Source organism: Sphingobium sp. B10D7B (genome assembly GCF_025961955.1).
GTDB lineage: Bacteria > Pseudomonadota > Alphaproteobacteria > Sphingomonadales > Sphingomonadaceae > Sphingobium.
On the sequence record NZ_JAOQOQ010000001.1, the window covers coordinates 109,863 to 167,533 of the forward strand.

Here is a 57,671-nt window from a genome sequence, read left to right on the forward strand (position 1 = left end):
CCTGAAACGCTGAATGCTTACGAGATCGGCCTCAAGAGCGACCTGTTCGATCGACTGGTTCGGCTCAACCTGGCCGCCTATCACAGCGACTATTCCAACCTGCAGTTGAGCGCGAATGGGTACGATATCAATGGCGTCCCCAGCATCGTGGTTGCCAATGCCGGTAGCGCGCGCATCAACGGCCTGGAAGCTGAACTGGAGATCCGGCCGGCGCGGGGGCTGCAAATCGATATGTCCGGCAGTTACACGGACTTCAAGATCAAGGATCTCGGCGCTGCGGCAGGCGTTTCAGGTGGCCCGTCGCTCGCCAGCAAAGCGCCCGGTTCGCCGGAATGGAAGTATAATGCGGGCATCCAGTACCGCGCCGATCTGGGCAATAGCGGCACGCTGACGCCGCGTTTCGACGTCTACTACCAGTCCAAGGTTTTCAACGAGTGGACCAACAATCCCCGTGCGGTGCAGGAAGGCTATGCAGTGGCCAACGCCCGCCTTGGCTATAATGCCCCGGATGACGAATGGTACGCGGCCGTCTCGGTCACGAACCTGTTCGATCAGTTCTATTATGTGAACAAGTTCATCCAATCGGGAAGCTACATCTTTACCGGCCAGCCCAGTCGCCCGCGTGAATGGGCAGTGACGGTGGGCCGCCGCTTCTGAACGCTTCCTTCGCTCAAGGGGATGTCGCCCAAGCGGCATCCCCTCCTTTTCGAAGCCGCTTCGGATGATCGGCCCGGCCAAGGGAAGGAGAACCGTAAGGCGTATGACGTCTGGACCTTTCTGCAGAACGCCTAGCGCGGACATCGACTAAATGAAATTATTTCATAATAGTCCTGATCTCATCGTCATCATAATGTAATTCTTGCATTGAATTTCGGCCCGGGCTATTCTCTCATCAAGGAGAGAATGATGTCCATCAAAGCCCCCCCAAATCTTGGCAATGCCGTTTTTTCCAAGGCCTTGCGCGCGTTCGAGGCAGTCGTGGGATCGCAGTGGGTCCTTTCCAGCGATGAGGACCGCGCAACCTATATAGACCCCTATGCGCTCGGCGATGGGCTGAACCATGAAGCTTCCGCCGCCGTTGCGCCAGCCAGCGCGGAAGAAGTGCGCGCCCTTGTCCGGCTTGCCAATGAACATCGCGTCCCGCTGTGGCCCACCGCCCGTGGGAAAAATCTGGGCTATGGCTGGGCAGCGCCGGCCATGCCGGGATCGGTCGTTCTGGACCTCGGCCGCATGAACCGCATCCTGGATGTGGATGTGAAATATGGCCATTGCCTCCTCGAGCCGGGCGTAGGCTTCTACGATCTCTACAACTACCTCCGGCAGAACAATATTCCGCTCTGGATGTCGACGCCGGGCAATGCCTGGGGCAGCGTGATGGGCAACGCCCTGGAACGAGGCCTAGGTTACACCCCCTATGGCGATCACGCTGCGAAAATCTGCGGCATGGAAGTGGTCACACCCACGGGCGATCTGCTGCGGACCGGCATGGGCGCGATGACCGGGAGTAAAACCTGGCAGGCCTATCAGCACGGCTTTGGCCCCTCTTGGGATCAGGCCTTCGTCCAGTCGAACTTCGGCGTCGTCACCAAGATGGGCCTGTGGCTGATGCCGGAACCTGAAATGACCTTGCGAGCGAAAGTCGAGCTGCCCCAGGCCGACGACATCGAATGGGCCATTCGCGAACTCCACCAACTACGCGTAAACAACGTCGTCGATCACAATTTCGTGTTCGGCAATTATCTTCACGACGCTGCCGTGCTGTCCCAGCGCAGCGAGTGGTACGACGGCAAGGGCGCCCTCCCCGATTCCATCGCCGAGAAGATGATGAAGCATTATGACATCGGATGGTGGCGCTTCAATCTCGGTGTCTACGGCCACGAAGGCATTGTCCGCGCCAAGGAGCAGCTGATCCGCAAAGCTCTTGAGCCCCATCTCGGCAAGGCCATTGAGTTCGAGGTGTGGCACCGGGGCGATCCTCTCGACAAGGCGGCTGCGCGGGCGCCGAGCGCGACGTCTCTGCAGATCGTCAACTGGTGGGGCGGCCGCGGCGGCCATATGGGCTTCTCCCCGGTCATGCCCCCCGATGGCGCATTGGCCCGCAAGACCTTCCGCGCGATGAAGGCGCGCTTCGAGGAACATGGTCTGGACTATTATACCTCCTTCACCATGGGTCATCGCCACATCAACAATGTGAACATCCTGCTCTATGACCGTGACGACGCCGACATGGTGGCTCGGGCCAACAGGCTGTTCCACGTGCTCATCGCCGACGCCAAAGCAGCCGGATTCGGAGAATACCGCACCCATCTCGATTTCATGGATCCGGTCGCGAAGAGCTTTGATTTCAACGGCGGCGCCTTGGCGCGGTTCAACGAGACCGTGAAGAATGCCATCGATCCCAATGGCATCATTGCACCCGGTAAAAACGGCATTTGGCCAACAGCCTACAAAGCCCACGGCCAGGGAGAGGAAGCGTGACTGCCATCCAGTGTAGTGCCGTTGCGGCGCTGATTATCGCGAGCACAGCGGCTGCCTTTGCATCGTCTGACGCGGCCGCGCCTGTACCGGCATCAACCACGGCATCGGCTACGGCTTCGACCGTGAAAGACGGGAGAGCGCTGTTCCTCCAGCATTGTGGCTACTGTCATTTGCCTGGAGGCACGGGCACCATCCAGCTCCAACGGCGCTGGGGCAAGGAGCGCGCGCTTCTTGCCGAACGGACCGATCTTCCGGCAGACTATGTGAAGGCGGTCGCACGCCACGGCGTTTTCAGCATGCCGCCGATCACGCGGGTTGAAGTGACGGACGATGAGCTTGAAAAGCTCGCGGCATTTCTAGCCACGCCCGACAAGGCGCAGGCGCGATGACAAGGCGAGACCTTCTGAAGCTCGGCGGCCTTGCAGCCGCTGGCCTTATCCTCCTGCCACCTCTTCGGGCTGCGCAGGCCACAGCGCAGATGCGACATGTGATCGTGGACCCCCGTTTCGCTGCAACGAGCGCTTTTGCTGCGGCGGCAATGGATGCCAAGGCTCAGATTTTGCACAGCCACGGCGATCTTGCGACGCTCTGGTATGGAGCGTTGCGCGAGGCATCGTCTGGCAGCCTGATGGGTTTGACCGGCTATGCCGACATGGTCGTCGCCCTTGGTATCGCGGCAGAGATGCGCGGCTCGCTGCGATTTTGCATGACCCATCAAACAGGGGATGCGCGTGCTGGACATAGCGTATCGATCGGTCCGGCCGCGCAAGCGGATGTGCTGAAGGCTACGGGCGAACAATGGCCCCATGCGCTCTGGACGATGATGAGCAACCGTGGCGACGCTCCAATTGACAGCCCCCTACGGGAGCTAGACAGAGAAAAGCGCAAGGGAGTCCTGTGGTCCTGGGCCATTGCCTAAGCAGCGCGGATCGCTCAAGCTCCTCGCGGAGCAGAGCCGGTTCAAGGAGTGACGGAATAGATGGTGACGTTGTCGAGTGAAGGAACGGTCCGCCGCCGCGCGGGCGCAACCCTCGCCGACGTCGCCAGGGCAGCGCAGGTCTCGACGGCCACCGTCTCAAGGGCGTTGAATACCCCCGATCTTCTCACCAAGGAAACGCTCGGGCGTGTTCATGCCGCCATTGCGGAAACGGGCTATATCCCGTCGCTGACGACCGGGACGGTGATCACCAACCGCAGCCGGCTCATCGCGATCATGGCGCCGCCGACCCCGCTCGAACTGTTCGACACGACGGTGCGGGCTGCGGTCGCGGCGCTCGATGATGGCGGCTATCAGACGTTGCTCGGGATTTACGAGAGAGATGCGACCCGAGAGAAGATCGTGACCCAAATTCTGAGCCGCCGCCCTGGCGGTCTCATTCTCATCGGCCTCCCCATTTCGCCAGACGTGCGCGCTTTGCTGGTCGAATCCAACCTGCCGATCGTCGAGACGTGGGAAACCCCGATCAGTCCCATCGATATGGTGGCGGGAATTTCTCACCATGATATCGGCATCGCAGTGGGCAACTTCCTGATGCGCAAGGGCTATCAGCGCCCGATGATCTTCTCAACGGACAGCAGCAGAGGGCACATCCGTCGCTATGGAATTTCGAGGGTGTTGATGGAAGCAGGGCGGCCGGAGCCTCGCAGTATCGACCACAGCCTGCCCGGCACCATCGGCGAAGGCCGGCGCAGCTTCGGCCGTATATGGGAGGCGGGCGAGAGACCGGATGTGATTGTCTGCTCTTCTGATTGGCTGGCGCAAGGCGTGCTGATCGAGGCAGCCGTCCGCGGCGTCCGCGTTCCCGATGATCTTGCCGTGATGGGTTTTGGCGATTTCGATTTCGCCCAGGAGTTGGAGCCATCCTTGACGTCCGTCCGGATCGACGGCGCCAAGATGGGGCGTCAGGCAGCGGCCCTCATGCTCAAGGCCTTGTCCAAGAACCAGCGTGATCGCACCAAAGCAGCGCGCGTGGACATCGGTTTTACCCTTGTGGAGCGGCGCAGTACTTAAGCGCGCTCTTGTCCAGTCGATGGGGGTGACCCACTTTCTCACCAACAAAGGTACTGGTGTTGCACAACTTCGACTGCTCCCCTGTGTCGCTACACCCTCATGAACAAAAACCAGCTCCAAGGAGCCGTTCAAGCGCCGCGAATGGCCGCTAAGGCGGCGGCACCTGCCAGTCCGCTGGCCGGCTATGCATTGGTCGCTTCCGACCAAACCCCGTCGTTCAGAGTGGGCGAAGCTAGCGTCTGATCCGAACAATAGCAGTCACTCGATCCTCTTCAGCCCATCCGGCGGAACGCGCCGACAGAGCGGTCGTTCGATCATGCAAAACGCCTCCCTGAAAGCTGCCTTCCATTCATCGCCCCGCTCCCGCAGCAGCGATCGACCGACATGGCTCAAAGCTGTCCGAATCGCTTTGTGAGCACCAGGCCGATCGTGCGCGGATTGGGGGGATTATTATATGGGTCGTAGCCGAGCACAGAGTCTGCGATATTTGGGGCGCGGTTATTGAACAGGTTGGCGATGACAAGCTGCACCTCGCTCTGGTCGAGCGTAGGTGTGGATGTAAGGCGCCCGAGGTCGAAACCGAAGAATAGAGACGCCGTGGTATAGGCCGCGACCTTGCGCGGGGGCCGGCCGGGGCGATTATCGGTGAACCCGTCGACATAGTTGACGACCGAGCCGACCGACACGCCGTCGCGTCCCCAGATGAAGTTCCCATTCAGTCGGAGGTCGGCCGGCTGCGCATAGCCGTCCAGCCGCGAGACTGCGCTGCCGGTACCGGCGCCCAGCGTGAGATTGAGGATATATTGGCCGGTCAGGTGCACGGAGGCATCGCCACCCAGCAGCGGCGTGCGATAGCGGAGATCGAGATCGATGCCGTCGGTTTTCTCGACCGCGAAGTTCTGCGGGCGAATATCCGCCACGGCTTGCACCTGCGAGAGCAGGCCTTGGGGAATCTGGTTCGCGCTGCTGTAGATTTCCGTTCCGCCGTCAGCGATGAATGGGATATCGGCCGTAAACCACCGGAACACGGCAGGATTTTTGATGATGTTCTCGATCTGGGCGCGGGTGGGATTGCGGATGTTGAACCCTTGAAGCTCGGGAAGCGACACGCTGTCGTCCTGCGATGGCGTCACGACCCGTCCCGCGATTTTGATGCGATAATAGCCCGTCCTGATCATTACGTTCGGAATGAAGGCCGTTGTCAGATCGAGGCCGAATGTGAACGTGTCGGCCTTCTGCGTTTTCAGGTCGGGATTGGCGCCTGCGCGAAACATGACGATCGCATTCCGGTCGGAAGCGCCGGATTCTGCTCTCCTGCGCCCAGGAAGGCGTAGAGGTAGTTCCAGGACGAGACCTGCTCGGCGATACCGATCGTATTCCGAAAGCGCGGGACGAGGAAGGAGCGGGCATAGGTGCCGCGCAGCGCGACGGAACGATCGATCTGCCAGCGGAGCCCGAATTTGGGCGCCAATGCGTCGTCAAAGCCGAAATCCTCATAGCGCGCCGCCGCCGAAAGCATCAGGGAGCGGATAAGCGCAATGCCCTGCTCGGCACCCACGATCGGCACGTTCACTTCGCCATAAGCGGATTTTGCCGTGCGCTCGCCGCCGTTGAGATTGAAGAAAATCTTGGCGTCGGTTCGCAGCGTTTCCTTGCGATACTGAACGCCGCCGGCGACCAGGACCGGTCCCGCCGGAAGCGTCGCCAAAGCCGTCTGGCCGGTCAACTCGGCGACGAAGAGCGTGTTGGTATCGCTATAATGCGTGCTCGGCGCGGCGAAAGGCGGCAAGCCGCTGAATACGTTACTGCTGGTCTGGTTGCGCCCATAATCGATATTGAGGTCGATCGAAGTTGCGCTGTCGCCCTGCCAATGGGCATTGCCATTCACGGCATATCCGGTGGTGCGGGTCTTGAAGAAACGGTTATATCTGGGAAAGTCCGGATAGTTTCTAATCGCCTCGCGATCACGCTGGAAGCGAGAGGCATCGACCGACAAGGTCAGGTCGCCCACCTCCTGCCGAACGCCGCCGTAAAAGCCGCTGACCTGCTCATCGGGCAATTGATTTTGCTGGAGGCGCGTCCCGCTCGCCACGATCGGCTCTTCGAGGAAAGCTGAGCGCTGCTGATACATCGCCATGCCATATACGCTTCCCGTGCTCCAGCTATGCCCGGCGAGCGCGTTCGCTTCCCAGTTCTTCGCGCCGGTGTCGGTCATGGTCGCCCCGCGCACGCGCAATTCAAGACCGTCCTTTGGCTTTCGCGTGACGATGTTGACCACGCCCGCCACCGCATCCGCGCCATAGGTGGCTGAGGCGCCGTCAGAGATGACGTCGATGCGCTCTATCAATCCCGATGGGATGACGGAAACGGTCGGCGCCTCGACCATTCCCACTGACGCCATTCGCCTCCCGTTCAGGAGCGTGAGCGTCGCATCGGAGGCAAGGCCGCGCATCGCGAAGCTGGCAAAGCCGTCATACTGATTATAGGTCGTGCCGGTGCTGAGAGTGGATCCCACACCTGCGGCCGTGCTGCCGAAATCACTCAGGTCCGCGGTAAAGTTCTGAGGAATTGTGAGCATATATTCCGACACCGATCCGGCGCCGGCTTGGACAATGTCCGCCTGCCCATAAGTGAATACCGGGCTGGCGACATATTCTCTTGGAAGGCCGCGAATGAGCGAGCCGGTGACTACGATATCGCTCGCCGCCGCCGTCGCCTGATCCTTGGCCCCCTCGGTCTGGTCGGGCGTGTCGATGGACTGCGCCCAAGCTGGCGCGCTGACGACGATACCGGCAGCCACAGCCGCAGTTTCCAGAAATCTCATTGTTCCCCAATCCGTTTGATGTTCGGCCGTTGCTGTTGGCCCACCCATTCGCAGCGCTCCTAGGCGACGATATGTTATTATGTATCATTTGCAACTGAAATGGAAGGCAGTGCGTGCCTGGGGTGCATTTTATCATGGATAGAGAGGGTAGGATGCTGGCTGCTCGCCTTGGACGTTCCAGCGGCATTACTGACCTCGACCGTAAGGTCGTCGCGCTGCCTCGCCGTGCTCAGCCACCAGCCCACAAGGCAGGGAGACTACTGAATTTGTGGTCCCGGTCGAGTTCTTCCTGTCTCCCGGCCTATCAACGGCCCCCGGCGCGCGGTAGAAATAATGAAGAGCGAAGGCTCGCTGGCAGCGTACTTCTCGCGGCATGAAGAGATGCAGGAACTCACGCCGTGCCGCAGTCCGTCTCGACATCCGCCGCTTCGGCAGCCCGCATCGGCTGCTGGTGCGGTCAGAAGAGAGACTTCATGCCGACCCTCTTGATCCAAGCAGGGTCAAGGTATGCCTCACGGGAGCCGTGGCAGGTACAGTGTCGAGCGGCATTCATCACGAGTTGCTGTTAAAACAGACGATATTCCCATCCACCACCCCTCGCTCCCGGAAAACGCTATTGATAGGCAGTCGCACAAACTCTAGGGGCTTGCACGCAAGAAGCGCAGCGACAGTGAAGGGGCGTACAATGGCGAAGATGATTATGATGGTGGGACTGGCGGGCCTTTGCGCGAGCCAGGCGGCATGGGCCGACGAAGTCGCCCCAGCGGACGAGAATGGCGATGCGATTATCGTGACCGCCGCTAGAGCCGGCACAAAGACCGATACAGCGCTCATCGAGCTGCCTCAGCCGATCAAGGTCATCACATCTGAGCAATATCTCGCGCAGGGCGCAATCAGCATCTCCGACACAGTAAAATATGCCGCAGGCGTCCTTGCCAACCCCTATGGCCGTGATACGCGCGTAGACGGCTTCAACGTGCGCGGCTTGAGTGCACTGCAGTTCCGCGACGGGATGCGCGACATCTTCTCTTATTATGCCAGCATCACCGCGGACCCGTACAACTTCTCTCGCGTGGAAATCGTCCGCGGCCCGGCGTCGGTGCTGTTTGGCCAGGGATCGATCGGCGGACTCGTCAACCTCGTATCCAAGACGCCGGAGTTCCGGACGAGTGGCGAGTTGAGCCTCGTATATGGTAGCTACGACCGCAAGGAGGCGCTGGGCGATGTCAACATCGCGCTGGCCGACAATCTGGCGATCCGCGCCGTGGGCCGCGTCCGCGATGCCGACACCTATGTCGATCATGTTCCCGACGATCGCGTGATGTTCGCGCCTTCGATCCGCTGGCAGCCTACCCCTGACACGGATATCGTGCTGACGGGCCTCTATCAGGAGGACGATACCGGATCGACCTCCCAGTTTCTGCCGATCGTCGGCACTTTTCTGCGCAATGCTGCCAATCCCTCTGGCAAGCTGGATCGATATACGTTTGTCGGTAAGGCCGGGTGGGACCGCTACGCCGGACGCTCCTTGCAAGGCGGCGGCTTCATCACGCACAACTTCTCTGACAAGATCACGCTGAGCCTGAAGGCCCGCTATATCGATAGCAATCTTGAATATAAGACCCACTACGCCGACAGCTATAGCAATCCGACCGATCCCTTCTCGGTCTACGGCACCGACGGGCGGACTATTGGTCTTTATGCCGATGCCAGCGACGCGCGGATGAATGTCTTCTCCACCGACAATAACCTGCAATTCAACTTCAACACAGGCGCGAATATCGAGCATAAGCTGCTCGTTGGCATTGATTATAGCTGGAACGAGGTCGCCAAGCGCTATGCTGCCGGTGTGGAGGTCGTGGATCTCTACGACATCGACTATGATGCGCTCCTGACTTACGAGCCGTCCGGCCCGTTCACCGCGCAGTCGCAGAAGCAACTGGGCATCTATGTCCAGGATCAGATCCGCTTCTTTGATCGCGTCTCGGTTGTGCTGGGGGCTCGCCGTGACCGCGTCACGAACTCTGCGGGTCAGGAGGACAAGGCCACCACCTTCCGCGCTGGCATCATCGGCGAGATCGGCGCCGGCATCTCGCCCTTCTTCAGCTATACGGAAAGCTTCCTGCCTGTCGCGGGCTCCATCGACAATGGCGACGGCACGTTTGGCGCACCTTATCGCCCGCAGACCGGCACGCAATTTGAGGCCGGCGTGAAGTGGCAGCCGGCTCCCAGCACGCTGGTCACGGCCACGGTCTTCAAAATCAAGGAGCGCAACCGCGTTCTCTATCTCGCAGCAGGCGGCACGGCCCAGTCGGGTGAACTCAACACAGAGGGTTTTGAGATCGAGGCCAGCCACACCCTGCCCGGTAATTTCGAGCTGCTGGCCAATTATGGCTATTCCAAGCTCGAGTCCGAAACCAATACCGACCTCGACTATATGCCCCGTCATACCGCGTCACTGTGGTCCACCAAGACCTTCGGGCTGGCTGGTGAGGCGCAACTGCGCTTGGGTGGCGGCGTCGTCTATAGCGGCAAGAGTGTTTCAACCAGCACGGTCTGGTCGATCGTCACGCCGTCCCGGACCACCGTGGATGCGCTGGTGGAAATCAGCAAAAACAACTGGCGCATCGCCCTCAACGCGACCAACCTTCTCAACGAAAAATATTTCGCGTCCTGTTTGGCGCGCGGCGACTGTTTTGTCGGTGCCCCGCGTAACGTCATGGCAACCTTAGGTGTGCGTTTCTGATAAGCAGGCACTGCAACGGGAGCGGGTCGCTGTTGGAGATATCTGGGAAGGTTTTGATTATGTGCGACGATACGTCGCGCTGATCTCAGCCTTCCCGGCCATCTGCCCAATGGCGACTGCCCGCGAAGCATCTCGTCTCACAAGCTGAGACTGAAAAGCGTGCGGGCCGTCGCTGCAAAGCGTGCGGGCCGTCGCTGCTGGGCTACAGCAAGCGATATTCACGTTTTGAAAATCAGCGACGGCTGAGCGTTGATATCTCGTTAGCTAAGCGACGAGCACAGACTACCGCGCACAGTTTCGCCAATGGCGATCTTCCAAACCCACCCATTCCGCAGCGCTGCGCAGCTACCACTTTAGCAGGGCTAACCGAACGGTTTGATGGCGGTGCTTTGAACGCCCGGCCGGCGCCATCCAATGCCCCGAGGACGACCGGGCTCGAACCCGGCCCCATATCTCATCGACGCTGAGATTGCGCTTTGAGCGTAAGGAAGGCCGCAACGATGGCGGCGGCAACGCCGAGCAGCATCGGCCAGACCAGAAACGCCATCGAGACAGGGTCGGCCATTGCGCAAAACGCAAAGGAAATGCCGAGCAGCAGCACACCAGAAGCTTGGCATAATGCGCGCGCGCCGGCTGACTGCGGGCGTTCGCGGAACAATTGTCGCCAGTGCGTGTCGTTCGCGGCCGCAAAGCCAGCCATGCCGATGATGGCAGCGAGCAGCGCGAGAGTGAGCAGAACGGCGTCAGACATGGGCTGGCTTCCCGATCGCCGATGGCATCCGCGCAAGCCGTTCAGCACGGGCGCTCAGGCGAACTGCCGTGTAGGCAGCGACACCTGCTGTCGCGAGAAGGACGAGGTCGACGCCCGCCACTGGCCAATATCCATTTGCGATCGTCGCGATAAGATGATCGCCGGTCGTCGCCCAGTTAGCAATGGCTGCACCCACAGCCAGCAGAGCCACCAGCCAGCATTGTTCGGCCCATGCTGGCGAGACGCCGATATGGGCCGACGCGCGGGACCGCAGAGCGGCATGGCCCAGCGTCGCGAGCCACGTCAGCCAGAAAATGCCCTCCTGCCAGGCGTCATGCCCCGGCAGGCTTGTGGGGAGCAATCGGTTCGCCACCATCATCGTGCCGGTCGCGATCAGCATGCCGGTCACGCTGGCGACGGCGAAGGCCTCCGCGATGCGCGCACCGGGAGCGCCGGTGGCCGCATGCTTCTTCTTGCGCTTCTCGACGAAGAACAAAAAGCCGGTCGCAATGCAGGCACAGCCTGCCAGACCGCCCGCGAATAACAGCCAGCGCAGCGGCCAGTGGCGGAACTGCTGGAAGTGCAGCCCGTAGAGGAATCCTTCCGTCGTGCGGATGCCGCTCGCTGGCGGATCCTCGTAAAGCAGCGCCCCGGTGCTTCCCTTGAAGTGAAGGGTCTCGCTCGTCGCAACACGATCGACATTGTCACGCGCGATCGAGACATAAGCATCGGCATCGCCATAATGGACGATCACCACCGATCCGACTTCGCCGGGCACACCCTTGGCCGTCCAGCGCGCCTTTGCAGCGTCCATCATCGCATCGACGGATGCGAGTTCACCGGGCCGGCCTGACGGGTCGACGGGCAGTCCGGTTCCGGACGCTTCCACCAGTTCCTGAGCCTTCGCCAGCGGGCGCATGAGGCTCGTGGGAGATGGCAGATACATATAGGCAAAGATGAGCAGGCCCGACAGCGTGATGACGAAGAGGAATGGCAACGCCAGAACGCCCGTCATGTTGTGAAGATCGAGCATCGAGCGCAGTCGCGCCTTTTCCGGGCGGAAGGTGAACAACTCGCGAAAGATCTTGCGATGCATCACCACGCCGGAGACGAGCAATGCCATCATGACCATGCCCGCCAGACCGACAATCCAGTAGCCGATCTCCATCCAGTCAAGGTGGAGCATATAATGCATGGGGAAGAAGAAGCCGGTGCCAAGATTGAGCCGATCCTGAACATCGGCAGGCAGACGTTCGCCTGTCTGTGGATCGACGGCCGCAAAGCCATACACATGGACATGATCCAGGTTGGCGTCGCGCGGCTTGTTGGGCACATCAAAGGCCACGTACATCCGCAAAATGGGATCGCGGTGATTGGTATAAACACCGACATCGCCGACCTTCATCGCATCGGCCGGAGGCAAGGCGCCGATGACCTCTGCGGCCGTGTGCTCGATGCTCTCGGCATCGGGCTTCACCGATGCGATGACGGGCAGCACGGACCGATCAAACGAGGGAAAGGGCGCTGCCTGTGCGCGCGTCTCCGGGACGCTCCACCGGTCGATCTCGCGGTCGAACACGGAAAGCGACCCAAAGAAGAAGACGGCCATCAGTACGAAGCCAACCACAAGGCCGAGCCAAGTGTGCAGATAGGCCATCGATAGCCGGAATGTCTCACGCATCGATTGTTCCTTCCCGCTCAGACTGTCAGACGCGAAAGCGCCCAGGCGGCCGATCCCATTGCTGCACCGCCACCTGCAAGGACGGCCCAGGCCGTTGCTGCGGTGCGCGGCACGAAACCCCACAGCATCGCGCCCAGATAGACTAAGGCTCCAAGCATCCATGCGAGCACCTGTGCCTCCGAAAACGGGAGGCCCAGGCCAAAGCCAATGAACGTCGCCAGCGCAGTGAAACCATAAGCAAACAGATAGCCACCAAGGATTGCGGCTGCGAAACGGTTAGCTGTTCTAACCGCTTGGGCCCATGAGACCGAAGCCTTTGCTCCACCATTTCTCGCCATGACATTAGCACTCACGATCTAAGAATCCTGCTGTTTTGAGCCTCTCCGTCGGAGTAGCCGCGATCCCGCCTGCATCCTATCGCTTAATCGATAATGAGTTGCAATAGTTTGCAATTAGCAGGAACCGTTGGAATTGAGACTGGATGGGAGGTGATACTCCATGGCGGGGGCGCAGCACGCGCTGCACGTTGTCACTGACCGGGTTTTGTCCCGCCAGGGCGGTCATGTTCTGCCAGCAAGTAGGGGATCGTATAAGACGGCCGGTCGCAGGCCTGGTTGTACAGACATCCAATCCCGAAGGAGAGGAGAGAACCATCAGTATCACGCTTCGACATAATGATATTGACTCGCAATATACATAATATTACGGCGCCTGCATCTGTAGGGGGTTCTAATGCCAAAGTTTATTGCGCCAATTTTCTCTCTGTCGCTGGTGCTGGTTTCTGTAATCGCACCGCGCGCGCATGCCGCCGAGGCTGCGGCGCCGGATGAAGAAGCGGCGGAGGACGCGAGAAGAACGATATTCGTTACCGGTCATCGCTCTGACGAAGACCAGACTCGATCGGCCAGCAATGGCGCCTTGGGCGCGAAAACGCTGCTCGACACGCCTTATTCCATAACCCTTGTCGATCAGTCGGATATCGCCCGCCGTCAGGTCACGAGGATCGGGCAAGTCTTCCAGAACGATCCGTCGGTTTATTCCTCTGCGCCATCGGGAGCGGTCAACTGGTGGGGGACGCAAATCAGAGGATTAGGCGTTCGTAACTATTATATCGATGATGTTCCCCTCCTGCTCTACTGGGGCGGGGACTTTCCGCTGGAACCGATCGAAAGCGTCTCCGCGCTCAAGGGCCTCACCGGCTTCATGTACGGCATCGGCGCGCCAGGTGGCGTCATCGCCTATCGCACCAAGCGCCCTACGGCCGAAGCGATGCTGACCACGGAAGTCGGCTACCGCACCAATAGTGTCTTTTACGCAAAAGCCGATGCGGGTGGGCGGCTTACACAAGACGGCCGCCTTGGCTATCGCGTCAATCTGGCCGGAGAAAAGGGCGCGGCCTACAATAAGGCAGGGGTCAATCGCTTTGTCGCATCTCTGGCGCTCGATTATGCGTTCAGCCCCGATCTCAAATGGTACGCCAGCGCCACCTATGAAGACAGCAATCTAGAGCACGAGCCATTCCAGTTTTACTGGGACGAGTATGTCGGGAACAAGCTCCCCCGGCCTACCTACGATTATGATAACTTGAATGTCGCCAACAGCTTCTACAAGGCGCGGACACTTGCGACGGCTACGGGTCTTGATTGGTCTTTCGCTCCCGGCTGGTCTGCGCGACTGACCTATGGATATACGAGCAAGCGGCATCATTCGAACAAGATGTTCGTGTACATGCAGAACGCGGACGGTGACTATAACGGCTACGCCTATAACTTCGCCGAGCTGGACAGGAATCACTTTGCCCAGTTTCTCGCGCAGGGCGATATTACGACAGGATCGATCCGCCACGAGATCGTCGCTGGGGCATCCTATCTCGCGACCGACAGCCTGTTCGGGTTCAACGACCGAAATTATTACTGGGGCAATGACTTCAACGGATCGGTCTACCAGGATCAGCCGTTTCTGGTAACGCGCGCTTTGTACTTTGATACCGAGGGTTGGCCTACGAAGGACCGTCAGCGCGGTCTGTTTCTCAGTGACACTGTGCATTTCGGCGAGCAGGTGCAGGCTGTAATCGGCGCGCGCTATACCCGGTACAAGCTGCTTGATGTGGATGGAAATCCGTCAGTGGATTCATCCTATCGCACGTCTGCAGTGACCCCCACTTTCGCGCTCATCTATAAGCCAGCACCTTATGTGTCGATCTACGGCAGCTACGCCGAGGCGATGGAGCCGGGCAGTCGTGTCGGCGGCGAATACGCCAACGCCGGCGAGGTGCTGAAACCAACCCGCAGCCGCCAATATGAGCTCGGCGCGAAATATGAGCATGAAGGTCTGAGCATGTCGCTCGCAGGCTTCCGCATCGAACGGGCTGCCACCATCGACCAGATCCTTGACGGTGCTCGCCGCCTGACACAGGACGGCCTGACGCTCTACAAGGGCATTGAAGCTGTCGCGAACTATCGGTTCATGCCAAACCTTAAGCTGGGTCTCGGCGTTCTTCGGCTCGATCCGTCCATCCGCGATGTATCGGCGGGAAATGAAACGCTGCTGGGCAATGCACCCGGCGGCGCGTCCAAATGGCAGGTAACTGGCAACGCGCAATATGATGTCCCCGGGGTTCCAGGCCTCAGCTTGCACGGCAATGTGCGGTACATTGGCAAGGCTCCGACAAACGACGCTAACAGTCTCGTCATTCCGTCTTACACTGTGGCCAATGCTGGGTTTCAGTATGAGACGCTGGTCGGTCGCCGCAAGGTGACGTTCCTGGGCAACGTCAACAACCTGTTCAATGAAAAATACTGGACCCAGACCAACATCGGCGAAGGCATCAATGGTGCGTTTGGCGTGCGGATTGGTTGGTGATGTTGACGATCGATCGCCAACATGACCGCATCCGACCATCCGAAGCGGATCCCTAAAATCGGCCGTCTATTACTTGGACCGCTGGGGCTTACGACCTTTAGAGCCGCCTACCCACAGATAGCGCTGGAGATCATTGGCTCAGTGGCCCTCGTTAATATGGGAAACAGGGAGGCGGATTTAGCGCTCCCCGTTGTTGTCAATGGCGGCTCACTGCCGAACGCGTTGTATGCCTCGAGGCAGTCGTGATCCTGCCACCACCATGTCGGCGCTCATCCATCCCGTGCATGTCGAGCGGGTCATGGGGTTTATCGAGCGCGCGCAGGCCGCGGGAGACAAGATCGTGCGCGGCGGCACGCTTTGGAAAGACGGGGGCAACTGGGTGGAGCCCACCCTCATCATGCCGCGCAGCAACGACAGCGAAGTCGTGCAGAACGAGGTGTTTGGCCCTGTTCTCACGGTCCAGACCTTCCGGGATGAGGCAGAAGGCGTCGCGCTCGCCAATTCCACCGCTTATGGCCTTTCGGGCATGGTCTACACCGGCAATCGCGAGCGGGCCGAGCGGGTCGGCCGCGCGGTGCGCGGCGGCACGGTGTGGGTGAACACATTCCTGGTCCGCGATCTGACCGCGCCCTTTGGCGGCGTCGGCATCTCGGGCATCGGACGGGAAGGCGGCGACTACGCGCTCGATTTCCATTCAGACCTCAAGACTTTGCAGATACTTGAAGGCAGCGTAGTATAGCTTCTCGCCTCCATCCGCGCGCATTTCGTATGAATACAAGGACTTGACTGGCACCATCAGCGGAATTGTCGTGATCAATCAACCCGTCCGATAATGCGCGGGATATGGGTCTCGGCGCCGGCCCGGTGCGATCAGGTCTCATTGCCCTCCTTACGCTCTGACACGGCCCGAGATTTGAGGGCTCACAGGGCCAAAAATGCGCGCGCCTTTTACGCCTGATCGTCGTTGGCGGCTGGATCTATCATTCGCACCATTTGACTCTAACCGAGGAAAAATGTCCGCTCCAGATTAAAGCTGACCTTCCTCGCTGGGGCAACGAACGACGGCTTCGTCCCAAATACATTGCTGCGCGTCGACCCTGCGAGGCATTGGGGGACGCTTTTGACGACCTCGTGAGGGTTTTAAAACGACTGCTATGGCGGAGAATTGCTGAGCGTCGAACTTATTCTCACAAACGGATATTCGTCGACGAATCTGGTCTCTGGCGCACTATCTGACCATGATCCGCTAGGTTTCGGGCGAAGGTCTATAGCCGAACGACATTGTAGCGAGCGACCGACCGTCCCATCAACAATGATCGTGGGCGGCGAACTGGCATTTAGAGCGGTGCTACGCGGTCGTAAGGATTTCGCCGGATCGAACGCCTTCGCAGGGCGTCGAAATCAATTTGCACACATTCCACTTGATCCCTGTCGCCCCGCGAGCAATGTGGCGTTGCTCCTCGTGAAAGCCGGGGAGCGGGGCTTAGTAACCCCAATGGTAGCCAACTCGGTCGAGATTATCGGCCGGGTGGCATGCGCGTATGTCCAGCCGGAAACGGTAAAGGCGCATGCGCCTGCGGGCTACCTCAGGTTACTAACATCCGGCTTTGGCCGTCGCCCCGAGTGGACATAGGCGCGACGAGGAAGCCCAGGCCAGACCGTCGCTGCTTCATGGGAGTAAGAGCGACGTGACCTGCCAACCTGATATCGAACCGCCCCATCACAATGCACAGCTATCGCTGGATTCAACGCTGATCGAGAAAGCGCTGGAGTATCAGCTGATCGGGGAACTTATCGCCAAACTGCTGGCGCGCGGGCAACGCTGCGAAGTGCTGAATGCCATCTGCGATCGCGATGGCTATGATGTGGTGATCGAGGCAGCCGGGATCGTGCGGCATATCCAGCTTAAGTCGCGGGTGCAGGGTGGCAAGAACAGCAAGTTCGACATCGCGACAAGGCTGGCTGACAAGCCCTCTGGTTGCGCGATCCTGATCAGTTGGGACCGCGACACGATCCGGCCGACAGGCTTTCGGTACCTGGGATGCGCGCCGGGCCAACCACTCGATGAGCTTGGCGACAAGGCCACAACCCACAGCCGTTATAATAGGCAGCGTGCAAGAGGCTTACGCCCCGCCTATCGCAGCGTTCTAATTGGCCGGTTCGACAAGACGGTGACGCTCGACATCCTGGTCGACCAATTGTTTGGACCAGCGCCTGTACCTGACTCTGTCGATGGCCTGGAGGCTATTGCATGACCCGCGCTGGCGTCCTCGCACTGAGCCTGGCCCTGCTTGCAACGCCGACACTCGCCAAGGACAAAGCTCCAAAAACATGGCAGGCGACGCGCACGACGGATCCGATCACGGGCGCAACAAGCTGCGTGGTCTCCGCCCTCGATTATGTCGGTAAGCTTCGCTACTCGCGCACTGGCTATCTTTACCCCGTGATCGAGATGAGCAGCAGGCATGGTCTGCTCGTCGGCGTGAGCAGCGGCGGACGCTATCGCTTGCCCACCGGAACGATCGTCTGGCGCGTGGATGACCAACCGTTTCGGGAACTCAAGGCTGAGGATAATCCGCAAGGCGCATCAGTCTCTGCCGCCCCGACAGCCAATGATGCTGCGACCAAAGCGATGGCAGATGCCATGGCGTTGTCGAACAAGATGGTCATGTCCGCGACTGCAACCAGCACGCTTGCCAGCGGCGAGGTCGCAAAAGCGATGCTGAGCGAACTGCGCGCCGGTCAGGGTCTTATTTTTCGTGCGGCGGCAATCTCAAGCCCCTATGGTCTGCCCGATCCGAACATGATGCGGGTGGGCCAGTTTCAAAAGGATGGCCTCAAGCCCCTCCCTGTCGATGCCTCACTCGCCATTGCGTTGGCAGAGTGCGGCATCGACTGAAGGGACCTGTATAATCTCAATGCAGTCACCTGCTACGTGGCCGGCATCTCAGACGCTGGATCGACCGGATTATTTTCCACGTAGATCGCGATAGCACGTTGCAGCATATCAAGCGGTACGTCGCCAAGGGTATAAGACTCCTTTTCCGTCCCGCCGCGAAACTGCGCTTGCGTCACAAACGCGTTAATTTCGCGCAAATAATCTGGCGTCCGCGCGATATGCAGCGCGGCACCACCTTTGTAACGCCTCTGCACAGGATATAGTTTGGAGAGATAGATTACCTGTTTAAGAGCTGCGAGGTCCCCTTTCATCGCTTTCATCATCAATGTTCTTAGAACCACCTCGATCGTAGAGAACACGGTTCCGTTTATCTCTACGGGCTTGGACCAGACTTCTGCCACCACTTCAGCAATATTGGCTTTCATCTGCCGTTGCGGTTTAGGCTTGCGCCCCGCGGGGTTTCCTGACTGCCCCTTTTTGAAGCGGGTTTCGGTTGGCGGCTTCTTGTAGCCGACCTCATATTCATCGGACATCTGCGATTTTACCTCCTCATCCATTCATTACATGGGAGGTCGGGCTATGCCTGGTGAGAAAGGAAGTCAGTCACAGAGTGTCCACAGGAATTTCGGGATTGCGGCGCCTGTTTTACGAGGCGGCACAATCTTTCCGCATCAAAGGTCGATTTCGCCAACGGCCTTTTCAATGGCATCAAAGGTCAGTTCGCTGCCGGCCAGAACAGCCTGCTTTTGCGTATGCTTTTGCCACCGTCGTACGGCGACATCGACATAGAGCGGATCCATTTCTACAGCGCGCGCGGCTCGCCCTGTTTCTTCGGCGGCCATAATCGTCGTGCCAGAGCCAGAGAAAGCATCAAGCACAATGCCGCCCCGTCGCGAGCAGTCCAGCATCGCATCAGCCACCATAGCCACTGGCTTGACGGTCGGATGCATTGCCAGTTCTTCGGTGCGCTGAGCGTGCATCGAGTTCACACCAGCATAGTCCCAAACGTTGGTACGATAACGGCCGTGCTGTCCAAGCTCAAAATTGTTGATATGCGCTGTGCTACCTTTCTTGAAGACGAAGATCAGTTCGTGTTTTGAGCGATAAAAGCTCCCCATGCCGCCATTATCCTTGTTCCACACCACAAGGTTTTTAAGGCTTGCATAAGCTTCCTCACCGGCAGCGAGCATCTCCGCCATATGGCGCCAGTCCATGCAGTGGTAATGGATTGATCCGTCGCTGCTATGCCTTGCCAGATTGATCATAACGCGGGTGAGAAAGTCTGTGAATTCCCGCTGGCTCATCTCGCCCGACGCCATCACAAATTCTTTATGCTTCACCTTGCCGAGCCCGCCGATATGCCCGTTAACCGGCACATTATAGGGTGCGTCAGTAAAGACCATTTGCGCCATTTCGTCCTGCATCAGCGCAACGAAGGTTTCGGGCTTTGTTGAGTCCCCGCAGATCAGGCGGTGCCGGCCAAGCTGCCACGTGTCTCCTGGACGCGTGACGAGCGGTTTGCTGTCTTCGTCTCCCTGCGCTGGCGTCTCCACGATATCGACGGGACCAACACCATTCATCAACGCTTCAAGCTCGGCTGCCTCAAAGCCTATGACGCTCAGATCCATGTCGGGCACCAGCTGCGTCAAATCGGCCAGTTCGAGACCCAGGAGTTCACGATCCCAACCGGCCGTTTCCGCCAGACGATTGTCTGCAATGATATAAGCGCGTCGATCTGCGTCGCTCAGCCCTTCGAGCAACAGCACCGGCACATGGGTCATACCCAGGGTCTTGGCTGCCTGCACGCGACCATGGCCGGCAATGATCCGATCGGCCTCATCGATCAGCACCGGGTTCGTGAACCCAAATGTCTCGATACTGCGCGCGATCTGAGCGATCTACTTCTTTGAGTGCGTGCGGGCGTTGCGCTTATGCGGCCGCAATAGCGCGATCTCGCGCTGGACAAGATCCCGCCGACTGACGGGACCAGGCTGTGCATTCATAGAACCTCCTGCGTTTTAGGAAGCTCCCAAATGTCACAGCCTGTAGGGCAAATTACATCACAGAGTGGCGGCGAAGTTTGTGGGAGGAAAGCAGATTTGCAAGCCGTCGGCCGTTCGTCACTTTGAAGATGCGCGCCGTATTCTCGTAAGCTTCTTCCATTACCGAAAGATCGCCAAGCTTGCGCTTATAGCCTGAAGCCAGCCGATCCTCACGAATGTCGTCCGCTTCCAGATCCACATAGGCGTTAAAAATGTGCAGCATAGCGAGGCTGTAACCTTCTTTCGGGCCGGGCTTCTCTTTGAACGTCCCATCAAGCACCGCGCCTAGCATATCGTGCAAGAGACCGTCCCAAGCCATGCCCTTATTAGCTTTGTAGACCGTGATAAGTTCGGCTCGGCGGACATGCTCGCCATTCTTGAGCTTGCGTTCAAGATAGCCGGGGCTTTCAGGATCAAACTGATGCCAGGGGCTGCCGATATGAAAGCGGGGGCTTTCCATATGCTTCTCCAGATTGAGGTTGGCAAAACCAGAAGGCTGGCACGCCGTCTTTGATCACTATGGCAGCACCCCATTAGAAAAACATTAACCGTAAAATTTGATCGCTGCTGACCTGTGCAAATTCTCTGCAGAGGGAGGCAGAGTTCCCTGCTTTTGCAGTTAGGGAAATCGTCCCGTAAATTGCTGTATCGCCTGCAGAAATTCATCAGATCCACGCTGTTATTCGAGCCACAATGCGGAAATTCCCTGTTTTTCGCGTTGAACAGGGAATTTCAGGGATTTGCCCAGCCGAGACTGGTTCGTTCGCGACTGCGCCCCGCACCATTCCCAGTCAAAGATGAGCATTTAGGCCTTCTTTGAGGCGGCGGCGGAAATCGCTGCCGTTTCGATGGCAGCGTGTGCGCCATGCCCGATGACGTGGGATTCGCTACTCTCGCCGACGATCACTTCATTGACCAATATGCGCACATGGCTTCATCGAAGCGGTGAATTACTGCCGCAGACGGGCCGCTTTGAGCGCTCGACCATGTGGAACGTCATGAGGTTGCCACGGTTGAGCTGGCACTCCACGAGAGTGCGCGTTCTGACAAGGCCGCGATAGGTGGCGCTACCGACGCGGCTGCACAGGCCTTGATCCGAACGGCTCAGTTGCTTGCCTAAAAAGGCATACGGACCCAATTGCCGATAGTTGGTTTGCCAAGACCCAATCTCCATCCTAGGATTTACCGGAAAAGTTACCGGTAATGTAATCGGGCGATGGGGAGAGATAGACGGTGCGGCACAACATATCGCGGAATCACTTGATGGCATCTGTTGGGGCGGTCGCCCTGGGATGCATTTGCTCAGCAGCACCTGTGCATGCGCAAGATGGGGAGAGGGCCGGGTCCCCTGAAGCGCGGGCCGCCGCAGAGCAGGAGTCGATCGTTGTCACCGGATCGCGCATCCGCACCAGCGGTTTCAACTCCCCTCAGCCGCTTACCGTGATCGGCGCCGAGCAGATCAGAAACCTCGTGCAGACCAACTCGCAGGATGTTCTCAACAGCATCCCTCAGATCACCAGTGCCATTTCGGACACCAACCCGGGCAATGCGTCTGGCGCGGAGGTGGGGTCGGCGACGGCGAACCTCCGTGGCCTGAACCCTTTTTACGGAACCCGCACGCTCACGCTGGTGAACACCCGCCGCTTCGTGCCGACCGGGGACGGCGGGGCCGTTGACCTCAACCTCATTCCCAGCGCCCTGATTGCGCGGGTGGAGACCGTGACGGGTGGGGCCTCGGCCGCCTATGGCTCGGATGCTGTCGCGGGGGTCGTGAACATCATCCTCGACACCAAGATGACGGGCCTTCGCGCACAGGTTGATTCCGGCCTCACCTTTCGTGGCGACGGGCGCAAGATCCATGGGTCGCTGGCCTATGGCACGTCTTTCGCAGGGGATCGCGGCCACATCATCGTCGGGGTTGAGTATCAGGATCAGGACGAGATCGAGAGCTGTTTCAACGCCCGTCGCTGGTGTCAGGCCGGCTGGGATATCTTCGAGAACGCGAACAATATCCTGCCCAACGGCCAACCGTCGGGATACAATGTTCCGGGCTCGCCGGGCTTCGGGCTGCCCAACTATGTTTTGGGCCGGGATTCGGCACTGGCGTTCAACACACCTTATGGCGTCGTGCGCAATCGCGCGCCCGCCCCGCTCGCGGCACGCAACTATCGGTTCACAGCGGATGGCAGGGGAATCGTGCCCTTCGATCAGGGCGAGTTCGTCAACAACAGCACCATCGGCCAGGTCCAGGGCAGCGATGGCATTTCGAACTATGACGATGCCAGCCTTCAGGCCGGGCTGGAGCGCATTGTCGCTTATACGGCTGCGGAATTTGCCCTCAGCGATAGCCTGACGCTTTCCGGAGAGTTCAACTATGGCAAGCGGATCGCCCGGGCCGCCACGCTGACGGCAGGTCCGCGATCCACCTTCTTCGTAAAAGCCACCAACCCCTATGTTCCGCCGGAGCTTGCCGCTCTGCTGGGCGGTGCCTCATTCAGTTTCGGCAAGGATCTTGACGGTCAGATCCCGTCCTACAGCCGCGCGGAGGTGGAAGTGTACCGGGGCGTGATTGCCCTCTCAGCCGATCTCGGCGGCAGCTGGAAATGGGACGCCTATTACCAATATGGGCACAATGAGCGTAATCAGATGCGCAATCGCTCGCGCGTCAACACGCCCTTCACCTTCGCTCTCGATGCCGTTCGCGCGCCGGCCGGCAATGTGCTGGGGGTGGCTCCTGGCACGATCGTATGCGCAGAGCTGTTGAAACCGAACCCCAACCCCATTGCGGTCGGTTGCTCTCCGGCAAACTTCTTCGGCCTCGACAATCTAACGCAAGCCGCGATCGATTATGTCTATCGGCCGGTGTTCGAAGACTTCGTCTATGATCAGCACGTCCTGGCCGCGAGCATCACCGGCGATCTGTTTGGCGGCATCGGCGCGGGGCCGATCGGCTTTGCGGCGGGCGGCGAGTACCGGACGGAAAGCGGCAATGTCACCCATGGCGACATTCCCAACTATCTTGATTACGCCTTCACCTTCGGCCTCGATTACGGCGGAAGCATCAAGGTTCTTGAAGGCTTTACGGAACTCAACGCGCCTTTGCTGGCCGGGCTGCCAGGAGCCGAGCGGCTCGATCTGAACGGCGCAATCCGGTACACGCGCAACAGCGCCAAGAACCGCATCACCGACGAAGCGAAATCGACGACCGCCACCAGCTGGAAGCTCAGCGCCATTTACGAGCCAGTGAGGGGCGTGCGGTTTCGTGGATCGCGGTCCCGCGATATCCGCGCTGCGGGCTTCCGGGAGCTGTTCCTGCAGCAGGTGCCGACCGATCCTGGCACCTCGCAGGGCACCGTCCGCAATCCCAATGGTCCTGGCGGCAACGCCAATGATGCCACGCCGATCCTGAGCGGCGGCAGCTTCCAGCTAGGCGCCGAGAAGGCCGATACGACGACGGCCGGGATCGTGCTGCAACCTGCCTTCGTCCCGGGTCTGCGCTTTTCGGCGGACTGGTTCGAGATCAAGCTCAAGGATGCGGTCACCACGCTGTCGGGCCAGTCGATTGTCGACCTGTGCGATCAGTTCGACACCTTCTGCGACCGCATAACATTCAATGGCGGCAATCTGGCCGACATCAGCTTCATCGATGCCCGTCAGGTCAATCTGGGCCTGATCACGTATCGCGGTCTTGATTTCGAGCTGGAGTACAATCTTCCGCTGTCCGACGTAGCAAGCAATTGGGACGGCGCGCTGACCCTGCGGGTACTTGCGGCGCATCAATATGATCTCAAGGTCCAACCCGACCCCAATGTCCGTGCCCTCGATTATGCCGGCATGACCGGGCCTCTTGTGGGCCGGGCCGACTTCAATCCGGCGCCGGCGTGGCGGTGGAATGCATCGGTCACTTACAATCAGGGTGGCTTCACGAGTGTCTTGCAGGTGCGGCGGATCGGCTCCGGCATTGGCGACGTGACCAAGATCGGTCCTGAGGATGAGGGTTATGACCCTTCTCTCCCCAACAGCATCAGCGTCAACCGTTTCGACGGTGCGACCTATGTGGATCTGGCGATGACCTATCGCATCCCCTTCGGCTCGGGCGATCAGAACTTCGAGATTTTCGGAAAGATCGAAAATCTGTTCGATAAATCTCCGCCGATTGCGGTTGCTACCGGCGGGAGCGGCGGCTCGCCTTACCCCACGAACCCGGTGTTCTTCGACACGCTGGGCGCTCGCTTCCAGACCGGTGTTCGGGTGAGATACTGAGGCTGAGGGAGGGCCGGTCTCCGGCCCTCCCGTTCAAGGCCGGCGCCTAGCGTGGGTTGTTTCGTGTAAGTTCTGAAACCGCCTGTTCAGACGCGCTCCACCGCCAGCGCCAGGCCCATGCCTACGCCCACGCAAAGGGTGGCGAGCCCGCGTTTGCCACCGGTCTCTTCCAATTGACGTACCAATGTCAGCGCGAGGCGCGCGCCCGACATGCCGAGTGGATGCCCCAACGCGATGGCGCCGCCATGCGCATTGACGTGCGCCGCATCGTCCTCCAGCCCGAGCAACCGGAGGACGGCCAGGCTCTGGCTGGCAAAAGCTTCGTTCAGCTCGATCGCGTCGAAGTCGCGGATGGTGAGATCGAGACGCTGCATTAGCTTTTGTGTGGCCGGCACCGGGCCGATTCCCATCATCCCGGGCTCTACGCCTGCCGCCGCCGCGCCGAGGATGCGCGCACGCGGCGTCAGCCCGAAGGTCTTCGCAGCCTGCTCGGTCGCGATGATCATCGCCGCCGCGCCATCATTGATGCCGGACGCATTGCCGGCGGTGACGGTGCCCTCGGCACCGAACAAGGGCTTGAGCCGCGAGAGCGTTTCAAGGGAGGTCGTGGGGCGCGGGTGCTCGTCGAAGGACATGAGATCCGTCTCTCCACGCACCTTCCCCGGCACCGCGACAGGCAGAATTTCCCCATCGTGAAAGCCGCTGCTCTTGGCAGCCGCAGCGCGCTGCTGGCTGCGGAGCGCAAATTCATCCTGATCCGCGCGGCTGATCTGGTATGCCGATGCGACATTCTCGGCCGTTCGCGGCATCGTCTCCGTGCCATAGGCGGCATCGAGCGCTGGATTAATGAAGCGCCAGCCCATTGTGGTATCCATCAACTGCTGATCGCGGTCGAAAGCGCCTGTGGCCTTGCCTATGACGAGCGGCGCGCGGCTCATGCTCTCCACACCGCCGGCCAGCGCAAGCTGCATCTCGCCTGTGCCGATCGCGCGCGCGGCCGCGCTGACGGCCTCCAGGCCCGAAGCGCACAAGCGGTTATGGGTGACGCCCGGCACCGTCACAGGAAGCCCGGCAAGCAAGAGGCTCATCCGCGCGACATTGCGATTGTCCTCGCCCGCCTGATTGGCGCATCCGTAGAACACCTCCTCGATCGCGGCTGGGTCGAGTTGCGGATTGCGTTCGAGCAGCGCCTTGATAGGCAGCGCGCCCAAATCGTCCGCCCTTATGCCGGAGAGGCTCCCGCCATAGCGCCCGATCGGTGTCCGGATGGCATCGCAGATGAAGGCCTCTTTCATGCCTCTTGCCCCGAGCCGGAGAGGCCTTGCGCTCCGGCCGTGAGTTCCAAGGGGACCCCGGTGAGCGCACGGAGGTCATCAAGGCCGAGGCCATCCACCATGTCGATGACGCGGGCGCCTGCCTGCCCGACCTCGAAGGTGGCAAGATCGGTGTAAACGCGGGACACGCAGGCCAGCCCTGTCAGCGGATAGCTGCACTCGGCTACCAGCTTGCTTTTCCCTTGGCGGGTCAGCAGGTCCATCATTACAAAGGTCTGCCGGGCGCCGATTGCCAGATCCATCGCGCCTCCGACAGCCGGGATCGCGCCTTCCTCGCCGGTATGCCAGTTGGCGAGATCGCCGGTCACGGATACCTGATAGGCGCCCATCACGCATATATCGATATGTCCGCCCCTCATCATCGCGAAGCTGTCCGCATGGTGAAAATAGGCGCCGCCGGGTAGCAGGGTGACCGGCTGCTTGCCTGCGTTGATCAGTTCCCAATCCTCCTCGCCCGGCGCTGGCGCAGGCCCCATGGCGAGCAGTCCATTTTCGCTCTGGAGGAAAATGTCGCGGTCTGCTGGCAGATAGTCCGCGATCTTGGTTGGCAGTCCGATGCCGAGATTGACGTAGGCGCCCTCCGGGATGTCCTGCGCCACGCGCTGGGCAAGCTGATTGCGGTCGCGTCGGTTCATGGCAGGCTTCTCCTCATGCGGCGGCCACGTTCCGGCGATCGACCTGCACCACCCGCTGGACAAAGATGCCGGGCGTCACGATCGCTTCAGGATCGAGGGCGCCCAGCGGGACGATTTCGGACAGCTGAGCGATGCATGTTCTGGACGCCATCGCCATGATCGGGCCGAAGTTGCGGGCCGTCTTGCTGTAGACGAGATTGCCCCAGCGGTCGCCGCGATGCGCCCTGATCAGCGCGAAGTCCGCCGAGATCGGATATTCCAGCACATAATCTCGTTCGCCGATGCGGCGGGTTTCCTTGCCTTCTGCGAGTTGCGTGCCAAAGCCGGTGGGCGTGAAGATGGCGCCAAGGCCCGCACCGGCGGCCTGTATCCGTGCCGCGAGATTGCCTTGCGGCACGAGTTCGAGCTCGATCTCTCCCGCCCGATAGCGCGCGTCGAAATGGTGGGAATCGACCTGGCGCGGGAAGGAGCAGATGATCTTTGCGACGCATCCGGCCCGGATCAATGCCGCGAGGCCGGTTTCGCCATTGCCCGCATTGTTGCTGATGATGGTGAGGTTGCCCACGCCCCGCGCAATCAGCGCGTCGACGAGTTCGTCCGGCATGCCAGCGGTTCCGAACCCGCCGATCATCACCGAGGCGCCATCAGGGATATCCGCTGTCGCCTCGATCAGGGATGCAAAGGTCTTGTCGATCATGATGTTAAATCCAGGAGGCCAAAACCGAACGGATCACGCGGGGCAGGGCAGGGGGCGAACGCCGATCCGCCCAAGGTGCCCATGTCCCGCCGCCATCGGCTAACCGGAGCGGGTTTGCTCCGTCTCAAACCGGGAGGCGACGAAGATCAGAAAGCCGCCAACGGCCGCCGAGCACGCCACGATTCCCATCGAATAGCGCAACGCGTGGACGCCAAGATCGGCGAAGATCGTATCGTTCATCAGGCCGATGCTGGTCGGCCCGATGAGATCGGCCAGGAAATTGCTGGCGAGAAGCGCGAAGGCCAACCCTGTCGCGCGCAGACCGGCCCCGGATACGTCCATGCAGATGGCGACCGTCGAGGCTTGCGACCCCATGATCAGCATTCCGGTGAGCAGATAGGCGGGCATCCACACCCAATAGTCGTCGGCCATCAGATAGGTCATTTCGGCGGGCGCCCCCAGCATCAGCATGATCCCCGGCACCCAGAAGCGCCAGCGATGGTCCCGCCGGGCAAGTCGGTCGGTGACCCATGCGCCGACCAGTGCGCCGATCAGCAAGGCCGGGCCGCGCGAAATTCCCGAAAGCACGCCAATTTCCGTGGGAGACAGTTCCCGAACGCGAACGAGGAAGGCCGGCGCCCATACACTGTTGGCCTGCAACGTCACGCCAGCCAGCGCGAACCCGGTAATCACAAGCAGGAAAGCCGGCGAGCGGCGCCACTGAGCCCAGGCCGCTTTCAGGCTGACAGGCGCAATGGCCTTGCCCTGGGCGTCCTTCTCGCGCTCCGGCTCGCGCACGGTGAAGATGGCCAACGGCACGAGGATGATCGCCGGCAAAGCCAGAACGTAGAAAGACGCACGCCAGCCGTAGCGATCCGTCACGTAGCCGAGGCTGCTCATCATCACGAGAACGATGATCGCGCCGAAAATCCGCAGGCTCGCAAGGGCCATCCGGCGGTTTTGCGGCGGCACCAGATCGTTAACCATTGCGCTGGAGGGCGCGTTACCCGATGCCTCGCCGATCCCCAGCAGCATGCGCGTGAACAGCAGGCCGACAAAGCTGGTGACCATTCCCATCAAGCCGATGATGAGGCTGTAAAAGCCGAAACCGATGGCGATGATGTCGCGACGGCTGTAGCGATCGGCCAGACGCGCCAGGGGCACGCCGGCGACGGCATTCAGCAGGAAGAAGCCGATGCCCGCGGCCAGGCTCATCTGGGTATCGGTCGCACCGAGCTCGAGTTTGATCGGCTCCAGATTGAGTGCCAGCAAGCCGCGATCGACCATGTTAAAGCCGCTGAAAATCCCCAGGATCGTCAGTGCCCAGAGCTGCTGACTGGAGAATTTGGTGGCGGCTGGCTTGAGAGCGCCACCGGCAAGGCCCGGCCGAGCATCCATAATCAATCCTTCCGAGCAGCGCCGCGCCGAGACCGGACCTCGGCGGGTTCAAGTATGCCGTTGCGGTTGGTATCCTGGGCATCGAAAGCGCCAGCCTTTCGACCGCCGGATGCCCATTCCGCCCGCGAAAGCTGGCCGTTCCCGTCGCTATCCAGCGTCGCGAGGGCGCCCAGCCGGGCCGATGGCGGTAATGGCTTGAGCGTGAAGAGCCCGAAGGCGCCGACGCATGACGATGTCACTGCGCAACCTATGCCGATCAACTGTGGCCAGTTCATTGCATCCCTCCGGCTCGACAGCGCGCCCTCATCAGCGCACGCTGCCCCTCACATAAAACCTATATATCCAGATTAACGGCCTAGTAAAGCGGAGATTGGGAGGAAATGGCCACGAAATGACCGTTTCAAGCCTATTTGGACTTGATGTTGAGGCGAACGACGTCCCCTCGATAGGTGTTCCGCGCAAACAGAACGAGAATGCCGTCGGCATCGACCACATAGCGCTCGATCTGCGCGACAGGGGCGTTGAGTGGGATCTGGAGAGAGACCGACGCGTCGAGATCCGCTACGCCGATGGTCATGATCTGCTCCACATCGGCAATGGCGAGGCCATCGATGTCGGCGACCAGCTTCAACGCCGTCTTGCTTGTGAACGCCGCGCGCGGAATCTTGTTCGCCCAGCGCTCGGAAATGAAGACCTCGGCGATCATATAGGGCTGGTCATCGCGCCAATGCCGACGGCTGAGCTTGCGATAGGCCCCGTCGGCAACGCCAAACTCGATCGTTCCAGCGATGCCGACCTTGCGCTCCTCGCCGATCAGTTCGATCTGTGCGCCTTCGCGCGCCTGGAGCAGGCCGAGGAAGTTGGTCTCCAACTGGCACCAGATCTGATCGCGCGGTGCGCCGGTGACGAACGTGCCTTTGGCGCGGTATCGGCGGATCAGACCTTCCTCGGCCAACATGCCCAGGGCCTGCCGGACGGTCTCCCGCGCCACATCATAGGACAGGGCCAGCTCAACGACGGTCGGTATCTGGCTGCCGACTTCCCACACGCCCGTCTCGATATGGCGGCGGAAGACGGCCGCGAGTTGATGATAGCGCGCGATGCCCCGGCTGCCGAGATCGGCGGCTCCTGCGGGCCGGCCACCGGGGCCTTTCGGATTGGACCGGGTTGAATGCGTGCTCACAGCCTGTCTCCGTTACAAAGAGTCCGCCATTAGCTGCCGGGCTGCCTTCCGTAAAAGGCTTTGATCGCTCCCCATGATATACCAATTGGCACCCATGTCCGAGAAGTAACGGCGCTCCGCCTCACTGGAGACGACGACGCCCTTGATCTTTTCGCTGTCTGCCACGGCCTGAAAAATCGAGGTCACGATCGCTTCGACAGCAGGGGAGGAGGCGTCGCTTTCGCCCAAGGCGACGGCCAGGTCCGCCCGACCGATTACGATCCCGTCGACGCCCTCAAGCTCCAGAATCGCTTTCGCCTCAAGTGCCGCGTCCGGATGTTCGATTTGCACCAGAACAAGGACATCGTCCGCGGCATCGATGACGTCACGCATCGAGCCCGAACCGTAATTTGCGTGGCGCGGCGCGCTCGAATAGCCTCTTTTGCCGCCCTTATAGCGGGCGCTCGCGACCACGGCGCGTGCCATCTCCACCGACGCGACATGGGGAACCATGATCCCGGCGGCCCCAAGATCCAGAGCGCCGCAGATCGAGCTGCTCTGAGCGTCGGCAACCCGCACCAATAAGGGCAACTGCGCCGCGCGTCCTGCCAGCATCATGAGATCGAGCATGCCCCGGTCGAAAGGGCCATGCTCCGCATCGATCACCGCGAAATCCGGCTTCTCCAGCGCCAGGATCTCGACAATCTGGGGCGCCGGAGTCTTGATGAACAGCCCGCGAGGCGCTTCCCGGCTCATGCCGCAGGCTCCGCCTCGGCATGATATTCGTGCGCGTTGAACACCCAGCCCTTCGCAATGAAGTCGACGCGAGGGGGCGCGAACACGTCGACCAGCACATGCTTGCCATCCCCCACGCCCTCCGTGGTGTGGATGATCTCGGGCGGAATGACGACCACGCTGGAAGGGCCGGCAGGCAGATGCTGATCCTCCTGCCAGAGCCGCGCATCGCGGCCCCAAGGGGTCCGCAGATGGTGGGTGAACTGGCCTTCGATGGCCAGGCTTGCCTGCTCCAGATCGGCATGGGCATGGGGGCTTAGCGCGCTATTGTCCCGCAGCCCGTCATATTCGACCCAGTTGATGCTCATGGTTTCGCTTTGAAGGAAACGCAGCCTGCCATTGTCGGGCGGAATGGTCACATCCTCGATCCGGTGAATGCGGACATCCCCCCCATGCGCGATGCGCTCATAAGCCTTGCCCACGGGACGCACCCGCGCGTCATGCGAAGCATAGGCGTCGGCATTGCGGGGCATCGCCATGTCGGCCTGCTCACGATGGGTCGCGAGAAGATAGAAGGCCGCGGGCCGGTCCAACGCGAAGGCATAGGCGCCGGCCGGGATGATGACCACGCTATGGCCGGGCAGCGCCATGGCCCGATCTCCGCTCAGCGTTCCCCCGGCATGCGGAAGAAGCAGGATGATCTCCCGCTCCGAAGCGAAGCGATGCGATGAGGCGGGCCCGCTTTGGACCCGCTCGATGGAGAAATTCTGCGCTCTGGCAGCGGTGCGGCCAAGCTCATCGGCAGGAGCGGGCATCAGGTCCACGAGCATTGGCGTTCGCACTGGCTTGTTCATGTGTTCGGCCCTCAATAGGTTGCTTCGTTGGCGCGCTTGAACTTGCGCGCCAGTTCGAAGCTCTCCTGCGTCACCGCATATTCGGCGCCGCCCAGTCGCGACACCGGACGGGCGGCGAGCGTGTCGAAATGCCCGTCTTCGTGCAGATAGCCGGGCGCAATATGCATCCCCACCACCTCGCCGAACGTGACATTCGTCTCCGGGCCCAGATCGCCGCCGCCGAACGAGATCACCTTGATGACCCGGCATTCCAGGCTGCAGGGCGAGGCGGCAACGCGGGGCGCGGCGACGACCCGGCAGGGCGCTTTTTCGATCCCGAAATGCTCGAATTCGTCGACGCCGTAAGGCACCGGCGAGGAGGTATCGTTCATCGCTTCGAGCTGACTGGCAGCAACGAGATTGAAGACGAATTCGCCGGTTTTCCTAACGTTCGCCAACGTGTCCTTGGCCGGCCGATCCTCCGGCGTGTTGCAGGAGAACATGAGGATGGGCGGCAGGTTCGAGACGATATTGAAATAGGAGAAGGGCGCCAGATTGGACTTGCCGTGCTCGTCGACCGTGCTCAGCCAGCCGATGGGCCTGGGGGCCACGATGGCATTGAAGATACCGCGTTTGAACGACGCGCTGTCCTTCGGATCGAAAAAGAGGGGCTGAACATTGGCCATGATTATTCCGATCTTTCGGCTGCTACGCGACGCTGTTTGAGCGTCTGCATGATTGCGGGCAGGCGACTGCGCGCCTGATCTTCAAGAGACTGGTAAATGGAGCGGCCCCGGGCATCGATGCCGACGGTGAGAGGGCCGAGATTTTCGACTCTCATCTTGCTTAGCCTGAAATGCGATGGAAAATCCCGCCATTCGACGGCGAGAACCTCCTTGATCGCTTCGGACAGGATCGGGCTCCCGCCGCCAAGCAGCGACAGGTAGACGCAGCCTGTTTCTGCCATGACCTTGGCGACGTCCGCGCCCAGGCCGCCCTTGCCGCCAACGATGCGCAGGTCCAGATCCCGGATAAGCTGCGGCATATAGGCATCGAAGCGGCGGCTGGTCGTGGGATTGACGTACTGCACATCATAACCGCCGTCGGGCCGCGCCTCGATCATGTGCGGGAGATGGATGAAAACACCTTCAAACGTCAGCGGCAGCGGCAAGTCGCGATCGAGACAGTCGATCATCCGCTTGTGGGCCGGCAGGCCGCCGGTGACGACGATATCGCCGCTCAAATAGACCAGATCGCCAACATCGAGCGCGGCCACCGCTTCCCGGGAAGGCGGGCATGTGATCGAGACGACCGCCATCAGAACAGTCGTTCCACGCGGCCATCGCTATGGAGCCGCGCCTTCGCCCGCCGGTTGATCCAGCAATTGAAGCAGACCGCGACCGGCGTGTAGCCATGACCGAAAGCATAATCGATGTGGACGGCAAGCGCCGTGGTGCTGCCGCCAACCCCCATCGGGCCGAAACCCGTTGCGTTGGCCGCCTCAGTCAGCCGCTCTTCCATGGCCGCGAGTGTCGGATCGGGGTTGAGAGAGCCGATCTCACGATAGGTCGCGCGATTGGCGAGCTTGGCCGTCAGGTCGAAATTTCCGCCAATTCCCACGCCAACAACGACGGGGGGGCAATGCTGAGACCCCGCTTCGATGATGGCATCCAGCACGCAGGCTTCTATGTCTTCCAGCGAAGGCGAGATCAACGTGCGCAAGGATGCCCAGCGTCCCGACCCGAGCGCCTTGGGTACGCAGGTGATGTCGATATAATCGGCATTGCCGAGCAGATCGACGGTAATGGCGGGCATGTCCTTGCCCGGCCCGCCGCGCTCGTTCGTGAGGGGATTATTGACGTGTTTGAGAAGGGGCGGTGAAATGGTCTCGACAAGATGGTCAAAGCCGCGGGTAATGGCGGCCTTGAGGTCGCCCTGCCACTGTGCCGCCCCGCCGATTTCGACGAAATAGGTCGGCACGCCGCTGTCCGAGCAGACGAATGTGTCTCTCGCCTCTGCGAGACGCGCACTTCGCACCATGAGATCGAGCGTTGCCCTGGCGCTCTCCTGCGCTTCATTTTCCCGTGCTACTTCCAGCGCCTGGATCGTATCCGGCGGAACCCTCCGCAATGCAGCTGAGTAGAGGGATTCCGATATCTCCTGCACCAGATCCTCGGTAATCATGACAAGAGAATACCCATATAACTAGGTTTTAGTTCTAGGAGTCGGGATTGGCACGGTCAAGGCATTTTCATCCCGAGAAGGGCGGCAGGATTGTCTGAAAGGCAGCGACGGAAAGCCTCTTCTCCCACCCAGGACCGGAGCTGATTGAGCAGGGCTGACGGGTCGGGCACCTGAGCGGTCCGTACAAAGGGCCAGTCCGATCCCCAGATCACCCGGTGGGGTGCCGCGTCTACAAGTGCGGATACGACCGGCTGCATGTCGCTATAGTCGCCCGGCAGTGCCGACCGCCGAAAATAGGTCAGCTTGACCCAGGCCATGCCGGTGATGAGGGCATCGAGGAGCCGGTCGAAGCGATAGGTGCCCGGACGGTCGTCCGGGGAGAGACCGGCCAGGTGATCGAACACCAACGGCATATCGCTCCCAGCGTCGCCAAGCGCCAGATCAGCGCATTGCTCCAAACTTCCCCACACATGGGCGTGAAGCCCGAGAGCGCGCATGTCGCTGCACAGATCCTCAAGTTGATCAAAGCCTTGCGTCCCCGGATAGGGGCCGCCGTCCGGCCCCGGCACGCCGACAAAACGAAGGGCGACGACGCCTGCGCTTCTTAATGCTGCCAGCCTATCTCGATCGATCGTCGCGCTGACAGAGCCGACTCCCAGCAGCCGGCCCTGGCCGTGGCGCAAAGCATCCAGCAGGGCGCTATGATCGTCGCCATAGAGGGAGGGCTGGATGAGAAGCGCGTGATCGAACCCCAGCCGGTCGAGCGTCGCAAGATGCAGGTCGCGGTCGGCGGACGGAGGCTCGTAAGCGCCGCCTGCTGCGAGCGGAAAGTGCGGACGCGGCCCGAAAACATGGGTGTGGAAATCCCAGGCGCTGGCCGGCAGGATGTGCGGAGGACGACCGTCGCCGGACATTCCGGAGTTGCTGGTCATGCTTCTGCCTCCTGACGTGCTTTCACCGTCGGACGACGGCCGGGGCTAGCGCTATTGACCTATTTCTTTAGGTCATGCAAGTCAGCCAGAAGGAGCGAACGTGAACGACCTGCCCGAAATTGCCGTCATCGCCGAGCTGCCCGCGGACCTGCGAGCCGCGCTCGAACGCGATTTTCGGTTGATCCCCGTCCCGCTCGAAGGCGCGAATGCGCAGCCCGTCACGGCAATTCCATCGACTGTGCGCGCTGTGGCCACGCGGGCGGTCCTTGGCATTCCCTCGGGCCTTCTGGAAGCGCTGCCGGATTTAGGACTCGTGCTCTCCCTCGGCGCGGGTCTGGACAATATCGACGTCGAGGCGCTGGCCGCACGCCAGATCGTCCTCGCGCACACCCCCGACCAGTTCACGGAAGATGTCGCCGATTTTGCACTCGGGCTCATCTACGCCGCCGAGCGCAACATCGTCGCGGCCGACCGGTTCATGCGCAGCGGACGTTGGGCGGAGAACCGCTTCATGAATGGCCGTCGCGTGAGCGCCCGGCGGGTCGGCATTGTCGGACTGGGTCGGATCGGACGGAGGCTCGCCGAGAAATGTGCCAGCCTGGGCATGTCTGTTGATTACCATGCGCGCGCCCCGGTCGCGGATTGCGCCTACACTTATCATTCCGACGTAACCGCGCTCGCTGCCGCGTGCGACATTCTGGTGCTGGCCTGCGCGGTGACGGATCAGACGCGGCGCATGGTCACCCGCGAGGTCCTGGACGCGCTTGGCCCGCAAGGCATTGTCGTCAACATCGCGCGCGGCGCTGTGATCGATGAAGAGGCTTTGATCGACGCGCTGGAAGGTCGCACGATCGCCGGTGCGGCGCTCGATGTGTTCGACAAGGAGCCGGACTTCGATCCGCGCTTGGCCCACCTCGAGAATGTGATCCTGACGCCGCACGCCGCAAGCTTCACATTTGAAGCGCGGCAGGCGGTCATCGATCACTTGACGGACGCGGCAAGAACCTACTTTTCGAGCGTTGATGCTTCCCAGGCCCCAACATAGCGGAGAATTGCGATGCCCAGCCTGTCTGAGATGGAAATCACCCGGCGTTGGCCGGCCGAACATCCCGATCGGATTCAGCTCTATTCCGTCCCCACGCCCAATGGCGTGAAGGTCTCTATCATGCTTGAAGAGACGGGGCTGCCTTACGAAGCGCATCTCGTCGCCTTTTCGACGGACGAGCAAAAGAGCCCGGAGTTTCTCTCGATCAGCCCGAACGGGAAGATTCCGGCCATCGTCGATCCCTCCGGCCCGGGAGGAGCCCCGATCGCTCTGTTCGAGTCCGGTGCCATTCTGCTCTACCTTGCGGAGAAGACCGGGCAGTTCATGCCTACCGATGCATCCGGTCGCTGGGAAGCGCTGCAGTGGCTGATGTTCCAGGTCGGGGGCGTTGGTCCGATGGTCGGCCAGCTGGGTTTTTTCCACAAGTTCGCGGGCAAGGACTGGGAGGACAAGCGACCCAGAGACCGGTACGCGGCGGAAACGGCTCGGCTGCTCAGCGTCATGAACACGCGGCTCGCAGATCGGGAGTGGCTTCTTGGCAAGGACTATTCGATCGTCGACATCTCGCTGCTCGGCTGGATTCGCAATATTGTCGGCCTGTTCGACGCGGCAGAGTTGGTTGACTTCGGATCAATGCCCCACGTCGCGCGATGGCTCGAACAAGGACTGGCGCGGCCGGCAGTTCAGCGCGGGCTGACCATGCCGCCGCGCCCGTCCTAAGGCCGGCCTTCCGGCGACGGCGGTGGTCAGCGCTCGTCCAGCCCGTGCCGGTGAAGGAAGGCCGAGAGGAGGTCGGCCACGGCCACATTATTGAGGTCCGCAAAAGGGAGGTGGGTGTTCCCCGAGAGGCCGGCGGCAGGCAAGGACAGGATTTCCGCCTTGCCGCCATGGGCGTTGACGATCGCCACAAAGGTCGTCGCCGCGCGATAGGCCGCACTCCAGTTGGTCGACTGTGCAATGTGGTCGCCGAACACGATCTGGATCGGAATGCGCGTGAGCCGTTTGAATTGCTCGGCGGACACCTTGACCGGGCCGAACGGTCCCTTTCCGGCCGGCGGGCCTTCCCCTTCAGGAAACACGAACCCGGGTGGCTCGTAAGCGACGATGCCTTTGACATTGTCACTCTCGAGCGCGGTCATGAAGGCTCTGAACCCGCCGCCGGAATTGGTGACAAGCACCGTCGGCCCAATTCGGTCGACCGCTTTCGCCGCTGCCGCGCTCTGCAACTGGGCGTTCGGCACAGTGTCGAACTCATCATAACGCGCGCGCATCGCCTGATCCCAGGCTTGCGGGTCGTCCTTGGGAAACTGGATGCCCGGGAACCAGTTGGGGTAGGCTTCCCCCAGGCGCCAGGCCTTGAAATTCCCCTCATCTCGGCCGGGCACCGCCTTGTAGGTATAATCCTCGCAGCCCCAGTTCGCGCGGCCAACACGCGGGCCATCCCAGAGGTAGATCGGAAAACCGCGGCGCAGAAAGATGCTCTGGAAGCCTTCGCCGCCATCCCACCGGTTTTGCCACACGGCCACGCTGGAACTGTGCCACAGCAGCAGCGCTGTCTTCCGCGCCCGCCGGGGGATCTGATATTCCACGAAACCGTGATCGCACGACAGATGTCCCGATGCGGCGTCACCCAGCAGCGCACCACCGACCGAAAACGAACCTTGCCGCTCAAGGACGATGGGCGCAGCGAATGCCGGAGTTGCCGTGAACGGACTCGCGGCGACGCACAAGCTGCCGATGCTCGCCGACGCTATCAATCGGCGCAGTGATCTTCTCATGGATTCGGTCTTCCCCGGAAAGGCAGATGAGAAATGTCAGGAGGCTCACAGGGCGCGGAGGCAGTTTCCCACCGCCGGTCTTGCATCATCCATTGATCCGCAGATGCTACCGGAGAAATTTCCGCTTCTCAAGGCCGGAGGATGGCTTGCGCCGCAGGCAAAGCCATGCAATTTATAAATCCGGAATATTTTCCGGCTTATTGCGACGCGGGCAGGTTTCAGCAGCGTCCCAGCAGCGTCTTGAGCAGGCGTCCGCCCAGACGAGAGCGATGCATCGCGGGGTTCGGAGAGGAAATTTGGACGACATTTCAGTCACGCGGATCAACGGTCTTATCGGCGCCGAAATTGGCAATGTGGACATGTCCAAGGATATCAATGACCGGACGATCGAGCAGATCACAAAAGCTCTCGCTGAGAATGGCGTCATCTTTTTCCGCGATCAGGATCTCAGCGCCGACCGGCAACGCGCATTTGCACGCCGCTTTGCCTTGCCGGGTGCAAAGCGCGCGCCGGTGGCGGACGCCCAGATCACCATGATCGAGAAGGAAGAGCAGCAGCTCAAGAATGTGGGCGGAGGCTGGCATGCCGACCAGACATTCAACGAGGTTCCGTCCTGGGGCTCTATCCTCGCGGCGAAGGTGCTGCCGTCAGCCGGCGGCGACACGGTGTTTGCGAGCCTCGCTGCCGCTTATGATGATCTCTCAGAGGGCATGAAGACCCAGCTCGAAACGATGCTCGCAGAGCATAATAACGAGCGGGTCATCACGTCGATGTCCCTGCTGCCCCAATATGCAGGCGCCAAGGCGAAGATCGTGAAGGCGACCCATCCCGTGGTTATCCGGCATCCGATCACCGGCCGTAAATCGCTGTTCGTCAACCGCGGCTACACGACCCACTTTGAGGGATGGACACAGGAAGAGAGCGCGCCCTTGCTCCAATATCTGTTCCAGAAGTGCGAGCGACCGGAATATCAGGTCCGTCTCAAGTGGCGCCCGGGAACGGTGGCGTTCTGGGACAATCTCCAGGTCCTGCACTATGCCGTCAATGATTATCACGGCGAGCGGCGGGTCATGCAGCGTGTCTCCGTTTCGGGCATTCGTCTCGATCGGGCGGGGTGCACAGCAGCGGCCTGCGTGTCCCAGCCATGATGTTCAATCACATCTTTGTCGGAACGAATGACCTGGAGAGAGCGCGGCAGTTTTACGATGCCGTGATGGGGGCACTGGGGCATGCCAATGCCGCCGCCCCGGACGCGCCCCTGCTTTCTTATCGCTGCGGCGAGCAGGGCTTCGCCGTCAGGGCGCCCCGCAACGGCGATCCGGCAACCTTCGCGAACGGCGGCACGATCGGCTTTCGGGCGCCAAGCCCGGAACATGTCGATGCGTTTCATCGTGCCGGATTGGCCAATGGAGGGTTGGACGATGGCGCGCCTGGCACGCGGCCGGGCAGTTACGGCCAGCCATATATCGCCTATCTGCGCGATCCCGACGGCAACAAAGTCTGCGCGACCTGGAAAGCTTCCTGGAAGGACTAGTCGCGCCGGTGCGGCTGCCGTCAGAGCAGCGAAGACGCCGCCTGTTCGATCTCGATCGCAGCCTCCTGCAATGGGCCAAGCAGATCGGCCACCAGCCGATCCAGGGACGCACTGCTGACCGAGGCGGCTGCGACAATCGAAGCCGCCTGAACCCCGCCCAGCGACAGGGGGACGGCAATGGAGCGTTGGCCGAGGAAGATCTCCTGATCGTTCAAGGCATAGCCTTTGCTCCGCGCCTCTTCCACATCGGCCTTCAGCGCTGCGGCACTGGAAAGGGTGTTAGGCGTGAAGGATTGGAAGTCCCAGCCTATCAGGCGCTCTTCCAAGACGTCCCGCGCCAATCCGGCGAGCAGGACCTTGCCGGGCGCCGTCGCATAGGCCGGCAGTCGCGCGCCGACATGCACGTAAAAGGGCTCGATCGGCTTATGCGTGCCCCGCGCGATGTAGACCACATCCCGCTCGTCCAGCACCGTGATGCAGCAGGTCGCATTCAGCCTGCGCGCAAGCTGGGTGAGAAGCGGTTTCGCGATGGTGGCGAAGGGCTGCGACGAGAGGTAGGAAAAGCCGAGTTTTAGAACCCTGGGGGTAAGGCAGAAACGCCCCTCGTCGGCAACGGCATAACCGAGCTTCTCCAGGGTCCGCAGAATACGGCGGGTGGTTCCCGGCGTGAGCTTGAGCTCTCGCGCGATCTGACTCAAGGTCCAGTCAGGATTGTCCGATCCGAACAACTCCAGGACGGCTAGCCCTTTTTCCAGCGAGGGAATGAAGTCGTCATCCACCGCGCGCGCGCCCTCCTGCTCCCCGGTCTGCGTTTTCGATTTGGCCATGTTCAATATTCCGACTTTTTCGCGGGGAATGATGCTGCTCTGCTTTCCACGGCTGGCGGTCAGAATCAAGCTGACGCCCTTAGCCGATCCTGCATGGCGGACAGAGCCAGAAGCAGACAGGGCCGCCGGCGCCTGCCGACAGCCCTGTGTCGCTTTGGGGTAAGCCGAATGCTCGGCTCAGCGCATTATTAGAAGCTCTTCTCCACAGTCAGGTAGAACTGGCGCGGCGCCGCCGGCTGCGCGTTGGTGTAGGCCGCGCCCAACGCCTGGGAGTCGAACACGTTATAATAATAAACCTTGTCGAACAGGTTCGTGGCTCCCACCGCAATCGAGAAGTCATATTCGTCGTTGTCGTAGGTCAGGCGGGCATTGAAGACCGAACGCGCCGGCATAAGGTCATCAAAGGTGGTCGACGTGCCGGACACCACCTGGCTCGATTCATAGATCCAGTCCACCCGGGGCGTGATCGATCCGGCCAGTGACGGAAGCTCCGCCGTGTATTGCACGCCCGCATTCGCCGTCCAGAACGGCGAATTCTGCCGACGGTTGACTGCGCGCTCCCGAATGTCCGGCGCCGTCAGCTTGGTGTACCCCACCGAGCCATTGATGAGCAGGCCATCGACGGGATTGATGGTATACTCGGCTTCAAAGCCGCGGATTTTTGCGGCCTGATTGCGATAATAGGTCCGTCCGAGGCAGGTGATGCCGGTGCCTGCCGCCACGACCGCACCGCAGGTGGTCGACCCCGCAGGGCCTCCCGCGAGTGGGACGAGCGTGCGATTTCCGGGCACGGGCTGACCATTTGCGTCCAGCAGGGCCTCGGATCCTGAAATCGAAGTCGGGCGGTTCTTGAAGTCGGTATAGAAGGCCGCGAGATTCAGGCGCACCCGACGATCGAAGAGATCGAGCTTGGCGCCGATCTCGTACGCAATGTCGTCATTGCCATCATATTGCCCGATCTGCGAGGGCTGTTGCGGGCGCGGATCGAAGCCGGGAAGCGAGTTGCCGGTCGCAGCGGACACATAGATGAGCGCGTTGGACGCCAGCTGATAATTGACGCCGGCCTTCCAGTCGAACCGCGTCTGCTGCGGAACGACGTAAAAGACCGTGTCGCTGGCGCTGGGCGAGGTGTCGAGGACGTTATAGAAGTCAACGACCTTCTTGTCGTCCGAATAGCGCAGGCCGCCCACGAAGCTGAGCGCTTCACCAAATGGCCGGATCGTGGCGTTGGCGAAGACCGCCTTGCTCGTCGGGTTGAACTCAGAATCGATCAGCCGCTGGAACGAGCTTTGGGGCGAGATGAAGGCGGCGTGCTGCGAGCCATCGGCCGTGAAGTAGAAGCCGCCCACGACCCAGTCGATGAACGATGACTTGCCGGACAGGCGCGCTTCGGCCGTCCAATATTCCTCCGAGAAGGTATTGGACCGCAACACCACATTGAGCGGCGAGCCATCATCGTCATAGGAATGGGTCTCGACCATCTCACGATGGGCGACCACCGCGAGGAAATTGATGTCGGGATTGATGTCCCAGCTCATCTTGGCTGAGACACCCCAGTTCTTGAGGTCGATGAACGGCGAAAAACTGGCGCCGCCACGCACGGCTACACCATTGATCCGCAGGCCATTATAGAATGTGTTGCCCGGGATGACCGTGCCTGCGGCGATGGGATCGCTGAAGCTGGCATAGGTGCTATAGGGATCGCCCGTCAGGAAGCGGGTGTCATAGGCTAGGCCCAGTGTGTTTGCGGCGGACACGACCGTCCCGGACACCCGGTTATTGATGATCCCGACGATGCTATCGGCGTTGTTCTCGCTCGTATCGCGGATATAGTCGCCCGTCACCGTGAACCGCAGATCCTCGGATGGCTTCCAGAGCAAGGACCCCCGATAGGCCTGCACATCTTCGCCGCCCTGATGGCCGACGACGCAATCCTTGGGCGTGAACCCGGCGGTCGGCATGTTGAGCGTCGAGGCATAAGGCAAGGAGCCCGACAGCGCAGGCGTGCCGCGCGCGCGCATCTCGCAGGTGAAATCGAGGATCTTCTGATAGCCGGTCCGCTTCTTCGAAAGCGCAGAAACGGAGAGGGCGAGCTGCTCGTTCAACGGCAGATTCAGCGAGCCGCGGAAGTCCATGCGGTCATAGGATCCCGCCGTGATCTGAATACGCCCATAAACATCGCTGGTGGAGGGCTGCTTGCTGATGATGTTGACGGCGCCGGCGAGCGAATTCCGCCCAAACAGGGTGCCCTGCGGGCCCCGAAGCACCTCGATATGCTCGATATCCAGAAGATCGAAGTTCGACCCGAGCAGCGTCGGGAAATAGACGTCGTCGAGATAGAAAGCGACGACAGGCTCGCTGGCGAGGCTCGTATCCCGATTGCCGATCCCCCGGATCGTCGCGTCAATGCCGGGCCCGAATGCACCCTGCGACTTCCGGAATTGCGTGTTGGGAACCACCGCGGTCAGTTCGCCGACGCTGGTGATGCCCTTCTGCTCGATCGCCTCGGCCGTGACCGCGGTGATGGCGATCGGCGTATCCTGCAAGTTCGTCGACTGGCGCGTGGCGGTAACCACGATGTCCTCAAGGCCGCCTGCCCGGCTGTCCTGTGGCGTCGCTTGCGGGGCCGGCGATGCCGATCCTACCTGCGCGCTTGCCGGCCCTGCTAACAAAGCGAGAACCAGCGCTGCCGAGCTTATGGTTGCCAATCCCAGGTTTTTCATCTCAGTCTCCCTCGGGCGAATTCTAGCGAAATGGAGACCCTCTCGTCGCCCCTCGCGATGCTCGCCATATTTCCGGATATTTTTCCGGTTAGCGATCTAGCGCGCATTTTCGGCAGCTGCAATCCTAATAATCGGCGAACTCCAGAGGAATTTGGCGGAGGTGCGATGTATCTATTTTGTAAAAATGAGACAGGACTGTGATGAGTCGGGCGATAAAATAAGTGATCAACTACAGATATGTCTTGTCTACATGTATGATCTCGCTGAGAGAGTTCATGTATATGTTTATCGATCTATGACAATTTTCAGATGTTTTCCGAAGAATGGGAGGACTTCCTTTTGCAGTCTTTCCGGAACTTTACTGCTGTGATCGCCGGGATAAATGTCCAGTTGATTGCTTATAGCATAGTTATCTAGGTTTTTATGGAGCTCGGTTGCTGCGGTGACGATCGTGTCCTGATCGCCGACGTCGATGCCAATGGCGCGATAGGTCCTGAGAGCAGCGACATACTGGTCGATGAAACTGAGCGGGGCATTGGCTGCGCGCTTGGCCATGATCGCCTCGCGCGACTCGCCCTGTTCCGTAATCGGCAGATCGACAAAGAGCGGCGGCTTCGCCGGATTGGGCGAGAACGCCGCCGCTGTCGCAAGTGGCCCTGCATATTTGAACGGAAGCCCCCGGGCTGCCTGAGGGGATGCAAGATCGTTGATCTCCCTCACTTCTTTTGCGGTCAATCCCTGCGTTCCGAGAGCGCTCAGGCAACAGGGCGACATCATGTAGAGAACGCCAAACCGCCCTGGGCGCTTCATGCCAATGCGCGCGACGCCGTAGCCGCCCATGGAATGCCCCATCAAGCCACGCGCGGCCGCCTCTGGAATCGAGCGGAACTCCCGGTCGATATAGGCAGGCAGTTCATCCGCTATGAATGTCTCGAAGTCGCCGGTGACATTAGAACTGCCATAGAAAGATCCGCCATACTCATTGCTCCCATCGGGGAACACGACAATGACCTCCGGCACTCCCGCAGCAAAAGCTGCAGCGATCCGCCTGGCCGCATCGAGTTTCTGCATCCAGCTTGCTGCATCGATGGAGAAGCCGTGCAGGGCGTACACCACGGGGTATCGCCGCTTGGCTTCGCGGTCATAACTCGGGGGAAGAACGACAAAGACCTCGCGCTCGGCGGAGGTCCCCAGAAGATTGCCCGCAATGGCTTGTGATTGGATCAGCCGCCGCTCCACCCGAACTTGGGTGTTGGGGGCTTCGGCCTCGCTCGCGATCGATGGAGCGGCGGGAGCGGCGCCAGCGGCCAGCGAGGCGGTGACAAGCCCAAGGGCAACCAGCAACCGCATCTTCATATCTGCATCCTCTCTTGCCGTCAGGCCAGAAGCCTTCTCGCGGCTCACATTTCACACATAGGCCAATTCGAGCTGCGCGCACTCACCACTATAAACATATGTTTACATGTTTTATCGGTCAAGCAGCGCTTGTTTTGGTGTTACTGGACCAATCGCCATGTCGGCGACGCTGCTGGTCAGAAGTCGAGAGAGCCCGATCCCTCTTCGTTCGAAGCGGTTGATCCGCTCCAGGCCGAAAGCGGCCGGGTACGTCCTGAGAAGTCCGCCTGCGCTATGGATGGCTGTGAAATGAGGGGCACACAGGGAAATCTGCCCCGGTGCAACGGAGCGCGGCTTTGATGACTTAAAGTCAAATCCTCGTCGATTTCGGCTCGCGCACTCGACTCACCGCGCTGGAAGTATTTGATTAACATCGCATCCCTAGCCCGGTCGCTAAGGAGCCTGCCATGCATCGCATTTTATATATCAGCACTGTCCGTCGAACGCTTTCGGATGCGGAGCTCGAGGAAATTTTGGTTGCGTCCCGACGGAATAACCGGCTCGCTGATGTAACGGGCTTGCTCGTAGTAGGGAATCGGCGCTTCCTTCAGGTTCTCGAAGGCCCGGAAGATGCCGTCAACTCGACGTTCGCGCGCATTTCAAAGGATCAGCGTCACTATGCTGTGGTCCAACTGAATAACAAGGCAATCGCGGCACGGTCGTTCGCGCGTTGGGAGATGGGATTTCAGCGGGGTGGCGACGTCAACGAGGGCTCGACCCTTGAAGAGCAGGTGGCAAGCTTGCTTGAACCTGTCACCGACGCAAATTTGAAAGCCTATTTCAGCGGTTTTGCTAAATCCCATAGTCAGCCGGCCTGAGAAACCACCAACATTCGTCATTAGCGGATCCAAGCTCAGGAACCACCCGCATGTTTCCTCATAGGAAGCCCAATAGTCATCTTGGGCGCCGACGATTGACACTCATCGTCCAATCCTCAGTTGGAGCAGAGCGCGGCCTCGATGAGAGCAGAATGCCTCGCAACCATGGCTTGGCCGCCGCGACATTTCTTCGTCGCGCTCAACTCAGGCCGTCCAGCGCTGCTCCACTAAACCTCATTCGCGTCCGCCTAAACCGCCTTCGGTAAGCGCGAGAGATGCTTGTCCAAGGTCATCGGATAATCGCGCAGCCGCACGCCGGTGGCATTGTAGATGGCGTTGGCGACCGCGGCTCCCACGCCGCAAATCCCAAGTTCCCCAACGCCTTTCGCCTTCATCGGCGTGGACCAAGGGTCGGTGGTATCGAGGAAGATGACGTCCTGATGCGGGATGTCTGCATGGACCGGGACCTCATAACCCGCGAGGTCGTGATTGACGAAGAAGCCGAACCGCTTGTCGACCACGAGTTCCTCCATCAGTGCGGCGCCTGCGCCCATGGTCATGGCGCCGATCACCTGGCTTCGCGCTGACTTGGGATTGAGGATGCGACCGGCATCGCACACAGCGAGCATTCGCCTGATGCGGGTTTCGCCCGTGAAGGCGTCGACCCCGACCTCCACGAAATGACCAGCGAAGGTGGATTGCTGCGCCCGGTCGGCAAAGTCGTCGGCATAGTCGATGCCATCTTCGGCAATGAGCTCCCCATCGCGCGCGGCGTCGCGCAAGGGCACGGCGCGATCGCCCGAGCGGACTTCGCCATCGGCGAACGTCACATCCGCATTGTTCAGCCCCAAGCGCGCCGCCACTTGGTCGCGCATCTTGATGCACGCGGCATAGACGCCAGCCGTCGAGTTGGCCGCGCCCCATTGGCCGCCGGAGCCGGCTGCGGCGGGGAAATCAGAATCGCCCAATTTCACGATGACATCGCCCAGGTCCACGCCCATCATCTCGGCGGCGGTTTGGGCGATGATCGTGTAGGTGCCGGTGCCGATATCGGTCATATCGGTCTCGACGGTGACCTTACCGTCGCCCGACAGCCGGACCCGTGCCGCGGATTTGGTCAGCTGATTGTTGCGAAAGCCGCCGGCCACGCCCATGCCGATGAGCCAGCGGCCCTCACGCACGGAGCCGGGGGTCGCCTTGCGCTTGTGCCATCCGAAGCGCTCCGCGCCGGTCCTGAGGCACTCGACGAAATGACGCGCCGAAAAGGGACGCTCGGGCTTCATCGGATCGACCTGCGTATCGTTCAGGATCCGAAATTCAACCGGGTCCATTCCCAGCGTCTCGGCCATTTCATCCATGGCGATCTCCAGCGCCATCAGCCCCGGCGCTTCGCCAGGCGCGCGCATCGCATTGCCTTCCGGGAGATCGAGCTGCGCCAGTTTCATGGCGACTTCCCGGCTTTCCCCCGCGTAGAAAAGCTTGGTTTGCTGGACGGCGGTCTCCGGCTCGCCGTCCGGCAGGTTTCCCGAAATGCTCTCATGCGAGATCGCGAGAATGCGCCCATCCTTGTTCGCGCCGATCCGGATATGCTGCAGCGTCGCGGGCCGATGGGTCGTGTTATTGATGATGAGCGGACGCGTGAGCGCGACTTTCACCGGCCGCCCAACCGTCTTGGCCCCCAGCGCCGCAAGAACGACATCGGAGCGGAGAAACAGTTTCCCGCCAAAGCCGCCCCCGACATAGGGGGAATCGAGCCGCACCTGCTCGGGCTTGAGCGATAGGGCCTTTGCAAGGTCGCGCTTGCCCCAGGCGATCATCTGGTTCGACGTCCAGACGGTGAGCCTGTCGCCTTCCCACGCGGCGATGGTGGCGTGCGGCTCCATCATCGCATGGCTCTCGTCCGGCGTGCTGTAGCGCTGGTCGAGCTTCACCTCAGCCTTGGCGTAGCTGGCTGCGAAATCGCCGGCTTTATTGGTCTCGTCCTCGTCCGGAACGGGCTCGGCCCGAGGCGCCTCACGCTCGAGATCGAATTTGCCATCTTCCCGGACATAATCGACCTGAATCAGCGAGGCGGCCGCGCGGGCCTGCTCAAAGGTCTCGGCGACCACCAGCGCGATCGCCTGATGATAATGCTGGATCTTCGCTCCGCCGAACAGGTTGGCGGTGTTCTGGCCGCCGAGCGGCAGCGGCTTATGGTCCAACGTGGTGATGATCGAGAGCACGCCAGGCGCGGCCTTGGCGTCGACCAGGTCGAACGACCGGATCGTCCCCTTGGCGATGGCCGCGCCGACGACGAAGCCATAGGCCTGGTTCGCGGCGACATCATGCCGCTCATAGGCATAGGGTGCGCGCCCCGTCGTCTTGAGTGGCCCGTCGATGCGATCGGTGGACTTGCCGACGACCTTGAGCTGGTCGATCGGGTTCTGGGTGGCGGGGGCATCGAACTTCACGGCATCAACCCTTCGCGTCGTGCAAGATGCCGGCAAGCGTCCGCTCGACCAGCTCGATCTTGAATGCATTGTCCCTGGTCGGCGCGGCGCCGGCGAGGAGGTGCCGGGCCACTGCCTCCGCCCCTTGCGTTAGCGCTTCATCCGCGGCGTCCGTGCGCCAGGGCTTGGGCGCAATCCCGCCCACCGCAACGCGGCCTGTGCCATCCGGCTGGAGGATCGCCGCCACCGATACGAGCGCAAAGGCATAAGAGGCCCGGTCGCGCACCTTGTGATAGACATGCTGGCCGCCAACCGGCTTGGGCAGCAGCACGGCCGTGATCAGTTCGCCAGGCGCCAGCGCGGTTTCCACATGCGGTGTGTCGCCGGGCAATTTATGGAAGTCGGCAATGTCGATCGACCGGACATTGCCCTGTGCATCGACCGTCTCCACGCGCGCATCCAGCAGCCGCATCGCAACCGCCATGTCGCTGGGGTTCGTCGCGATACATGCAGCGCTGCCGCCAATCACCGCCAACTGGCGGGAGGCGCCCTCAATGGCCGCGCAGCCAGTCCCGGGCTGACGTTTGTTGCAGGGTTGGTTGGTATCGTAGAAATAGGGACAGCGGGTCCGCTGCAGCAGATTGCCGCCGGTGGTCGCCTTGTTGCGCAGCTGCCCGGACGCGCCGGCCAGAATGGCCCGGCTCAGGACCGCATAATCGCTGCGCACGCGCCGATCCGCCGCAAGCGCTGTATTGGTGACGAGCGCGCCGATCCGCAGGCCGCCATCGGGCTCTTGCGTGATCTGATCAAGCTTCAGATCCTGGACATCGACCAGATGGGTCGGCGTTTCGATCTGCAGCTTCATGAGGTCCAGCAGGTTCGTGCCGCCGGCAATGAAGCGGGCGCCCTGCTGGCTCAAGACGCCCGTCGCGGCCTGAGCGGGCGAGGTCGCGCGCTCATAGGTGAACGGCCTCATGCCTTGGCCTCCGCGACTTCGGTAATCGCCTCGGCAATGTTGGAATAGGCGCCGCAGCGGCAGATATTGCCGCTCATCCGCTCGCGCAGTTCCGCGTTGCTGAGTTGCGGCTTGGCCGACAGATCATCGGTGACGTGGCTCGGCACGCCAGCGGCAATCTCATCCAGCATGGCGACCGCAGAGCAGATCTGGCCCGGCGTGCAATAGCCGCACTGATAGCCATCATGCTTGACGAAGGCGCGTTGCATCGGGTGGAGCTGGTCTGGCGTGCCCAGTCCTTCGATGGTGGTGACCTTGTCGCCATCATGCATCACCGCGAGCGTCAGGCAGCTGTTGATCCGGACACCGTCGACCAGCACGGTGCAGGCGCCGCACTGGCCATGGTCGCAGCCTTTTTTCGTGCCGGTGAGTTTGAGCTCTTCGCGCAGCGCATCGAGCAATGTGGTGCGCGTGTCGGTTTGGAACCTGTGCGGCTGACCATTCACGCTCAGGGTAACCTCGACCATCGCCTCGCGTGGTTGCGGCAAGGGCTGCCGAGCATCGGCGTTGTTCAGGCTCATGGTCGCCGCCGTGGCCGAGCCGCCAACCAGCACGCCGCGTCGAGAGACGTGCCACTCCTCCGATCGATCCATGGCATCGTCGTCCTTCGCACCTGCTGATTGGATAATCCCATGCTGGCCGAACGCAGCAGCCGCCAATTGGCTTCCAAATTATCGTGGGTGGCAGACAGGCGCGGCACTTCCCGGCCTGTTCGGCACCGCTTGGGACAGGTTGGCTTTACAGGCTCCCACTGCCAATGTGCGGGATGACTAGCGATCCATTCGATCTGAACCGATTTGTCGACGCCCAGCAGGGCCGCTACGCGCAGGCCCTGGCGGAAATCCGCAGCGGTGCAAAACGAACGCACTGGATGTGGTTCATCTTTCCGCAGATTGCGGGCCTGGGGGCCAGCCCCACGGCGCGGCACTTCGCGATCCGCTCGCGCGCCGAAGCCAAAGCCTATCTGGCGCATCCGGTCATCGGCCCGCGCTATGAGGAATGCACTATCGCATTACAGGAGCTGGATGGCTCCAGCGCTGAGCAGGTCTTTGGCGCCATCGACGCGATCAAGCTCAGGTCATCCCTGACGCTGTTTAACAGCGCTGAGGACAGGCCGATCTTCCGTGCCGCGATCGAGCGCTGGTTTGGCAGCCCGGACGAACGCACCGTCGAAATTCTGGGGCAGATGGATTCATCAGCCTGATAGAGGGCGGTTGATGAAGCGGAGGCTCATATCGCCCGGCGAACGTATCGCAAACCTTCCTAAAAAATTGGCCCCATCGCCGATTCCAACCCACGCTTGTCACAGCCGAAACTCCCGTGTATTGAAAGGCAATCGATTGCAAAATTGCTTTCGGACCTACGAGTTCGGGTCGCCCGAACCCTCTGCCCGGCCATCCTGCACACCTGGCCGGGCAGAGTTGGGCTACCGATGTGGATAAAGTCCCCAGCCGCCGGATGAGGGATTGACTTGCAATCGATGGACAATAGCCTGTCGCACATAAATGCGGCGGGCGAGGGGAGTGGCTGATGGATCTGGATGGCGATCATGAACTTGCGGCCATCAGTCGCGATCCGCACTATCAGGCTCTCGTCCAGGCCCGTGGCCGCCTCGGCTGGATTCTGAGCGGCGTCATGATGGCGATCTTCTTCGGCTTCATCCTGCTGGTGGCGTTCGGGCGGACCATCCTTGGCCAACCGCTGCCGGGCATGACGACGACCATTGGCGTGCCTTTAGGCATGGCGGTGATCCTCTCGGGCATCGCGCTGACCGGCCTGTATGTGTGGATTGCCAACCGCCGGTTCGATGCCGAGCTGGATGCGTTGCGGGCGGAGCATCGCCTGTGAGCGGTTCGCGCTGGGCGGCACTCGCCCTCATGGTGACCATCGGCGCGTTGATGCCCGGCATCGCCCGCGCGGCCACGCCGGGCAATGCCGGCCCCAACATGCCGGCCGTGGTCACCTTCGGCCTGTTCATCATCGTCACATTGGGCGTCACGGCCTGGGCTGCACGGCGGACGCGCACGACGAGCGATTTCTATACGGCTGGTGGCGGCATCAGCGGTCGGCAGAACGGTTTGGCCATTGCCGGTGACTATATGTCCGCCGCCTCGTTCCTCGGCATTTCCGCGCAGATTTATGCCGACGGCTATGATGGGCTGATCTACTCCACAGGTTTTCTGGTCGGCTGGCCGATCATCCTGTTCCTGCTCGCCGAACGGCTACGTAATCTCGGGCGCTACACTTTTGTCGATGCCGTCGCGTTCCGCTTCGCGCAGACGCCAGTGCGGATTTCGTCCGCCTTCAGTTCGCTCACCGTCGTGCTCTTCTATCTGATCGCCCAGATGGTCGGCGCGGGGCAGCTCATCCAGCTGCTGTTCGGCATTCCCTATCCCTATGCGGTCGGGATCATCGGCCTCGCGATCACCGCTTATGTGCTGTTTGGCGGGATGATTGCGACGACCTGGGTGCAGATTATCAAGGCGGTCATGCTGCTCGGCTGCGCCACCTTCATGTCGCTCGCCGTGCTGTATCGCGTCGGCTTCTCGCTGGACACGCTGTTCGAGCAGGCCGTCGCCGCCAAGCAGGCGATCGCGTTGGCCGCAGGCGCCAGCGCCGATGCCGCGGCGGCGAGCGCGCGGGGCATTCTTGCACCCGGCGGTTTTATCAAGGATCCGCTTTCGGCGATTTCGCTCGGCATGGCGTTGATGTTCGGCACTGCCGGCCTCCCCCACATCCTCATGCGCTTCTTCACGGTGCGCGATGCCCGCACCGCGCGCGCCTCCGTGCTGTGGGCGACGGGCTGGATCGGCTATTTCTATGTGCTCACCTTCATCATCGGCTTTGGCGCGATCGTGTTCGTCGGCAGCAACCCGGCCTATCTCGATGCCTTGAGCGGCGGGCTACGTGGCGGCAGCAACATGGCTGCCGTCCATCTCGCGGACGCGGTGGGCGGCGAGGTGTTCATGGGCTTCGTCTCGGCGGTCGCCTTCGCCACCATATTGGCAGTGGTGGCCGGGCTCACCCTTTCCGGCGCCTCGACGATCGCGCATGATCTCTACGCCTCGGTCATCCGCAAGGGCAATGTCGACCAGGCGACCGAACTGCGCCTGTCGCGGATCACCGTGCTGGTGCTGGCCCTGATCGCGGTGGGGTTGGGGATCGCGTTCGAGAAGCAGAATGTAGCGTTCATGGTGAGCCTCGCTTTCGCGGTCGCCGCCTCGGGCAATTTCCCCGCCCTCTTGCTCTCCATCCTGTGGAAGGATTGCACGACGCGCGGCGTTGCCTGGGGCTCGGCCATCGGCACGCTGACTGCGCTGGCGCTGACCATCCTCTCGCCGGTGATTTGGGTCGGCCAGCTTGGCGCCACGCACCCCATCTTCCCGCTCGCCTCGCCCACATTGGTGTCGATGCCGCTGGCCTTCTTCACCATCTGGCTGATCTCGACGCTCGACCGCAGCGCGCGGGCGCAGGTGGACCGCGCGGGCTACACTGCCCAGCGCATCCGGTCCGAGACCGGCATCGGCGCCGCCGGCGCCAGCGATCACTGATCTGACTCATGCGACAGGAGACGCATTCATGAAGTTTCTGAACCGATCCTCGGCCTGGCTGGTGGCGACGCTGTTCGCCACGACCGGCCCCGCCCACATGGCCAGTGCCCAGCCGCTGCCCGATCCCGCCGCCGTCGCCGCGGCGCCGCTGAGCGCTGAGGACGCAGCCAAGCTCGCGCCCGTCGCGCCGGAACTGCACGGCGCCGCCCGCATGGCGCTCTATTACTCGACCCTGATGGGGCAAATGACCGAGGACTCGGTGCGTGCGTCGCGCAAGTCGGGCAATATGGGGCCGCCCCCACCGCCGCATCACCGCGACGTTCCGGTCGTCGAGCAGATGATCCCCGGCGTGGCCGACGCGCCGCAGGTCAAGCTGTACGTCATCAATGCGCAGGAAGGCGCCTGGCGCGGCGGCATCCTGCACACGCATGGCGGCGGCTACATCCTCGGTACGGCCGCCACGGACGTGCGTCGCCTGCAGGAGATGGCCAAGGAACTGAACGTGGTCATCGTCTCCGTCGAATATCGCCTCGCGCCGGAAACGACCTATGCCGGGTCCATCGAAGACAATTATGCCGGCCTGCGCTGGATGCATGACAATGCCGCCAAGCTCGGCGTCGATCCCAAGCGGATCGCCGTGATGGGCGAGAGCGCCGGTGGTGGCCATGCGGCGCTGCTGGCGCTGACCGCGCGCGACCGCGGCGAAATCCCGGTTGCTTTCCAGGTGCTCATCTACCCGATGCTGGATGATCGCACCGGCGGCGCGGTGAAGGTGCCTTCGCACATCGCCACAGTCGGCTGGGACGCGCAGCAGAACCAGCTCGGCTGGAAGGCGTTCCTCGGCCAGCAGCCGGGCACGAACAAGGTGCCGGCCACCGCCGTGCCGGCACGCGCTGCTTCGCTCAAGGGTCTGCCGCCTGCCTTCATCGCCGTCGGCGGGGTCGACCTCTTCGTGAGCGAGGATATCGATTATGCGCGCCGCCTGACCGAGGCCGGCGTGCCGACCGAGTTGCTCGTCGTCCCCTCGGCTTATCACGGCTTTGACGCCATGGCGCCTGAGTCGCCGCAGGCCAAGCAATTCAACAAGGCCCGCATCGAAGCCCTGCGCCGCGCTCTGGCGACGCCAGAGAAATAAGCCGTAGCTTGATCTACAGCGTCTTCCGGCCCTCACCGGTCGGAGAGCACAGACGGGGGCGATCGCAAGGTCGCCCCCTTTTCCTTACCGTCGACCGGGCGAGGGTCGTCAGCCTTTCATCGCGCCGAGCTCGGACTCGTCCCAACCGGTTCGCATGGCCGAGACGGTGTCGAACCGCATGGTCTGCGCGCCATGGCCCACCACGGCGTCCCATTGCGCCAGCCCGCCATGATTGGGATTGCCCGTCCGCGCGAAGGCAATCCATGCGTCGGCCATCTCGGCCTCCAGCTTGAGGGCCCCGGCATCGCCACCGGTCATGCTGGCACATCGTTCGGCATTGGCGAAGACATAGGGGATTTCCGCGCAGTGGAATGCGCGCGGACGCCCGTCCAGCACGGGCGTGCTCCGATCAAAGCTGTAAAGCCATGCCGGGGCGCGACGCAGCGCGGCCTTGCCGCTCGCCTGATCGATGGCGGTCTGGCGGATCGGTGCGGTGGCGATGCGTGACCAGATGTCGCAGGGCAGGGCCTCCGGCGTCGTCCGGCGAAACGCGGCCACCACCGCCGCGCCGCGCCCTCCCGTGTATCGATCAGCCCGGTTCAGCAGCCCCGCCTCGCTCATCGTGAAAAAGTCCGGCTGGTTGATCCCGGTGGTGAACTCGTTGAGGGTCGTGCCGACGATCAGCGGCACATCGGCCGATAAGGCAATGGACTGCGGGGCGTCGGGATTGGCGGGCAGCACCGCGCCATCCACTACCGGGGTAAAGCCGTAGCGGCCGCGGGTCCGAGCCTCCATGGAGCCGCCTTCGGGCAGTGGCGGATTCTCCCGGCGGAAGATGGCCGAGCTCGCCGCCAGCAAGCGATCATAGGGTAGGGAGTGCAAGGCACGCAGATCGGTTTTGCCGATGCCCAACTCCGCCAGCATGAGTTCCCCCAGCTTACGGGCCTGGGCGTGGGGCGTGGCCTTTGCAAAGGACCCGCTCTGAACAATCGCACGGTGAAACAGGCCGCGCGCGGCGGGCATGGCCATCAGCGTCGAAACCTTGGCGCCGCCGCCGGACTGGCCGAAGATCGTGACCCGACCGGGATCGCCGCCAAAGGCCTCGATATTGCGCTTCACCCATTGCAGCGCCGCGACGATATCCAGCATGCCGAAATTGCCGGACTGCGCATAGGCCGGGTCCACGCTGGAGAGGTCGAGAAAACCGAGCAGGTTGAGACGGTGATTGAGCGTGACGACCACCACATCGCCCCGCTGGGCGAGATTATAGCCCTCGAAGGCGGGGATGTCGTGCCCGGAGCCGGCGACAAATCCGCCGCCGTGGAGCCAGACCATCACCGGGCGTCGGGCATTGTCCGTGCCGGGCGTCCAGATATTGATGCGCAGACAATCCTCGCCGTCGAAACTGTCATTCCACTGGAAAATGAAGGCCTCTTCGTCATTCTGGCGGCCCGTGCCCTTGTCCTGCGGGCAGATCGGCCCATAGGCGAGGCTGCTGCGCACGCCGGTCCAGGGCTTGACTGGCTTGGGCGGAAGGAAGCGATTGGCGCCGCCGGTCGTGTCGGCATAGGGGATACCGCGAAACATGGTGATCCCGCCTCGCGTGAAGCCGCGCACCCGGCCGCTGGCGGTCTCGACATCCGCCATGCCTGTGCCGGCAAAAATGGGACCGCGCCCGCCGACGGCTCCGGGACTCGCCTGCGCCGGTCGCGCCGCGCTGGCTAAGGCACCGGTGGCGACAAGCCCTTGCAGAAGCGCCCGACGACTTGCGCCCTCTCCACGCGAACCTGTCATGTTCCTCTCCTTGCCCTAAGGTCTTCGCAATCGATTACAGGTTTAGGCCCTTCGCGCGCGGAAGCAAGCCGGGTGAGGCCCACAATCGGGCTGTGCCGCGCTACCCGCTTGATCGTTGGGGAGGATCAGCCCCTGCTACGGCGCCAGCCGGAGAGGCGGCGCAGCAGGCCGCGGTTGCTGAGGGCTTCGAACATGTCGTCCGGCCCTTCGGGGTCGAGGATCTGGTTGTCCGCCAGCCAAGCCTCGACGCCTGTGAGGTCGGGAATCTCATAGGGCACCAGCGTGCGCCGGCGGCTCTTTGCATTTTTCCGGCCCTTGAAGCGGAGCGCCTCGATCGTCTCGATCAGCGATCCGCTGGCGGCTAGCTTTTTCTCGACCTGTGCGATGCTGGCATCGAGATGCTCGGCCAGCAGATCGTTGCGAACCTCCGCGATGGCGGCGCTGCATCCAGAATTGCTCGGCCGCGAGCAGTCCACGGCCACGTCGCATTCCGTATCGAGCCGCAAGGAGCGGGCATTCATGTTGGATGAGCCGACGCGCAGGATCATATCATCCACGATCATCACCTTGGCGTGGACGTAGATCGGCCCCTGATCGCGGGTGACGGGGTGGTAGAGCCGGAAGCGGCCATGCTTGTCCCGCCGCCGCAGCGCGGCCACCAGTCGGGCGCGCGCGGTATCCATCGCCAGCGGTTCGAGCCAGCCTTGCGCGGCCTCGGGATTGACGATCACGATCTCTGGCCCGTCCGGCTCGTCCAGTCGCCGGGCCATGGCTTCGGCGATCCGCCGGGAGGCGAAATACTGGCTTTCGGCATAGATCCACCGCTTCGCGCGCCCGATCTGCTCGATGTAGAGCTGCTCGATCTCGGTCACCTCGCGCTGGTCCGGCATTTTGGGTGCCGTGCGGGCGATGAGAACCTCTACATCCTCGAATTGCACCGGCAGCGCTTTCGGCCAGACGTCATGCTTGCTGCGGATGCCGGCAATGGTCTGCCCCGTCGCCCGCTTCCAGCGGTCGCGCGAATGCTCGCCCAGCGCCGCCGCTGCCGGCCCCTGCAGAGCGGTCGTCGCATCGTGCCAGGGCATATAGGCCGGCCCTTTGCCGGGGCGATGTCGCTCGGGTTCCTCGTCGCGATGCGCGCGCGTGTCCCACCGGTCGCCGGTCATGTCGATCCCGCCGCAAAAGGCGAAGCAATCGTCGATCACGACGATCTTCTGATGATGCGACCCGCCGGTGGGGTGATGAGCGTCCAGCTTCACATGGATGCGCGGATGGATGGCCCATTTGGCCACGGTGAAGATGGTCTTGCCCCGGAACAGCGACCCAATGGCCCCGAGATCCCAGCGCAGCAGATAGACTTCGAGCTCGGGATTGGTCTCGACCAGCCAGTAGATGAGATCCCCGATGGTGGTCGGTTCCGGTCCATCGGGTTGCCCCTCTTCCTGGTGTGCGAGTTCGATCCGCGCGTCGAAGTCCCAGCCGACCAGCATGATGCGCTTGCGGGCGCGGATCATGGCCTGCCGCGCGAACCGGAAATAATCCTCCGCGTCGACGATCACGCAGGCTTTCGCGGCCTTGGCAGCCCGCCAATAATTGCCCTTCATGCCGACGCGCTCCCCGCGACCCCCGCCTCGACGTGTCCGCGAGGGTGGGGCTGTAGGCGGCCTGCTTCGATCATGCTTTCCCCGTTTCAATCGCCATCGGAACCCTGAGGCGTAACGGCTATCATTACGGTTGCAACGCAAAAGCGTGCCCGGAGCCTTCCCACTTTTCGCGCGGTTCTATGCGCGATGGCTCGCGGGGGGGCGGAGTCTGTCCGTCGCGCCGGGGACTCGGTTCGTCCCCGCAACGTTGCTGCTGCGGAACCGCACGCTTAGCCAACGCGAGCCCAGTCTCCGGAGTTTTCAAGATGACGACCATTCGCACCGCCCTGATATCCTGCACAGCGCTTGCGCTAGCGGGCCTTGCCGTCCCCGCGCAGGCAGAAGGGCTGGGGGCGGAGGGCAACTATGCCCGTGCCAATGGGCGCTGGGGTGCTGAACTGGGCGCTGGTTATGCGGTGGACTTTGCAGGCTTCAGCCTCACGCCGGGCGCCGGGGTTTATCTGCGCGATGGCGGCACGGCAGCCTATGGGCGGGTGGAAGCGGCTTATCAGATCCCTATGTCCCTGCGCATCGGCATCGGCGCGCGGATCAGCGGCGAAGAGCCGCGCGTCTATGGCACCGTCGCCATGCCCCTGCTGCCCCGCGTTGCCGTGAAGGGCAATGTCGGGGACCGTTATGTGTCCGTGGGACTGACGGTCGGCTATTAAGCGTCGACGATGGCGGTTGGCTGACAGCCGAAAGTCGCGCAGAGAGGCGACATGCCGACCATCTTCAGCCATGCCGCGATTTCCCTGTTCGCCGGCGGTGCGCTAGGCCGGCGCCGGATTGCGCCAGCCCTTGCGATCATCGGTGGGGCGCTCGCTGCCCTGCCGGACCTCGATGTGATCGGCTTTCCCCTCGGCGTCGGCTACGCCAGCCAATGGGGGCATCGGGGCTTTACCCATTCGCTGGCGTTTGCATTCGGCGTGGTCGGCCTGATCGCGCTGGTCTGGCCGCGCGCGCGACGTCCAGCGGCCTTTGCCTTTCTGTTCGCCTGCGCAGTGTCCCATCCTCTGCTCGATATGCTGACCGACGGAGGGCAGGGCGTGATGCTGTTATGGCCGTTCGACCATCAGCGGCTGTTCCTCGACTGGCAGCCGATCCGCGTCTCTCCGATCGGCGCGCGCTTCTTCTCGGCACGCGGGCTGGAGACGGTCTACTCCGAACTGCTGCTGATCTGGCTGCCCGGGCTGGCGATGATGACCGCCGCGTGGTTTTGGCGCCGCTGGCGGAGACAGGAAGTTGGGGCCTCCAGCAAACGTCCATAAAGAAAGGCCCGCGCCGATGGCTCGGGCGGGCCTGTTTCTTTGGGAAGCGCGGAAGAGACCCCGCGCTGCCTCAAAAGCGCTGTTGGCGCTCGTAAAGCGACTTGTAATGCTGGATCCGCGTGACCCGCAGACCCGGCATGCCGGACCGGTCCACCGCGCGCTGCCAGCTGGCGAATTCCTCGAGCGTCAGATCGTAACGCGCACAGGCTTCGTCCACTGTCAGCAGGCCGCCATTGACGGCCGCCACGA

General features: G+C 61.6%; 51 protein-coding genes (2 of these 51 cut by a window edge). 22 read left to right on the top strand and 29 right to left on the bottom strand.

Features of this window, described 5'->3' with window-relative positions; translation table 11 throughout:
• The 5 genes from M2331_RS00515 to M2331_RS00535 form a co-directional block, all read left to right on the top strand.
• On the top strand, positions 1-657 hold the end of the coding sequence (locus M2331_RS00515; RefSeq protein ID WP_181558487.1) for a TonB-dependent receptor. 1,656 nt of this gene lie to the left of the window's left edge; the window shows 657 of its 2,313 coding nt (coding positions 1,657-2,313); its start codon lies beyond the left edge, outside the window; it ends in the stop codon at positions 655-657.
• 249 nt (positions 658-906) lie between these two features.
• Positions 907-2,478, top strand: coding sequence for an FAD-binding oxidoreductase (locus M2331_RS00520; protein ID WP_181558488.1), 1,572 nt, complete (start codon positions 907-909; stop codon positions 2,476-2,478).
• A complete protein-coding gene (locus M2331_RS00525; protein WP_181558489.1) occupies positions 2,475-2,867 on the top strand; it encodes a c-type cytochrome in 393 nt (130 codons plus the stop codon). Before M2331_RS00520 ends, M2331_RS00525 begins: the two co-directional genes overlap by 4 nt.
• On the top strand, positions 2,864-3,397 hold the full coding sequence (locus tag M2331_RS00530) for a hypothetical protein (protein WP_181558490.1): 534 nt from the start codon (positions 2,864-2,866) through the stop codon (positions 3,395-3,397). Before M2331_RS00525 ends, M2331_RS00530 begins: the two co-directional genes overlap by 4 nt.
• Before the next feature lie 60 nt (positions 3,398-3,457).
• Positions 3,458-4,489, top strand: coding sequence for a LacI family DNA-binding transcriptional regulator (locus M2331_RS00535; RefSeq protein WP_181558491.1), 1,032 nt, complete (start codon positions 3,458-3,460; stop codon positions 4,487-4,489).
• Positions 4,490-4,878: 389 nt separating this feature from the next.
• On the opposite strand, the gene M2331_RS00540 is transcribed toward M2331_RS00535, so the two are convergent.
• Together M2331_RS00540 and M2331_RS00545 are read right to left on the bottom strand one after the other, a co-directional pair.
• Complete coding sequence (locus M2331_RS00540; RefSeq protein WP_181558492.1) at positions 4,879-5,763, bottom strand: TonB-dependent receptor; 885 nt, start codon at positions 5,761-5,763, stop codon at positions 4,879-4,881.
• Positions 5,733-7,313, bottom strand: a complete 1,581-nt coding sequence (locus M2331_RS00545) for a TonB-dependent receptor plug domain-containing protein (protein WP_181558493.1) — start codon at positions 7,311-7,313, stop codon at positions 5,733-5,735. The genes M2331_RS00540 and M2331_RS00545 overlap by 31 nt, the downstream gene beginning before the upstream one ends.
• Positions 7,314-8,007: 694 nt before the next feature.
• Between M2331_RS00545 and M2331_RS00550 the strand changes: the two genes are divergently transcribed.
• Positions 8,008-10,059 (top strand): TonB-dependent siderophore receptor, encoded by a 2,052-nt coding sequence (locus M2331_RS00550; protein ID WP_413716077.1) that lies wholly within the window; start codon positions 8,008-8,010, stop codon positions 10,057-10,059.
• Between the two features lie 454 nt (positions 10,060-10,513).
• Here M2331_RS00550 and M2331_RS00555 read toward each other — a convergent pair whose 3' ends face one another.
• The 3 genes from M2331_RS00555 to M2331_RS00565 are packed head-to-tail and all read right to left on the bottom strand — an operon-like array spanning position 10,514 to position 12,844.
• Entirely contained in the window at positions 10,514-10,810 is a 297-nt protein-coding gene (locus tag M2331_RS00555) for a DUF3325 domain-containing protein (protein ID WP_181558494.1), read from the bottom strand.
• Positions 10,803-12,491: a PepSY-associated TM helix domain-containing protein gene (locus tag M2331_RS00560; protein ID WP_181558495.1), complete on the bottom strand. Its 1,689-nt coding sequence runs from the start codon at positions 12,489-12,491 to the stop codon at positions 10,803-10,805. Before M2331_RS00560 ends, M2331_RS00555 begins: the two co-directional genes overlap by 8 nt.
• Positions 12,492-12,508: 17 nt before the next feature.
• Positions 12,509-12,844: a hypothetical protein gene (locus M2331_RS00565; RefSeq protein ID WP_220128483.1), complete on the bottom strand. Its 336-nt coding sequence runs from the start codon at positions 12,842-12,844 to the stop codon at positions 12,509-12,511.
• A 379-nt stretch (positions 12,845-13,223) separates the two neighbouring features.
• On the opposite strand from M2331_RS00565, the gene M2331_RS00570 reads away from it, so the two are divergent.
• From M2331_RS00570 to M2331_RS00585, 4 genes are all read left to right on the top strand, one after another.
• Positions 13,224-15,353, top strand: coding sequence for a TonB-dependent siderophore receptor (locus tag M2331_RS00570; RefSeq protein WP_181558496.1), 2,130 nt, complete (start codon positions 13,224-13,226; stop codon positions 15,351-15,353).
• Between the two features lie 226 nt (positions 15,354-15,579).
• A complete protein-coding gene (locus M2331_RS00575; RefSeq protein WP_264592235.1) occupies positions 15,580-16,092 on the top strand; it encodes an aldehyde dehydrogenase family protein in 513 nt (170 codons plus the stop codon).
• Positions 16,093-17,041: 949 nt separating this feature from the next.
• Positions 17,042-17,608, top strand: coding sequence for a hypothetical protein (locus M2331_RS00580; protein WP_181558497.1), 567 nt, complete (start codon positions 17,042-17,044; stop codon positions 17,606-17,608).
• Positions 17,605-18,252 carry a hypothetical protein gene (locus M2331_RS00585; protein WP_181558498.1) on the top strand — a complete coding sequence of 216 codons (648 nt, stop codon included), beginning with the start codon at positions 17,605-17,607 and terminating at the stop codon, positions 18,250-18,252. Before M2331_RS00580 ends, M2331_RS00585 begins: the two co-directional genes overlap by 4 nt.
• Positions 18,253-18,284: 32 nt before the next feature.
• Here M2331_RS00585 and M2331_RS00590 read toward each other — a convergent pair whose 3' ends face one another.
• The 3 genes from M2331_RS00590 to M2331_RS00600 form a co-directional block, all read right to left on the bottom strand.
• Complete coding sequence (locus tag M2331_RS00590) at positions 18,285-18,785, bottom strand: DUF5681 domain-containing protein (RefSeq protein ID WP_181561594.1); 501 nt, start codon at positions 18,783-18,785, stop codon at positions 18,285-18,287.
• 138 nt (positions 18,786-18,923) lie between these two features.
• Positions 18,924-20,150, bottom strand: coding sequence for a site-specific DNA-methyltransferase (locus M2331_RS00595; RefSeq protein WP_319800995.1), 1,227 nt, complete (start codon positions 20,148-20,150; stop codon positions 18,924-18,926).
• A 157-nt stretch (positions 20,151-20,307) separates the two neighbouring features.
• Complete coding sequence (locus tag M2331_RS00600) at positions 20,308-20,754, bottom strand: hypothetical protein (RefSeq protein ID WP_181558499.1); 447 nt, start codon at positions 20,752-20,754, stop codon at positions 20,308-20,310.
• A gap of 854 nt (positions 20,755-21,608) precedes the next feature.
• Between M2331_RS00600 and M2331_RS00605 the strand changes: the two genes are divergently transcribed.
• Positions 21,609-24,557, top strand: a complete 2,949-nt coding sequence (locus M2331_RS00605; RefSeq protein WP_264592236.1) for a TonB-dependent receptor domain-containing protein — start codon at positions 21,609-21,611, stop codon at positions 24,555-24,557.
• Between the two features lie 86 nt (positions 24,558-24,643).
• Here the strand turns inward: M2331_RS00605 and pcaF are convergent, their stop codons facing one another.
• From pcaF to M2331_RS00660, 11 genes are all read right to left on the bottom strand, one after another.
• On the bottom strand, positions 24,644-25,852 hold the full coding sequence (pcaF, locus tag M2331_RS00610) for a 3-oxoadipyl-CoA thiolase (protein ID WP_181558500.1): 1,209 nt from the start codon (positions 25,850-25,852) through the stop codon (positions 24,644-24,646).
• Positions 25,849-26,526, bottom strand: a complete 678-nt coding sequence (locus M2331_RS00615; protein WP_181558501.1) for a 3-oxoacid CoA-transferase subunit B — start codon at positions 26,524-26,526, stop codon at positions 25,849-25,851. The genes pcaF and M2331_RS00615 overlap by 4 nt, the downstream gene beginning before the upstream one ends.
• A 13-nt stretch (positions 26,527-26,539) precedes the next feature.
• Positions 26,540-27,223, bottom strand: coding sequence for a 3-oxoacid CoA-transferase subunit A (locus tag M2331_RS00620; RefSeq protein ID WP_181558502.1), 684 nt, complete (start codon positions 27,221-27,223; stop codon positions 26,540-26,542).
• 99 nt (positions 27,224-27,322) lie between these two features.
• The gene (locus tag M2331_RS00625) at positions 27,323-28,621 is read right to left on the bottom strand and encodes an MFS transporter (protein ID WP_181558503.1); all 1,299 of its coding nucleotides are present in this window, start codon (positions 28,619-28,621) and stop codon (positions 27,323-27,325) included.
• 406 nt (positions 28,622-29,027) lie between these two features.
• Positions 29,028-29,804 (bottom strand): GntR family transcriptional regulator, encoded by a 777-nt coding sequence (locus M2331_RS00630; protein WP_264571863.1) that lies wholly within the window; start codon positions 29,802-29,804, stop codon positions 29,028-29,030.
• Between the two features lie 12 nt (positions 29,805-29,816).
• The gene (locus tag M2331_RS00635) at positions 29,817-30,539 is read right to left on the bottom strand and encodes an HpcH/HpaI aldolase family protein (protein WP_181558504.1); all 723 of its coding nucleotides are present in this window, start codon (positions 30,537-30,539) and stop codon (positions 29,817-29,819) included.
• The gene (locus tag M2331_RS00640; protein WP_181558505.1) at positions 30,536-31,372 is read right to left on the bottom strand and encodes a hypothetical protein; all 837 of its coding nucleotides are present in this window, start codon (positions 31,370-31,372) and stop codon (positions 30,536-30,538) included. Before M2331_RS00640 ends, M2331_RS00635 begins: the two co-directional genes overlap by 4 nt.
• A gap of 11 nt (positions 31,373-31,383) precedes the next feature.
• Positions 31,384-32,037, bottom strand: coding sequence for a flavin reductase family protein (locus M2331_RS00645; RefSeq protein WP_181558506.1), 654 nt, complete (start codon positions 32,035-32,037; stop codon positions 31,384-31,386).
• 2 nt (positions 32,038-32,039) lie between these two features.
• Positions 32,040-32,669: a fumarate hydratase C-terminal domain-containing protein gene (locus M2331_RS00650; RefSeq protein ID WP_181558507.1), complete on the bottom strand. Its 630-nt coding sequence runs from the start codon at positions 32,667-32,669 to the stop codon at positions 32,040-32,042.
• On the bottom strand, positions 32,669-33,535 hold the full coding sequence (locus M2331_RS00655) for a fumarate hydratase (RefSeq protein WP_181558508.1): 867 nt from the start codon (positions 33,533-33,535) through the stop codon (positions 32,669-32,671). The genes M2331_RS00650 and M2331_RS00655 overlap by 1 nt, the downstream gene beginning before the upstream one ends.
• A gap of 56 nt (positions 33,536-33,591) precedes the next feature.
• The gene (locus tag M2331_RS00660; protein WP_181558509.1) at positions 33,592-34,467 is read right to left on the bottom strand and encodes an amidohydrolase family protein; all 876 of its coding nucleotides are present in this window, start codon (positions 34,465-34,467) and stop codon (positions 33,592-33,594) included.
• 100 nt (positions 34,468-34,567) lie between these two features.
• Here M2331_RS00660 and M2331_RS00665 point away from each other — a divergent pair, with 100 nt between their 5' ends.
• On the top strand, positions 34,568-35,512 hold the full coding sequence (locus M2331_RS00665) for a 2-hydroxyacid dehydrogenase (RefSeq protein ID WP_181558510.1): 945 nt from the start codon (positions 34,568-34,570) through the stop codon (positions 35,510-35,512).
• 12 nt (positions 35,513-35,524) lie between these two features.
• Positions 35,525-36,232: a glutathione S-transferase N-terminal domain-containing protein gene (locus M2331_RS00670; protein ID WP_181558511.1), complete on the top strand. Its 708-nt coding sequence runs from the start codon at positions 35,525-35,527 to the stop codon at positions 36,230-36,232.
• A 26-nt stretch (positions 36,233-36,258) separates the two neighbouring features.
• On the opposite strand, the gene M2331_RS00675 is transcribed toward M2331_RS00670, so the two are convergent.
• Positions 36,259-37,290, bottom strand: a complete 1,032-nt coding sequence (locus M2331_RS00675) for an alpha/beta hydrolase (RefSeq protein ID WP_181558512.1) — start codon at positions 37,288-37,290, stop codon at positions 36,259-36,261.
• Positions 37,291-37,586: 296 nt separating this feature from the next.
• On the opposite strand from M2331_RS00675, the gene M2331_RS00680 reads away from it, so the two are divergent.
• Both M2331_RS00680 and M2331_RS00685 read left to right on the top strand, forming a co-directional pair.
• Positions 37,587-38,438 carry a TauD/TfdA dioxygenase family protein gene (locus M2331_RS00680; protein ID WP_181558513.1) on the top strand — a complete coding sequence of 284 codons (852 nt, stop codon included), beginning with the start codon at positions 37,587-37,589 and terminating at the stop codon, positions 38,436-38,438.
• Positions 38,438-38,824, top strand: coding sequence for a VOC family protein (locus M2331_RS00685; RefSeq protein ID WP_181561280.1), 387 nt, complete (start codon positions 38,438-38,440; stop codon positions 38,822-38,824). The genes M2331_RS00680 and M2331_RS00685 overlap by 1 nt, the downstream gene beginning before the upstream one ends.
• A gap of 20 nt (positions 38,825-38,844) precedes the next feature.
• Here M2331_RS00685 and M2331_RS00690 read toward each other — a convergent pair whose 3' ends face one another.
• The 3 genes from M2331_RS00690 to M2331_RS00700 all read right to left on the bottom strand — a co-directional run bounded on the left by M2331_RS00690 (position 38,845) and on the right by M2331_RS00700 (position 43,730).
• Complete coding sequence (locus tag M2331_RS00690) at positions 38,845-39,651, bottom strand: IclR family transcriptional regulator C-terminal domain-containing protein (RefSeq protein WP_181558514.1); 807 nt, start codon at positions 39,649-39,651, stop codon at positions 38,845-38,847.
• A gap of 188 nt (positions 39,652-39,839) precedes the next feature.
• Complete coding sequence (locus M2331_RS00695) at positions 39,840-42,374, bottom strand: TonB-dependent receptor (RefSeq protein WP_181558515.1); 2,535 nt, start codon at positions 42,372-42,374, stop codon at positions 39,840-39,842.
• Between the two features lie 285 nt (positions 42,375-42,659).
• On the bottom strand, positions 42,660-43,730 hold the full coding sequence (locus M2331_RS00700) for an alpha/beta hydrolase (RefSeq protein WP_220128598.1): 1,071 nt from the start codon (positions 43,728-43,730) through the stop codon (positions 42,660-42,662).
• A 446-nt stretch (positions 43,731-44,176) separates the two neighbouring features.
• Here M2331_RS00700 and M2331_RS00705 point away from each other — a divergent pair, with 446 nt between their 5' ends.
• On the top strand, positions 44,177-44,587 hold the full coding sequence (locus M2331_RS00705; RefSeq protein ID WP_181558516.1) for a BLUF domain-containing protein: 411 nt from the start codon (positions 44,177-44,179) through the stop codon (positions 44,585-44,587).
• Between the two features lie 248 nt (positions 44,588-44,835).
• Here M2331_RS00705 and paoC read toward each other — a convergent pair whose 3' ends face one another.
• From paoC to paoA, 3 genes are read right to left on the bottom strand one after another with little or no spacing between them, the layout of a single operon-like run.
• Entirely contained in the window at positions 44,836-47,037 is a 2,202-nt protein-coding gene (paoC, locus tag M2331_RS00710) for an aldehyde oxidoreductase molybdenum-binding subunit PaoC (RefSeq protein ID WP_181558517.1), read from the bottom strand.
• A gap of 4 nt (positions 47,038-47,041) precedes the next feature.
• Complete coding sequence (locus M2331_RS00715) at positions 47,042-47,992, bottom strand: FAD binding domain-containing protein (protein ID WP_181558518.1); 951 nt, start codon at positions 47,990-47,992, stop codon at positions 47,042-47,044.
• Positions 47,989-48,624: an aldehyde dehydrogenase iron-sulfur subunit PaoA gene (paoA, locus tag M2331_RS00720; protein WP_181558519.1), complete on the bottom strand. Its 636-nt coding sequence runs from the start codon at positions 48,622-48,624 to the stop codon at positions 47,989-47,991. The genes M2331_RS00715 and paoA overlap by 4 nt, the downstream gene beginning before the upstream one ends.
• 173 nt (positions 48,625-48,797) lie before the next feature.
• Here paoA and M2331_RS00725 point away from each other — a divergent pair, with 173 nt between their 5' ends.
• The 4 genes from M2331_RS00725 (at position 48,798) to M2331_RS00740 (ending at position 52,717) form a co-directional block, all read left to right on the top strand.
• Positions 48,798-49,235 (top strand): DUF1810 domain-containing protein, encoded by a 438-nt coding sequence (locus tag M2331_RS00725; RefSeq protein ID WP_181558520.1) that lies wholly within the window; start codon positions 48,798-48,800, stop codon positions 49,233-49,235.
• A gap of 326 nt (positions 49,236-49,561) precedes the next feature.
• Positions 49,562-49,879, top strand: coding sequence for a DUF485 domain-containing protein (locus tag M2331_RS00730; RefSeq protein WP_181558521.1), 318 nt, complete (start codon positions 49,562-49,564; stop codon positions 49,877-49,879).
• 29 nt (positions 49,880-49,908) lie between these two features.
• Positions 49,909-51,582, top strand: a complete 1,674-nt coding sequence (locus M2331_RS00735) for a cation acetate symporter (protein WP_181561282.1) — start codon at positions 49,909-49,911, stop codon at positions 51,580-51,582.
• A gap of 28 nt (positions 51,583-51,610) precedes the next feature.
• Complete coding sequence (locus M2331_RS00740; RefSeq protein WP_264592238.1) at positions 51,611-52,717, top strand: alpha/beta hydrolase; 1,107 nt, start codon at positions 51,611-51,613, stop codon at positions 52,715-52,717.
• Between the two features lie 108 nt (positions 52,718-52,825).
• On the opposite strand, the gene M2331_RS00745 is transcribed toward M2331_RS00740, so the two are convergent.
• Entirely contained in the window at positions 52,826-54,511 is a 1,686-nt protein-coding gene (locus tag M2331_RS00745; RefSeq protein WP_181558522.1) for a carboxylesterase/lipase family protein, read from the bottom strand.
• Positions 54,512-54,636: 125 nt separating this feature from the next.
• A complete protein-coding gene (locus M2331_RS00750; protein WP_181558523.1) occupies positions 54,637-56,115 on the bottom strand; it encodes a phospholipase D-like domain-containing protein in 1,479 nt (492 codons plus the stop codon).
• 305 nt (positions 56,116-56,420) lie between these two features.
• Here M2331_RS00750 and M2331_RS00755 point away from each other — a divergent pair, with 305 nt between their 5' ends.
• Positions 56,421-56,822 carry a hypothetical protein gene (locus M2331_RS00755; RefSeq protein WP_181558524.1) on the top strand — a complete coding sequence of 134 codons (402 nt, stop codon included), beginning with the start codon at positions 56,421-56,423 and terminating at the stop codon, positions 56,820-56,822.
• Positions 56,823-56,873: 51 nt separating this feature from the next.
• Entirely contained in the window at positions 56,874-57,422 is a 549-nt protein-coding gene (locus tag M2331_RS00760) for a metal-dependent hydrolase (RefSeq protein WP_181558525.1), read from the top strand.
• A 70-nt stretch (positions 57,423-57,492) separates the two neighbouring features.
• On the opposite strand, the gene M2331_RS00765 is transcribed toward M2331_RS00760, so the two are convergent.
• Positions 57,493-57,671, bottom strand: the 3' portion of a protein-coding gene (locus tag M2331_RS00765; protein ID WP_181561284.1) for a DUF1153 domain-containing protein. The gene runs 121 nt beyond the window's last position; 179 of the gene's 300 nt are visible here — the last part of the coding sequence; the start codon falls outside the window, past its right edge; the stop codon is at positions 57,493-57,495.

Bases quoted from the DNA above. Each gene is read 5' to 3' on its own strand.
- M2331_RS00520 (WP_181558488.1), top strand. From the start codon at position 907: ATGTCCATCAAAGCCCCCCCAAATCTTGGCAATGCCGTTTTTTCCAAG.
- M2331_RS00530 (WP_181558490.1), top strand. From the start codon at position 2,864: ATGACAAGGCGAGACCTTCTGAAGCTCGGCGGCCTTGCAGCCGCTGGC.
- M2331_RS00535 (WP_181558491.1), top strand. From the start codon at position 3,458: ATGGTGACGTTGTCGAGTGAAGGAACGGTCCGCCGCCGCGCGGGCGCA.
- M2331_RS00540 (WP_181558492.1), bottom strand. From the start codon at position 5,763: ATGTTTCGCGCAGGCGCCAATCCCGACCTGAAAACGCAGAAGGCCGAC.
- M2331_RS00545 (WP_181558493.1), bottom strand. From the start codon at position 7,313: ATGAGATTTCTGGAAACTGCGGCTGTGGCTGCCGGTATCGTCGTCAGC.
- M2331_RS00550 (WP_413716077.1), top strand. From the start codon at position 8,008: ATGATTATGATGGTGGGACTGGCGGGCCTTTGCGCGAGCCAGGCGGCA.
- M2331_RS00555 (WP_181558494.1), bottom strand. From the start codon at position 10,810: ATGTCTGACGCCGTTCTGCTCACTCTCGCGCTGCTCGCTGCCATCATC.
- M2331_RS00560 (WP_181558495.1), bottom strand. From the start codon at position 12,491: ATGCGTGAGACATTCCGGCTATCGATGGCCTATCTGCACACTTGGCTC.
- M2331_RS00570 (WP_181558496.1), top strand. From the start codon at position 13,224: ATGCCAAAGTTTATTGCGCCAATTTTCTCTCTGTCGCTGGTGCTGGTT.
- M2331_RS00575 (WP_264592235.1), top strand. From the start codon at position 15,580: ATGCCTCGAGGCAGTCGTGATCCTGCCACCACCATGTCGGCGCTCATC.
- M2331_RS00585 (WP_181558498.1), top strand. From the start codon at position 17,605: ATGACCCGCGCTGGCGTCCTCGCACTGAGCCTGGCCCTGCTTGCAACG.
- M2331_RS00590 (WP_181561594.1), bottom strand. From the start codon at position 18,785: ATGTCCGATGAATATGAGGTCGGCTACAAGAAGCCGCCAACCGAAACC.
- M2331_RS00600 (WP_181558499.1), bottom strand. From the start codon at position 20,754: ATGGAAAGCCCCCGCTTTCATATCGGCAGCCCCTGGCATCAGTTTGAT.
- pcaF (WP_181558500.1), bottom strand. From the start codon at position 25,852: ATGAAAGAGGCCTTCATCTGCGATGCCATCCGGACACCGATCGGGCGC.
- M2331_RS00615 (WP_181558501.1), bottom strand. From the start codon at position 26,526: ATGAACCGACGCGACCGCAATCAGCTTGCCCAGCGCGTGGCGCAGGAC.
- M2331_RS00620 (WP_181558502.1), bottom strand. From the start codon at position 27,223: ATGATCGACAAGACCTTTGCATCCCTGATCGAGGCGACAGCGGATATC.
- M2331_RS00625 (WP_181558503.1), bottom strand. From the start codon at position 28,621: ATGGATGCTCGGCCGGGCCTTGCCGGTGGCGCTCTCAAGCCAGCCGCC.
- M2331_RS00635 (WP_181558504.1), bottom strand. From the start codon at position 30,539: ATGAGCCGGGAAGCGCCTCGCGGGCTGTTCATCAAGACTCCGGCGCCC.
- M2331_RS00640 (WP_181558505.1), bottom strand. From the start codon at position 31,372: ATGAACAAGCCAGTGCGAACGCCAATGCTCGTGGACCTGATGCCCGCT.
- M2331_RS00645 (WP_181558506.1), bottom strand. From the start codon at position 32,037: ATGGCCAATGTTCAGCCCCTCTTTTTCGATCCGAAGGACAGCGCGTCG.
- M2331_RS00650 (WP_181558507.1), bottom strand. From the start codon at position 32,669: ATGGCGGTCGTCTCGATCACATGCCCGCCTTCCCGGGAAGCGGTGGCC.
- M2331_RS00655 (WP_181558508.1), bottom strand. From the start codon at position 33,535: ATGATTACCGAGGATCTGGTGCAGGAGATATCGGAATCCCTCTACTCA.
- M2331_RS00660 (WP_181558509.1), bottom strand. From the start codon at position 34,467: ATGACCAGCAACTCCGGAATGTCCGGCGACGGTCGTCCTCCGCACATC.
- M2331_RS00670 (WP_181558511.1), top strand. From the start codon at position 35,525: ATGCCCAGCCTGTCTGAGATGGAAATCACCCGGCGTTGGCCGGCCGAA.
- M2331_RS00675 (WP_181558512.1), bottom strand. From the start codon at position 37,290: ATGAGAAGATCACTGCGCCGATTGATAGCGTCGGCGAGCATCGGCAGC.
- M2331_RS00685 (WP_181561280.1), top strand. From the start codon at position 38,438: ATGTTCAATCACATCTTTGTCGGAACGAATGACCTGGAGAGAGCGCGG.
- M2331_RS00690 (WP_181558514.1), bottom strand. From the start codon at position 39,651: ATGGCCAAATCGAAAACGCAGACCGGGGAGCAGGAGGGCGCGCGCGCG.
- M2331_RS00695 (WP_181558515.1), bottom strand. From the start codon at position 42,374: ATGAAAAACCTGGGATTGGCAACCATAAGCTCGGCAGCGCTGGTTCTC.
- M2331_RS00700 (WP_220128598.1), bottom strand. From the start codon at position 43,730: ATGAAGATGCGGTTGCTGGTTGCCCTTGGGCTTGTCACCGCCTCGCTG.
- M2331_RS00705 (WP_181558516.1), top strand. From the start codon at position 44,177: ATGCATCGCATTTTATATATCAGCACTGTCCGTCGAACGCTTTCGGAT.
- M2331_RS00715 (WP_181558518.1), bottom strand. From the start codon at position 47,992: ATGAGGCCGTTCACCTATGAGCGCGCGACCTCGCCCGCTCAGGCCGCG.
- paoA (WP_181558519.1), bottom strand. From the start codon at position 48,624: ATGGATCGATCGGAGGAGTGGCACGTCTCTCGACGCGGCGTGCTGGTT.
- M2331_RS00725 (WP_181558520.1), top strand. From the start codon at position 48,798: ATGACTAGCGATCCATTCGATCTGAACCGATTTGTCGACGCCCAGCAG.
- M2331_RS00730 (WP_181558521.1), top strand. From the start codon at position 49,562: ATGGATCTGGATGGCGATCATGAACTTGCGGCCATCAGTCGCGATCCG.
- M2331_RS00735 (WP_181561282.1), top strand. From the start codon at position 49,909: ATGGTGACCATCGGCGCGTTGATGCCCGGCATCGCCCGCGCGGCCACG.
- M2331_RS00740 (WP_264592238.1), top strand. From the start codon at position 51,611: ATGAAGTTTCTGAACCGATCCTCGGCCTGGCTGGTGGCGACGCTGTTC.
- M2331_RS00745 (WP_181558522.1), bottom strand. From the start codon at position 54,511: ATGACAGGTTCGCGTGGAGAGGGCGCAAGTCGTCGGGCGCTTCTGCAA.
- M2331_RS00750 (WP_181558523.1), bottom strand. From the start codon at position 56,115: ATGAAGGGCAATTATTGGCGGGCTGCCAAGGCCGCGAAAGCCTGCGTG.
- M2331_RS00755 (WP_181558524.1), top strand. From the start codon at position 56,421: ATGACGACCATTCGCACCGCCCTGATATCCTGCACAGCGCTTGCGCTA.
- M2331_RS00760 (WP_181558525.1), top strand. From the start codon at position 56,874: ATGCCGACCATCTTCAGCCATGCCGCGATTTCCCTGTTCGCCGGCGGT.